Raw genomic sequence first — 57671 nt, forward strand, 5'->3', positions numbered from 1 at the left:
ACTCAAACACTTCAGGGCGGTGGCCACAAGATACGACAAGCGTGACGACAATTTCCTCGCATCCGTCCAGCTCGCGTCAATCCGCATATGGCTGCGAACTTATGAGTCGGTCACCTAGAGCCTTGGATTCTGACCTTTACCTGCCCGGCGCGTATCAACGGGATGAAAATGTCAGAATCAGACCGCTAGAATCGCCCCTCATCCCCTGCCGGACCTTCTCCCCGTGGCACGGGGAGAAGGAGGTTGGCCGCAACGCTGACGCCCCCCTCGCCCCGCTTGCGGGGAGAGGGTAAGGGTGAGGGGCTGTTTCCGTCAGAAACCGAACCGCTGGCTCATTATAAGCAATTGACGCTACGGCTTTCGAAAGGCTTGCCAAACCCAAGGCTTTCCGGCTAATTCCGCCGGCATTCCCTGAATTTCGCGCGTAATCGGCGCGCCCCTGGAGTGCGGTCACGATGTCCCTTCCCGAAAAGGCCTTTCCCGTTTCCTGGGATCAGTTCCACCGCGACGCGCGGGCGCTTGCCTGGCGGCTTGCCGGCGTCAACGGACAGTGGAAGGCGATTGTGTGCATCACGCGCGGCGGGCTGGTTCCTGCAGCCATTATTTCGCGCGAACTGGGAATCCGGCTCATCGAAACGGTCTGCGTCGCCTCCTATCACGACTACACATCGCAGGGGCAGTTGCAGGTGCTGAAGGACATAACCCCCAGCCTGCTCGAAAATGACGGTCAGGGCGTGCTCATCATCGATGACCTGACCGATACCGGCAAAACCGCGGCAATCGTACGCGCAATGATGCCCAAGGCGCATTTTGCCACCGTCTATGCAAAGCCCAAGGGACGCCCACTGGTCGACACCTTCGTCACCGAGGTTTCGCAGGACACCTGGATCTATTTCCCTTGGGATATGGGTTTCAGCTACCAGAAGCCGATAGCTGACGACCACGTCGGCTGAGGGCGATGCTCTCGCCTGGCAAATTGCCGAGCCAGAACCTATATGTCTGGGGTCAGGACCTGTTAATCTGGTCCTGACCCCAGACATAGCCAAAAGACCGGCTGATCCCCCTCAAACGTGTAGCGGCATGGCCTCTATGTGATCGGGATTCGCTGATTTTTTACTATTATTGCAGATAATTAACCGTAATATTCGTGAGACGGCAAACGATTCGGAGACCCTTGGAAAGACCAGCCTCAATGCTTCTCAGCCACGCCACGCGCAACCGCATTGCCGAACAGATACGGCGCCTCTTTGGAGGCATGCCGAGCCGTGTGCAGGTGGCTGCCCTTCCCTGGCGCGAGCACGCGGGAGCCATCGAGGTGATGCTGATCACCAGCCGCGATACCGGCCGCTGGGTCCTGCCAAAAGGATGGCCCGAGGGCGGCGAGCAGCTTTTTGAGTCGGCCGCACGCGAAGCGGAAGAAGAAGCCGGGGTGCGCGGAACCATGGCGCAGCTCGAATTCGGCCGTTATTTCTACGGCAAGCGCATGCCTTCCGGTATGGAGCGGCGTTGCCAGGTCCTGGTCTTTCCGATGAAGGTCGATGCCATCGCCGCCAAATGGCCGGAACAGGGTGAACGCAAGCGCAAGTGGTTTTCCGCCTCGCAGGCGGCCCGCCTGGTACAGGAACAGGATCTTGGCGAGTTGATCGAGCGGTTTGGCCACAGCCGACATAAAGTTGCTGCCTGAGCGCTTTATCTCCTTGGCGATGATTCCCTTCGCGCACCGCCTCGGCTTCCACACCCTCACCGGCTCGAACTCCGCAGCGCGAGTGCTGATTGCTGCCGGTCGCCGCCGCCATGGGTGACAACGTCCGCTCCAAGCACACGCTCGACAAGGATCTCGGCCGGCTGGCACAGATTGAGGAAGCATCGGGCTTCGTCGCGCGGGGGCTGATGGCGCCCGGCCTTGCGCTGCTCTTCCTCATCCTGGCCGCCCTGACTGCCGCTCTTTACGTGTTCGGCCAGCCGCATGCGCTTTTCGTCGTTCTGGCTGCGGCCATTGCCGCCTATCTGGCAATGAATATCGGCGCCAATGACGTCGCCAACAATGTCGGGCCGGCCGTTGGCGCCAAGGCGATGACCATGGTCGGCGCCCTTGCCCTCGCCGCCATCTTCGAGGCGGTCGGCGCACTCGTTGCCGGCGAGACCGTGGTTGCCACCATATCGGCCGAGATCATCGAGCCCAGCGCGATTTCCCAGCCGGCAGTGATGGCCCGCCTGATGCTTGCCGGCCTTATCTCGTCTGCCCTCTGGATCAATTTCTCCACCTTTATCGGCGCGCCGGTTTCCACCACCCATTCGATCGTCGGCGGTGTCATCGGCGCCGGTGCGGCGGCTGTCGGCATCGGCGCCGTCAACTGGGCGTCCGTTGCCATGATCGCTACTAGCTGGATCGCAACACCTTTTCTGAGTGCGGCGGTCGCAATCGCCTTCCTGGCTTTCGTGAAGACGGCGATCATCTATCAGGACGACAAGATCGCAGCAGCCCGGCGCTGGATACCCGTGCTGGTCGCCCTCATGACCGGGTGTTTTGCGACCTATCTCACGGTCAAGCTCTTCCCCGGAGCGGGATGGCTGACCGCGCCGCTGATCGGCGGCTTGTTTTTTTCTCTCGCCTGGATCGGCTCGAAACGCTCGATCGCCCGGCAATCGCAAAACATGGAGAACCGCAATCGGTCGCTGCGTCGGCTTTTTCGCATGCCCCTGATCGGATCGGCCGCCCTGCTGTCCTTTGCGCATGGCGCCAATGACGTCGCCAATGCTGTCGGCCCGCTGGCAGCCATCGTCCATGCCGCCAGAAGCGGTGAGGCCGCGGCGATCGTCGACATCCCGCTTTGGGTGATGGCGATCGGCGCTTTCGGCATTTCCTGCGGCCTCTTGCTCTACGGGCCCAAGCTGGTGCGCATCGTCGGCGGCGAAATCACCAAGCTCAATCCGATGCGCGCCTTTTGCGTCGCGCTGGCGGTCGCCATCATCGTCATTGCCGCCTCATGGTTCGGCCTGCCGGTCAGTTCGACCCACACCGCCGTCGGTGCGGTATTCGGCGTCGGCTTATTCCGTGAATGGTACATTGCCAATTCCGCCCACCGCCAGGCCTATCTGCAACGCCGGCAGCAGGCTGCCATCCGCAACTCGGCCTCGCCACTGAAGGATGAGGACGAAGAAGATGCGGAGGATGACGGTCTTCCGCAAAAACGCGTTTCGGCCAAGGAACTCGAGCGCCGGCGGCTCGTGCGCCGGGCCCATGTCGTCACCATCCTTGCCGCATGGGCCACCACCGTTCCCGCTGCCGGGCTGCTGGCGGCACTGATTTTCCTGACCCTGGAAGCGTTCGCCTGATCGGCGATAGAGCGCTGCCGCCGGCGGCGGGGCGATTTTGCCGGCTTCCTTTCTCCCCATTATCCACATAAGTGACACACAAGATGTTGGGGCCGCAAAACTTGTAGAAACGAATCCTTGACGGCGAAATCCGAGTCGTCTTTTATGGGCCGTGCGCTCTTGTTCAGAGTGTGGCCGGTAAGTTTCGAGCCCGGCTTTTTTCTCGGATTTCGCGTGTTTTATCGCATTCCGCCCGGTTACGAGGCAGGCGGATGCGTTGCGTTTGTGGGGTAGGCAGGGACAAGTTTCGGGCTGGCGTAAATTGTCTGTTAACACTATATTTAGTGTTTGCGTGCAGGCTTAACGCTAGATAGTGTGATTTTTCCCGGCACCGGGAATCGCAAGAGTATTCATGACCAACGGACCCGCGGGGTTCACCGACAGGCTGGCAGCGCCTCCATACAGGTGAGGCGCCCTGCCCGGATCGGACACCGCGCAAGGAGAGCCTGTGCGTTGCTGACGCCCAGGAAAGAGCGGACCCGCGCCTTTCGAAATGGAAGCTGAAATTTCCACCGAAAGACGCTATATATAGACAAAAGGGACAAGACCGATGCGCATCAAACGGCGTTTCACCAAGGACGGACAATCACCCTATGCGGAGATTGAATTCCGCAAGGCGCTGTCGGAGATCAAGAATCCCGACGGTTCCGTGGTGTTCCGTCTCGACAATATCGACGTGCCGGCACAGTTCTCCCAGGTCGCCGCCGACATTCTCGCGCAGAAGTATTTCCGCAAGGCCGGCGTGCCTGCGCGCCTGAAAAAGGTAGAGGAAAACGACGTCCCCTCCTTCCTGTGGCGCTCCGTGCCGGACGAGGCCGAGCTTGCCAAGCTGCCGGAAGACCAGCGCTACGGCTCCGAGACCGACGCCCGCCAGGTTTTTGACCGGCTCGCCGGCACCTGGACCTATTGGGGCTGGAAGGGCGGCTATTTCAAGTCCGAGGACGACGCCCGCGCCTTCAAGGACGAACTGTCCTACATGCTCGCCACCCAGCGCGTCGCGCCCAACTCGCCGCAATGGTTCAACACCGGCCTGCACTGGGCCTATGGCATCGACGGCCCCGGCCAAGGCCATTTCTATGTCGACCCCTTCACCGGCAAGCTCACCAAGTCGAAATCGGCCTATGAGCACCCGCAGCCGCATGCCTGCTTCATCCAGTCGGTCGCCGACGACCTCGTCAATGAGGGCGGCATCATGGATTTGTGGGTGCGCGAGGCGCGCCTGTTCAAATATGGCTCCGGCACCGGCTCCAACTTCTCCTATCTGCGCGGCGAAGGCGAGAAGCTTTCAGGCGGCGGCCGCTCGTCCGGTCTGATGAGCTTCCTCAAGATCGGCGACCGCGCCGCCGGCGCCATCAAGTCGGGCGGCACCACCCGCCGCGCCGCCAAGATGGTGGTGGTCGATATCGACCATCCCGATATCGAAGATTACATCGACTGGAAGGTGAAGGAGGAGCAGAAGGTCGCCTCCCTCGTCACCGGCTCCAAGATCGTGCGCAACCACCTCACCGCGATCATGAAGGCCTGCGTCAATTGCGAGGCCGACAATGGAGATTGCTTCGACCCGCTGAAGAACCCGGCGCTGAAGCGCGAGATCAAGGCGGCCAAGAAGAATTCCGTTCCGGAAAACTATGTCAAGCGCGTCATTCAGTTCGCGCGCCAGGGCTACACTTCGATCGACTTCAAGACCTATGACACGGATTGGGATTCGGAGGCCTATCTGACCGTCTCCGGCCAGAACTCCAACAATTCCGTCTCGCTGAAGGACGATTTCCTGCGCGCCGTCGAGGCCGATGGCGACTGGAACCTGACCGCCCGCAAGGACGGCAAGGTCATGAAGACGTTGAAGGCGCGCGACCTGTGGGAAAAGATCGGCCACGCCGCCTGGGCCTCTGCCGATCCGGGCCTGCATTTCAACACCACCATGAACGACTGGCACACCTCGCCGGCCGCCGGTCCGATCCGCGCCTCCAATCCGTGCTCGGAATATATGTTCCTCGACGACACGGCCTGCAATCTCGCCTCGATCAACCTGTTGCCCTACCGCAATGCGGACGGCACGATCGACATCGCGGCTTACGAGCACACCGTTCGGCTGTGGACCATCGTGCTGGAAATCTCCGTCATGATGGCGCAGTTCCCGTCGAAGGAAATCGCCAAGCTCTCCTATGAATACCGCACGCTCGGCCTCGGCTACGCCAATATTGGCGGCCTGTTGATGACCGCCGGCATCCCCTACGATTCCGACGAGGGCCGCGCGCTTGGCGGCGTGCTCACCGCGCTGATGACTGGCGTCGCCTATGCCACCTCGGCCGAGATGGCCTCCGAGCTCGGCGCCTTCCCGGATTATGACCGCAATGCCGACAGCATGCTGCGCGTCATGCGCAACCATCGCCGCGCCGCCTATGGTGACCGCGATGGGTACGAAAAGCTGTCGGTCAACCCGGTGCCGCTCAATGCCGACCATGTCTGGCAGAAGGAGCTCGTCACCCATGCCCGCGCTGCCTGGGACCGCGCCATCGAGCTTGGGCAGCAGCATGGCTATCGCAACGCGCAGGCAACCGTGATCGCGCCGACAGGCACGATCGGCCTGGTCATGGATTGCGACACCACCGGCATCGAACCGGACTTTGCGCTGGTGAAGTTCAAGAAGCTTGCCGGCGGCGGCTATTTCAAGATCATCAACCGCGCCGTGCCGGAAGCGCTGCGCACGCTCGGCTATGCCGAAAACGAGATCGCCGAGATCGAGGCCTATGCCGTCGGCCATGGCAATCTGAATCAAGCGCCTGGCGTAAACCCTTCAACTCTCAAGGCAAAAGGCTTCACCGACGAGAAGATCGCGGCGATCAATGGCGCGCTGAAGCAGGCCTTCGACATCAAGTTCGTCTTCAACCAGTGGACGCTTGGCACCGACTGGGTGAAGCAGACCTTCGGCTTCACCGACGAGCAGCTTTCCGACTTCTCCTTCGAGATGCTGACGGCGCTCGGCTTCTCGAAGAAGGACATCGAGGCCGCCAATATCCATGCTTGCGGCGCCATGACGCTGGAGGGCGCGCCCTTCCTGAAGGACGAGCATCTGCCCGTCTTCGACTGCGCCAATCCCTGCGGCAAGATCGGTAAGCGTTATCTGTCGGTCGAATCCCACATCCGTATGATGGCGGCGGCCCAGCCCTTCATCTCGGGCGCCATCTCCAAGACCATCAACATGCCCAACGAGGCGACGGTCGAGGACTGCAAGGAAGCCTATATGCTGTCCTGGAAGCTGGCGCTGAAGGCCAATGCGCTCTACCGCGACGGCTCCAAGCTCTCCCAGCCGCTCAACGCCTCGCTGCTTGCTGATGACGAGGAGGACGAGGACGATCTGATCGAGGAACTGATCGCCCAGCCGGCCGCCGCGCGCGCCGCCACTGTCACCGAAAAGATCGTCGAGCGCGTGGTCGAGCGCCTCTACCGCGACCGCGAGAAGCTGCCGAACCGCCGCAAGGGCTACACCCAGAAGGCGATCGTCGGCGGCCACAAGGTTTACTTGCGCACCGGCGAGTTCGACGACGGCCGCCTTGGCGAGATCTTCATCGACATGCACAAGGAAGGTGCCGCCTTCCGCGCCATGATGAACAATTTCGCCATCGCGATCTCGCTTGGCCTGCAATATGGCGTGCCGCTGGATGAATATGTCGAGGCCTTCACCTTCGTGAAGTTCGAGCCGGCCGGCATGGTCCAGGGCAATGACGCCATCAAGAGCGCGACCTCGATCATCGACTATGTGTTCCGGGAACTGGCCGTATCCTATCTCGGCCGCACCGATCTCGCCCATGTCGAGACCGACTTTTCCAACACCTCGCTCGGCAAGGGCATCACCGAAGGCAAGGCACTGCCCTTCTCCAAGGGGCTGACGCGCGGCGCCTCGCCGGTCAAGCTGGTCTCTACCATGGGCACCTCTGACCCGAAGGGCTTTGCCGGCACGCCGGGCGCCAGCCCGAAGGCGACGACACCCACCGCCTATGCCGGTTCCAATGTGCGCTCCATCGCCTCGGCCTCGGGCGCTGCCGCCCTGCAGGTCGCCGCGCCGGCCTTCTCGGAAGGCGCCACCGCCTTCAAGCGGGACTTCGAGGAGGCTGCCAGGCCGCAGGCGGAACCGGAAAGCGATGCGCTGTTCACCGATGCGGCCGCCGAAGAAGCAGCCGAGGCCAAGGCACTCGCCGCCGACCGCCGCATGAAATCGATGCTGCAGGGCTATACCGGCAATAGCTGCTCGGAATGCCAGAATTTCACTATGGTCCGCAACGGAACCTGCGAGAAGTGCGACACCTGCGGGGCGACCAGCGGGTGCAGCTGAGCAGAATTGAAAACTTGAGGAAACTTCATCGGCCCGGTCGCAAGATCGGGCCGAAATTGTATTGGCTGAGTCATCGATTACCTCTCATCCGACCTCCCCCGGATCAAGTCCGGGGTCAGCCACCTTCTCCCACAAGGGGAGAAGGCATGCGCGCATCTGTGCTTGGCTATGCTCAATGCTGCCGATTTGCAGAGCGGTCGAGGCAGGCGTTGCCTTCTCCCCTTGTGGGAGAAGGTGGATCGGCGCAGCGTCGAGACGGATGAGGGTGCTGCTGAAGCGGTGCGTGAGCCGAAATCCGTATCACCCCAAATGCACACATCCACAACCGCCCTCTCCTCAATCACCACCTTTCAGTTGTACCCGGTTCGTGGAGCTATGCACTCGACTCGCCATAGACATTGTTCCTCAACAGGAGAAATACAATGGCTAGTTGCAATCAAAACGGTGACACCTGGGAAATCTATTCAGCCGCAGACGGCTGGCGCTGGAGGCGCACGGCCTCCAACGGCAGGATCGTCGGCGCATCCTCCCAAGGCTATTCGAACAGGAGCGATTGCGTCGCCAACGCACAGCGCCATGGCATGACCTGCACGCCTGTCTAAGTCATCCTATTCAGCTATTTCTGCAATTGTAGCCCGTCGCCGCCTCACACGCACAAGTGCCCGTGCGGGCATTCCTGGCGGATCATATGCGGGGGCACCATCGGCTCGCCGCTGCGCTCCCGCGCTTGTTTGAACAGGAGGCGGATTTCCTGCGGCCGCACGCCGTCGCTCGCCATGACGAGCTTGACCATCGGATCGCTTAACAGGTCGTCCAGGGTGGTGGCGTGCTTTTCCATGCTTCCATTCCTCCTGCCTTCGTCATGCTGCTCATTTAAGCAGCCAAAGTCGGCACGCCAATGACGCTTCGGCGACGAAGTTGTGACGCGGCGAAAAAAAACCATCCCCCCTCTGCCACCTCTCTCATAATCCCTCGCACTGCCCTTGCGGGAACCGGGTCTAGAACCGGGATCAGGAAGGGCGGCGGTGACCCTCCCCCGCGCCGTGGTAAGCGCGGGCATGCAGGGGCCCGAGACAGGCTGGCGGGTCGAAGGGTCGGGCGCAAAATGCTCGACTTCAAGGCTTGCGGAGAACGCCGCGGCGTCCTTTGCCCGTCATGGCGACGGGACTCAGGGGCGCTGCGACCGGTCGACTTCGGGACAGGCACCGGCGGGGCGCGAAGGTCGCGCCACGTAATATCTATTCGGAAGGCACGGCCCAGCGCCCCGCTTCCCGGCTCTTTGACAATGGCCAGACGCGATTATGCGGGCGTGGCAATGGAAAACTGTGCCCTTGGCTGCGTCTGGCCATCCGGGTCCCCGCCAGCGACGAGCGAAGCGAGGCAGCTTAAGGGCGGGTCATGGAAGATGGTGAGCGGCAGCCTTCGCAAACCTTGGGCTCGCCTCTCACGGATGCGCAACAATTCATTCATTTTCAGGGTTTGTCGCGTTCAATACTCACATGACACAAAGTAGATTTCGCCTTTGGCCTGCCGAATTGTTCATCCTGAAGCTCAGCGCAAGTCTGATGGCGCTCGATGCATGTTTGATCCTGCTGCGCGGCTCCAATATTGACATCGCAAGCTATGGGGCGGTCATCGGCCTGGCTGTCGTTCTGTTCGCGGTTGGCTTTGCCTATCGCCGTACGGGACGAAGTGAACCCATTGCATCGACGGCGATATGCACCGGGCTGCTTGTCCTTTTCACCAGTTCCATGTCGCAGTTCAGCTATCTTCTCCTACCGAATCCGCGCCCGGTCATCGACGCCTGGCTCACAGCGATCGATGGCCTATTCGGTTACCACTGGCCCGACGCCCTCGCCCTCAGTGCCCGGCATCCGCTGTTCAACGAGGCCATGAGATTCGCCTATCTGTCGACGCTGCCACAGATGGCGATACTGGTCGTTGTGCTGGGACTGACGGGACGCATCAGGACCTTGCAGGCGCTGATCGGATCGATCGCCATATCGGGCATGCTGACGGTAATGTTCTGGGGTGTATTTCCTTCGCTGGGGCCGAGCACGCTTTATGCGGTGTCACCCGAAATACTTGCCACGGTTCGCCCCGTCGTTGATCCGGAATATGGTGCAGACATCACAAGACTACTGCACGATGGCCCTTCACACCTTTCGCCCGACGAGATCCGCGGGTTGATCGCCTTCCCCTCCTACCACACCGTTCTGGCTGCCACGGCGACTTATTATTCGCGCAAGGTTTCTTGGGCGTTCCCGTTCTTTCTTATCGTCAATCTGATCGTCCTGCCCGCCGTTCTTGTGCATGGCGGCCATCACCTTGTCGATATTCCGGCGGGCTTTGCAGTCTTTGCCGTCTCGGCATTCATTGCACACCGGATGGTTGGTGATAACAGATTGCCGCAACCCGCCCTCGGAGCGCGCTAGTTGGACTGCGAACGCTTGAGCATTCGGTAACCAAACAAAGGGAAATGATTTGTTCACCAAACTCCTTAACGCGCCTGAAATCAGCGCTTCGTAAGGTGAGGTCGGCTTCAACGAAAGCCTGATCACACGGGTAGACGCTCTAAAACAACGGGCAACGGAGAAACGAAATGACGAACCTCATGAACCGCTTTCTGAAGGATGAGTCCGGCGCAACCGCCATCGAATACGGCCTGATTGCCGCCCTCATCGCTCTGGCTATCATTACCGGCGCGGGCTTCGTCGGCACCAGCCTGGACACGAAGTTCAAGGCCATTTCCACCAAGCTTGACACCACCAACCCCTAAGCAGGGCATTTGGTACGTCGCGAATATGGAAAGGGCCGCTCGAAAGCGGCCCTTTTCATTTGCGGCGCAATCAGGGAATTGCCAGCGGCGGCAAGGCTTCGCCAGCCTCACTCATATTTCACGATCTTCTCCGGCAGCAGCCCCTTGGGTGCAAAGCGCAGCACGAGAATGATCGTCAAGCCGATGACGAAGACGCGCATCTGCAGCGCGCGGGTAGCCAGATCGTCGGGCGGCGCGATGTTGAACACATTCTGCAACCAGTCGGCGCCGTAGCGGAACAGGATCAGCGCTGCCGGCTCCGACATGGTCCAAATGACATAGACCAGCAGCGCCCCGAAGATCGAGCCGAGATTGTTGCCGGAACCGCCCAGCACCACCATGATCAGCACAAGGAAGGTGTGGTTGATCGGCAGGAAGCCGCTCGGATCGAAAATGCCGCCAAAAGTGATCAATGCGGCACCGCCGACGCCGACGATGAAATTGCCGATCACGAACATTTCGAGCAGCCGGCGGTTGACATTCTTGCCGACCGACTCGGCCGCCAGCTCATTGTCGCGGATAGCTCGCATCATGCGGCCCCAGGGCGAGGCCCAGCCACGTTGCAAAAGCACATAGATGATGACGATCAGCACCGCCGTTATCGACAGATAGGCCGCGCGAGCCACCACAAAGCCGATTTCATTGGGTGTTGGCACCGGCCAAGGCAGCGGCGAAACGGTCAGCGTTCCACGGGTCAGCCAGTCGGCATTCTTCAGGAAGGCCTTGACGATCTCGGCAATGCCGAGCGTGGCGATGGCCAGATAGTCCGACCGCAGGCCGAGCGTGATGCGCCCGATGAACCAGGCGAGCACCGCGGCAAAGACGCCGCCCACCAGCCAGCCAAGCCCGACCGGAAGACCGAAGCCGCCGATGAAGCCGGAATTCTGCTCGATGATAGCGGCTGCCGGCGTCAGCGCATTCTGCGCCATCATATAGGTGGCAAGCGCAGCGATGATGGTCAGCATGGTGCGGATGCGCCTGGGCACGCCGTAGCGATCGATGCGGCTCAAAAGCACTGTGACCGCGCCGCCGATGGCAATGATCAGCGCCATGCGCAGAAGCCATCCCGGCGCTTCCGACTGCCAGAACACCGGATTGACGGGATAGGAGATCAGCATCGAGCCGAAGGCCGCAATGGCGATAAAGCCCATGATGCCGGCATTGAACAAGCCGGCATAGCCCCACTGCACGTTGAGCCCGAGCGCCACGATCGCCAGGCAGCCGGCTTCGGCCAGCATGCGCAGCGCATAGGCATTGCCCTGCCAGATGAAGATCAGTGCGACGATGACGGCAAGGCCGACAAGCAGCGAGGCCGTGCGCAGTTCCAACACCTTCATCACAGCACCTTTCCCTTGAAGATCCCGTTCGGGCGCCAGATCAGGACAGCGACCAGGATGACGAAGGGCACCACGATCTTGTATTCGGTCGGCACGAAGGTGAGATTTGCCGGCAGTTCCAGCCAGTCAGGCATATGCGGCTTGAGCGGTCGCAGCAAGATCGCCCAGTTGAACACCGCAACCGTTTCGGTGAAGCCGACGATGAGACCTCCGACGATCGCGCCATAGGGCTGGCCGATGCCACCGACGATGATGGCGGCAACGATAGGCAAAAGCAGGTTGAAGCTCAGATCGGGCTTGAGGCTGACATCCATTGCCAGCAGCGTGCCGCCCGCAGCGGCAAGGCTGCCGGCGATGATCCAGGTGACGCGCACCACATGCGCGGTGCCGATACCGGAAATGCGGGCGAGATCGGCATTGTCGGACATTGCCCGCATCGCCTTGCCGGTGCGCGAGCGTGTCAGGAACAGATGCAGCGCCACGATGGCCACCACCGTAAAGACGATCAGCAGCACCTGCGGTTCGGTGATGACGATGTCACGCCCGGCAAAGGGTATGCGGTAGATATCCTTGGAGCCGACATACATCTGGCGCGGGGCGGTGCCGAAAAACAGGCGGATCAGCCCCTGCAGCATCAGCATGACGCCGAAGGAAGCAATCACCAGTGTGATCGGCTTGGGGTTTGTCTTGCGCACCGGCACATAAAATGTCTTGTCGATGAGGATGGTGACGAGCGCCGTAACCGCCATGGCGATGGGCAGCACGACGAACGCCGTCGGCAGGCCGACATAGGCGCCGAGACCAGGCATCGCCATGGTCAGCATGAAGGCGATGAAGGCGCCAAGCGTCATCAGGTCGCCATGAGCAAAATTGGCGAAGCGCAAAATTCCCCAGGCAAGCGTCATGCCGACAGCGCCGAGCGCATAGATTGAGCCGATGATCAGGCCGGCGATTACCACCTTATTGATGAAGAATACGAGTTCGTTGATCGGCAATGCCGACAGCAGGCCAATAGTGTCCATCAGTGTTTCGTCCCGCCGCCTAGGAAGCTTTCGGCCACCTCGGGATCGTCGAGCAGCGCCTGGCCCGTATCGGTGAAGGAGTTCTTGCCTCCGGCCAGAACAAATCCCTTATGCGCGATGGCCAATGCCTGGCGCGCATTCTGCTCGACCATCAAAATGCCCACGCCCGCCTCGTTGATGGCGATGACGCGCTCGAAGATTTCGCCCATATAGCGCGGCGAAAGTCCCGCCGTCGGCTCATCGAGCAGCAGCAGCTTCGGCTCCATCATCAGGGCGCGCCCGATCGCCACCATCTGCCGCTGGCCGCCGGAAAGCTCGCCGGCCGGCTGCTTGTGCTTGTCGCGCAGCGGCGGGAAATATTCGAAGATCTTTTCGATGAGATAGCGAAAATCGTCGCGGCGCGTATAGGCGCCCATTTCGAGGTTTTCGCGCACGCTCATGGTCGGGAAGACATTGAATTCCTGCGGAACGAAGGAAAGGCCGGCCCGCACCAGATTTTCCGGCCGGGCATTGGTAACCTCCTTGCCGTCAAAGGATATGCTGCCTTGTGAAACGTTCAGGAGCCCGAACAACGCCTTCAAGGTGGTGGATTTTCCCGCACCGTTCGGCCCGACGATCACGCCGATCTCGTGGGCCTCGACCTCGATGGTGACGCCATTGAGGATATTGGCGCCGCCATAGCCGGCGTGGATGTCGCGCATGCTCAACAGGCTCATGATGCGCGCCCCATCGCCGTGCCGCCGCCGAAATAGGCTTCGATGACTTCCGGGTTCTTGCGGATTTCAGCCATCGGCCCCTGCACCATCACGGTTCCGGCCGCCATGACGATGACGGGATCGCACAGACGCGCGATCAGGTCCATGTCGTGCTCGATGACGAAAAACGTCAGGCCCTTGTCGCGATTGAGCGATTCGACGACCGAAGCGAGATCATTGAGAAGGGTGCGGTTGACGCCCGCCGCCACCTCGTCAAGAAGCACGACGTTCGGGTCTGCCATCATGACGCGCCCAAGCTCCAGCAACTTCTTCTGGCCACCCGAGAGGTTGCCGGCGCATTCGTTGCGGACATGGGTAAGACGCAGGATCCTGAGAATTTCCTCGGCCTTGCGCCGCACGGCCAGTTCATCGCGAACCACCTTTGCCCGCCGGAAACAGGCGTCGAACAGCGATTCTTCCGACCTGCTGCCAGTCACCGCCATCAGATTCTCAAGTGCCGTGAGGCTGGAGAACTCCTGAGCGATCTGGAAGGTTCGCGACAGGCCGCACTCGAACAGTTCATGTGCCGGCATTCCGGTCACATTCTTGCCGTTCAGCCATATGGTGCCCGATGTCGGCGCAAATGCACCGGCCACCATGTTGAACATGGTGGTCTTGCCCGCACCGTTAGGGCCTATCAGGCCGGTGATCGTCCCCTGCTCGACTTTCAGGGAACAGTTGTCCACCGCAAGCACTTGTCCAAAGCGCTTGCTGACATTTTTGACTTCGATGAGCGTCGTCACGCCACCCCCGCTGGATTATTTGTTTCTTGGACATGCCGCAGGCTTGTTTCCCGATATCCCCATAGCGGGCGCCTTGCACGTCTGCGATGGCAAGAGGCCCGGACGTTGCCGGACCTCCTGCTTTTGGTATCTTTTTTACTGGGTCTTGGCGTCCTTGAAGCCCTTGCCGTCGACAACCATGTGAATGACGTTGCCCGGCACGTCGCCATTCTTGTCGAATTCATGGCTTCCGGAGGCGCCTTCGTAGTTGATGTCCTTGCCTTCGGCGAGCAGCTTCTTGGCCTTTTCCCACTCACCGGGAAGAATGACCTCGCCCGGCTCGGACGACACCTCGCGCAGGGCCGCGCTAAGGCCCTCGCGCGTATCCTTGCCGACCTTCTGGATGGAAAGCGCGATCAGGAATGCCGCGTCGTAGGACTGCGCGCCGAAGCTGGAATTCGGGTCGAGACCCGCATCCTTGGCGAGCTTGTTATAGACCTCGGTGCCCGGGCTGGTGGTGTTGCCGATACGCACGCCGACCATGCCGTCCAGCTTGCCTTCGCCGATATTGGTCACGATCGCATCGCCGACCATGCCGTCGCCGCCGGCAAACTTGTTGAAGTCGCCGCCTTCGAGCGCCTGGCGGATAATGGTCGAGCCCGAACCGTCGACATAGGCCAGCACGACCAGCAGTTCGGCACCGGAGGCCGAAAGCGAGCCAATCTCGGCGCGATAATCAGCCTTGTTGTCCTCATGCGCTTCCTTGGCCGAAACCGTGCCGCCAAGCGCCTTGAAAGAGCTTTCCAGCGCGTCGGCGAAACCCTTGCCATAGTCGTTGTTGACATAGGTGATGGCAATATTCTCATTGCCCTGATCCTTCAGGATCTTGGCCAGGACCTCGCCGCTATAGGCGTCCGACGAGGTGGTGCGGAACACCAGATCCTTGTCGTCGAGGCCCGTCAGCGCCGGCGAAGTCGCGGCAGGCGAAATCAGAAGCACACCGCCTGGAATGGCGGCGTTGTTGGCAGCCGCAATCGTCTCACCCGAGCAGAGCGGACCGACAAGTGCGGTCACCTTTTCGGAATTGACCATGCGGTCGGCAGCATTGGAAGCCGCCGTTGCGTCGGCGCAGGTCGAGTCAGCCGAAATGAAGTCGACCTTCTGGCCGTCCAGGATTCCGCCCTGTTCATTGACCTGCTTCATTGCGAGCTCGGCAGCAGCGAAGATCGGCGGCACGAGGCTTTCGATCGGTCCGGTGAAGCCACCGAGGAAGCCGACCTTGACATCGGCATTGGCGTAGGCGGTGCCGGCCAGCAATGCGGCACCAAGCGTGGCAGACGCCAGCAGCCGTCTGGTGATGGATTTCATTTTTCTCTCACTCCCTGTGTATTTACGAGACGCTACAGCGCAGCTCGGCACGACCCCTCGTGCCTGCATGCAACTATGCTCGGCTTCGTTCGCAGGCGCCAGTCAGACGAAAAAAATAGGCGTATGCTCCCGACCCTGATCAGTTCTTAGAGAACTGCATCGTTTCGAACAAGAGCCTTGAGGTAGAGGTCATTTAATATGCTCAACGCAGCTCCAGCAACGACTCAAAGCTCGACTTCGAAGGCTCTGATCTCGTGCAATAAATCCAATTTCCAGCCTAAGCCGGTGTCTCTTCCTCCGGTCATGACTTCCAGCCGGACAAGCGTGGCGAAGCCTTGGTTACTGGCGTCAGAGCGGCCTTTTCTGCTTGAGCACGAAACGCTGGATCTTTCCGGTCGCAGTCTTGGGCAGTGCCTCGATGAACCTGACCGAACGCGGATACTTGTATGGCGCGATCGTCTGCTTGACGTGGTCTTGAAGCGCCTTGGCAGTCAGGTCATTTGCCTCGACGCCTTCGGCCAGTACGATATGGGCCTCGACAATCTCCCCCCTCGCCTCATCGGGAGCGCCGATGACGGCGCATTCGGCGACGAATTCATGCGCCAGAAGAGCCGCTTCGACCTCCGGTCCGGCAATATTATAGCCGGCCGAAACGATCATATCATCTGAACGGGCAGCAAAGTGGAAATAGCCTTCCTCGTCCTGCCAGAAGGAATCGCCGGTCAGGTTCCATCCATTGCGCACATAAGTTTTTTGGCGGTTGTCGGCGAGATAACGGCAACCCGTCGGCCCGCGTACCGCGAGCCGGCCTATCTCGCCGCGCGCTACCTCGTTCATCTCCTCATCGACGATCCTTGCCTCGTAGCCGCCGACCGGCTTGCCGGTCGAGCCCGGAGCCGAGTCGCCGAACCGGTTGGAGATGAAGATATGCAGCATTTCGGTCGAGCCGATGCCGTCGAGCATCGGCTTTCCGGTCTTCTTCATCCACGCCTCGTAGACCGGCGCCGGCAAGGTTTCGCCGGCCGACACGGCGGCGCGCAGTGAACTCAGGTCAGCGCCCTCGTCCATCGCCGCCAGCATGACGCGATAGGCAGTCGGCGCGGTGAAGCTGACCGTTGCCTTGTAGGTCTCGATGATCTCGATCATCTTGGGCGGCGTTGCCTGTTCGAGCAGCGTCGCGGCCGCGCCAAAGCGCAGCGGAAAGATCGCAAGGCCGCCGAGGCCGAAGGTGAAGGCCAGGGGCGGCGAGCCGACAAACACGTCTTGCGGCGTCACCGACAAAACCTCCTTGGCATAGGCGTCGGCGATAATCAGCAGATCGCGATGGAAATGCATCGTCGCCTTGGGTTCGCCAGTGGTGCCGGAGGTGAAGCCGAGAAGGGCCACATCATCGCGGCTTGTCGGCACGGCATCGAATTTCACCGGCTTGTCGAGCGCTATACGGTCCAGTTCGGCGTCGTGGTTCGCGGTGCCGTCGAAGCCGATCACCTTTTTGAGAAAGCGGCTTTCCTTGGCGCATGCGACGAGTTCATCCTTGATGCGCGTATCGCACAGGGCGAACTCGACCTCGGCCTTGTCGACGATCTTGGTCAGTTCGCCGGCGCGCAGCATCGGCATGGTGTTGACCACGACCGCGCCTGCCTTGGTGGCGGCGAGCCAGCAGGCAACCATAGCCGGATTGTTGGCCGAGCGGATCAATACGCGGTTGCCCGGCTTGACGCCGTAATTCTCCACCAGCGCATGGGCGATACGGTTCGACCAGTCGGCCAGTTCCTTATAGGTGCGGCGGCGGCCATTGCCGATCAGGGCCGTATTGTCGCCAAACCCCTTGGCGACCAAGGCATCCGATAATTCGTAGCCGGCATTCAGCGTCTGCGGATAGTCGAAACCGTCGAGCAGCAGGTCGGGCCACTGGTCGGCCGGAGGCAGGTTGTCGCGTGTGAATGTGTCGATATGCGCCGATGGTCCAAGCATCTGTCACCCCCTCCCAAGGGTTTGCCGGGCGATGATGACTTTCTGCACATCCGAAGCGCCTTCATAAATTCGAAGCGCCCGGATTTCGCGGTAGAGGCTTTCGACGACGCTGCCCTTTCGTACGCCGTCGCCTCCATGAATCTGCACGGCCTTGTCGATCACGCTCTGGGCGCGATCGGTGGCATAAAGCTTGGCCATCGCCGCCTCGCGGCTGACGCGGGCAGCACCTTTGTCCTTCAGCCAGGCGGCGCGATAGACCAGCAATGCCGCAGCATCAATATCGAGCGCCATGTCGGCGATGTGGCCTTGCACCATCTGCAGCTCGGACATCGGCGCGCCGAACAATTCGCGGGAGGCTGCGCGCGCGAGCGTCTCGTCCAGCGCGCGGCGCGCGAAGCCGAGGGCGGCCGCCGCAACAGTCGAGCGGAACACGTCGAGCACCGACATGGCGATCTTGAAGCCCTCACCCGGCCTGCCGACCAGCGCCGATTTCGGCACGCGGCAGTTGGCGAAGGAAAGGCGCGCCAGCGGATGCGGCGCGATCACCTCCAGCCGCTCGGCGATTTCAAGGCCCGGCGTGTCGGCCGGCACGATAAAGGCCGATATGCCCTTTGCCCCCGGTCCCTCGCCGGTGCGTGCGAAAACCGTGTAGACATCAGCGATGCCGCCGTTGGAAATCCAGGTCTTCTCGCCGTCGAGTATATAAAAATCGCCGTCAGCGCGCGCGGCAAGATCGAGATTGGCGACGTCGGAGCCGGATTTGGGCTCGCTCAGCGCGAAGGCCGACAAAGCCACACCGCGTCGCGTCTTCGCCAGCCATGCGTGCCGCTGCTCCGCCGTGCCGAACAGCGACAAAGCACCGGTGCCCAGCCCCTGCATGGCGAAGGAAAAATCGGCCAGCCCATCATGTCGGGCCAGCGTCTCGCGGATGATGCACAGGCTCCTGACGTCGAGCCTGCTTGTCTCATCCTCCGGATCGACGGCCGAATGCAGCAGCCACCCACCCTCGCCCAGCTTTGCAACCAGTTCGCGGCAGGCGCTATCGACGTCGCCATGGTCGATATTGCCCAGATTGGCCGACGCCCAATCCTCCAGCGCATCCGCCAGTTCGCGGTGACGCGACTCGAAGAACGGCCAATCCAGGAAGCTGCGGTCGGCCATATCAGTTGCCTTCGAACTTTGGCTTCTGGTGCGCGACGAAGGCATCATAGGCGCGCTTGAAGTCAAGCGTCTGCATGCAGATCGCCTGCGCCTGCGCTTCGGCCTCGATCGCCTGTTCGATCGACATCGACCATTCCTGGTTGAGCATCGTCTTGGTCATCATATGACCGAAATTCGGACCGTCGGCCAGACGCCTTGCCAATGCCAAGGCTTCGGCATCGAGCGAATCCGCACCAACCAGCCGATTGAAGAAACCCCAGCGTTCTCCTTCCTCCGCGCTCATGGTGCGGCCGGTATAAAGAAGCTCGGACGCGCGCCCCTGGCCGATGATACGCGGCAGGATCGCACAGGCGCCCATGTCGCAGCCAGCAAGGCCGACGCGGGTGAACAGGAATGCCGTCTTTGCCTCCGGTGTCGCAAGCCGCATGTCAGACGCCATGGCGATGATGGCACCGGCGCCGACACAGACACCATCGACAGCCGCGATGACCGGCTTGCCGCAATTGACCATCGCCTTGATCAGGTCTCCGGTCATGCGGGTGAATTTCAGCAGGCCCTTCATATCGAGGTCAAGCAGCGGCCCGATAATGTCATGGACATCGCCGCCAGAGCAGAAATTACCGCCATTGGAGCCGAACACCACGGCCTTGATGTCGTCGGCATAGGCAAGCGCGCGGAACACATCGCGCAGTTCGGCATAGCTGTCGAAGGTCAGCGGGTTCTTGCGCTCGGGGCGATCGAGCGAGATGACGGCAATGCCATCCTCGGCACGCCATCGGAAGTGCTTTGCCTCATAGCCAGCCATGTCAGTCATTTTCTTTACTCACCTTGCCTGTCAATTTAGGGGAATGTCCGACCGCATCGAGGATTGCGATCATGCGTTCGCAGTCGCTCGGCGGCAGGTCCTCCAGAATGGCTCCCACCCATCCGGCATGGGCATCGGCCAACACCGAGAAGCGATCACGCCCCTTCTTGCTCAGGCGCACCAGCGTGGCCCGCTTGTCGCCTTCTACCGGCACGCGCAGCACCAGCCCATCCAGCGCCAGCCTTTCAACAATGCCGGTCACATTGCCGTTCGAAACGCGCAGTGCGGCCGAAAGCTCGCTCATCTTCAGGCCTTCGTCGAAGCGGTAGAGGGCTGCCAGAACATCGAAGCGCGGCAAGGTGGTGTCATATTCCTCCCGCAGCCGCTCGCGGATCGTTGCCTCCACCAGCTTCGTTGCCTTCAGCAGCTTCAGCCACAGACGCAGGCGCTGCCTGACCATCTGCGGGTGACCCGCCGTCGCCAATTCCTCGCCGCTCATATTTCACCCCCGGAGACAGATAGCGCCTGCCCCGTTATCGAACCCGAATGCGGGCCGCACAGGAACAGCACGCTTTCAGCCACTTCTTCCGGCAGCACGAACCGCTTCTGAGGATTGGCGGCAGTCAGGGCCGCAACCGCCTCGTCGCGGCTCTTGCCGGTCTTTTGCATGATGTTTTCAATTGAACGCTCAAGCATCGGCGTCAGCGTGAAGCCGGGACAGACGGCGTTGACGGTAATGCCCGTCTCGGCAAGTTCGAGCGCCAGCGAGCGCGTCAGCCCGATGACGCCGTGCTTGGCGGCGCTATAGGCCGACACATAGGGATAGCCCTTCAGCCCGGCCGTCGAGGCAATCGAGATCAGCCGCCCCTGTCCACGCTTCCTCATGCCAGTGAGCGCCTGCTGGAAGGTGAGGAAGATGCTGGTGAGGTTGACATCAAGCATCTGCCGCCACAGCTCAAGGCCGGTGCGGTGGAAGGGAGAACTTTCGGCGGCGCCGGCATTGGCTACGACGATGTCGAGTTCACCGACCTCAGTCGAAATGCGCTGGAACAGAGAGCGCACCGATGCCTCATCGGTGACGTCCGCCGTCATTGCCCTGACACCCGGCAAGGCGGCAGCAGCCGCCTCCAGCGGCTCCATGCGCCGGCCGGAAATGACCACGGTTGCCCCTGCTTCCGACAAGGCGCGCGCGATTGCCGCCCCCATGCCGGAGCCGCCACCCGTCACCAATGCGCACTGGCCCGAAAGGTCGGTCATACCACCCTGTCCTGTGCTGCCATTTCAGCCGCCCGCTCTGCCAAACGACGCAACTGGTCGCGCCCCGGCAGATAGGGATCGGGCCATTTTTCGACGGTGTCGCCAAGTGCGGCGGCGGCACGCAAGGTCCAATAAGGATCGGTCAGATGCGGCCGCGCCAGGCAGACCAGATCGGCACGGCCGGCCAGCAGGATCGAATTGACATGATCCGGCTCGTAGATATTGCCGACGGCAATCGTCGCCATGCCGGTTTCGTTGCGGATACGATCGGAAAACGGCGTCTGGAACATGCGGCCATAGACCGGCTTGGCCAATTCCGTCGTCTGACCGGCAGAGACGTCGCAAATATCGACGCCAGCCTCTTGCAGCATACGCGCGATCTCGACGGCCTCCTGCGGGGTGACGCCATCGGCGCCGACCCAATCATTGGCCGAGATGCGCACCGAGATAGGCTTGTGGCGCGGCCAGACCTCGCGCACCGCATGATAGATCTCCAGCGGATAGCGCATGCGGTTTTCCAACGATCCGCCATAATCATCCGTGCGGTTATTGGTTACCGGCGTGATGAAGGACGACAGCAGATAACCGTGCGCAGCATGGATTTCGAGCATGTCGAAGCCGCAGCGGTCGGCCATCTCGGCAGACGCGACGAACTGGTCGCGCACCATGTCCATGTCGGCGCGGGTCATCGCCTTCGGCGTCTGGTTTTCAGAAGACCACGGAATCTCGGAAACGGACAGCACCGGCCAGTTGCCCGCCGGCAACGGCTTGTCTGTGCCTTCCCAGCCGACGCGGGTGGAGCCCTTGCGGCCGGAATGGCCGATTTGCGCGCAAATCTTCGCCTGCGTCTCGTTGTGTACGAAATCGACAATGCGTTTCCAGGCGACCTCGTGTTCAGGCGCATAAAAGCCAGGGCAGCCCGGCGTGATGCGGCCTTCCGGACTGACGCATGTCATCTCTATATAAAGAAGCCCCGCCCCGCCCTTGGCGCGTTCGCAATAGTGCACCAGATGCCAATCAGTCGGCGTGCCGTCGACGGCCTTGTATTGCGCCATGGGCGAGACGACGACGCGGTTCTTCAGCTCCATTTCGCGCAGGCGGAAGGGTGCGAACATCGGGGCGCGCTGGGTGCCTTCGGGCGCGCCGGCACGTTCCTGGAACCACGCCTCGGCACTTTCCAGCCACGCCTTGTCGCGCAGACGCAGATTTTCATGGCTGATGCGTTGCGAGCGCGTCAGCAGCGAATAGTTGAACTGGACCGGATCGAGATCGAAATAGCGCTCGACATCCTCGAACCACTCCAGCGAGTTGCGCGCCGCCGATTGCAGGCGCAGCACCTCGGTGCGACGCTCGTCCTCGTAGCGTGCAAAAGCCTGTTCCAGCGTCTTTTCCGTGTGGACGAGTTCAGCAAGTGCGATTGCGCTTTCCAGCGCGAGCTTAGTGCCCGAACCGATCGAGAAATGCGCGGTCGCCGCCGCATCGCCGAGCAGCGCCATGTTTTTGTACGACCAGCGCTTGCACAGAACACGCGGGAAGTTGAGCCATGCCGACCCACGAATATGGTTGGCGTTGGTCATCAGCTCGTGGCCGTCGAGATATTTGGCGAAGATGCGCTGGCAGACCTCGATGCTCTCCTGCTGGCTCATATCGCCGAAGCCGAATTTCTCCCAGGACGGGGTACTGCATTCGACAATGAAGGTCGCCGTGTCGTTGTCGAACTGGTAGGCGTGCGCCCAGACCCAGCCGTGCTCGGTCTCCTCGAAAATGAAGGTGAAGGCGTCGTCGAATTTCTGATGCGTGCCAAGCCAGACGAATTTGCAGGTGCGCACGTCGATATCCGGCTCGAATTGCGCCGAAAATTCCGTCCGCGCCCGCGAATTCAGGCCATCTGCGGCCACAACCAGATCATATTCGTCCAAAAACGGAGCGATTTGCTCGATATTTGTCTGGAAACGCAGTTCCACACCAAGTTCCCGCGCCCTTTGCTGCAATAAAAGCAGCAATTTCTTGCGGCCGATGCCGCAAAAACCATGGCCTGTGGAAACCGTCTTGGTGCCTTTGAAGTGGACAGCGATGTCGTCCCAATAGGCAAAATGCGATCGGATAGCGGCAGCGCTCGGCGCATCATTGGCCGCCAAATTGGTCAGGGTCTCGTCGGAAAGCACCACTCCCCAGCCGAACGTGTCGTCAGGCTTGTTGCGCTCGATGACCACGACCTCGCAATCGGGGTCGCGCAGTTTCATGCTGATCGCGAAATAGAGGCCCGAAGGCCCGCCTCCGAGACAGGCGATCTTCATCAGCAAACTCCCTATGATTGCTCGAAGGATGGCACCGCATCCGGATAATTTCAAGCATGAAATTTCATGCTTGAAATTATTGGAATACGCCTTGCGTTGCCATCGATCCATGTGCTCATTGGCAAGATGCATCCACGCATCATGGCGCGTGGCGGGAGCGAGCAAGGATGACGAGAACTTCGGCAATCGACTGGGACGACGCCTATTCGAATGCGGCGCACATTCCAGACGGCCTCTCCTATGCCGGGCGCTGGACCGCACAAGCTGCGGCGTTTCGTGAAAAGCTTCTCGGCACCAAGCGCATGCGACTGGACATCCCCTATGGGGAGCATGAGCGAAACCGGTACGACCTTTTCCTGCCCGAAAGTAAGCCCAAAGGCCTCGCGGTCTTCGTCCATGGCGGCTATTTCATCGCGACCGACAAATCCACATGGTCGCATCTGGCTTCGGGGGCGCTGGCCCATGGCTATGCCGTGGCAATGCCGTCCTATGTGCTGTGCCCCGATGCCTCCATTCCGGAAATCACCCGCCAAGTCGCCGCGGCGATAACAACTGCAGCCGATGAAATCGCCGGCCCGATCCATCTTGCCGGTCATTCGGCCGGCGGGCATCTGGTCACGCGAATGAGTACGGTCACCACGCCGCTGGATATGGAAACTGCCGGGCGGATCCAAAAAACGGTATCCATTTCGGGCCTGCATGACCTGCGGCCGCTACGCAATACCAAGATGAACGAGTTACTGCGACTTGACGCCGATACGGCGCGCGCAGAGAGCGTGGCCCTGCTCGACCCGATGCCCGGCACAGACCTTTCCTGCTGGGTGGGGGAGGATGAACGCCCGGAATTCTTGCGGCAGAATGCTTTGCCGGAAAATCTCTGGAGCAGCTTCGACGTCCATGTGTCGACCGTTGAGGAGCCTACCCGCCACCATTACAATATCATGGATGGGCTTACCGATCCCAACCACGGGCTGGTACGCACATTGCTCAAGCTGTAGAAGGCGCATCAAGCGCCGCCATTACCGAGAGTGACCGGAGGTTTTATGCAAACCGTATTCGTCCAGCTGCAGTGCAAGCCGGGTCAGACCTATCAGGTGGCTGACGAACTCTATGAGCGCGAGGTCGTGTCCGAACTCTACTCCACGAGCGGCGACTACGATCTGCTGATGAAGATCTATATCGAGGACGATGTCGATATCGGCAAATTCATCAATGAGAATGTCGCCAATGTGCCCGGCATCATGCGCTCACTGACGACGCTGACCTTCAAGGCCTTTTGAGCAGGCACTTTGCGACTTGAGTCAAGGCGCTCGACCAAGCGATTGACTTTACACCGTTTTCCGATCGGCACGCCGCGCCGCAACATAGCGCATAGCCATCACGCGGCGGCGCAATATCTCGGTACGCATCGCCATCACATGCATCGTGAAGAACAACACGGTGACGCCGAGCGCCATGACGGCCAGCGGCCAAAGCAGGCTGGGGTGGATGGTCGGGCCGTCGAGCCGGAACACGGATGCAGGCTGATGCAGCGTGTTCCACCACTCGACCGAGAATTTTATGATCGGGATATTGACGAAGCCCACCAGCGTGATGATTGCCGCCGCCCGTGCTGAGCGGGCCGGATCGTCAAGCGCGCGCGTCAGCGCAATGATGCCGAGATACATCAGAAACAGGACGAAGACCGAAGTCAGCCGGGCATCCCAGACCCACCAGGTCCCCCACATCGGCTTGCCCCAGATCGAGCCGGTCACCAGCGCCAGTGCGGTAAAGGCGGCACCGATGGGGGCGGCTGCCTTCAGCGAGACGTCAGCCAGCGGATGACGCCAAACAAGCGTGCCGAGGGCAGAAACCGCCATGAGCGAATAACACATCATGGCGATCCACGCGAAAGGGACGTGGATATACATGATGCGCACGGTCGAGCCCTGCTGGTAATCAAGCGGCGCTGTGAAGCCCATATAGAGCCCCGCGCCAAGCAGGATCGCTGCCATGCCAGCCAGCCACGGCACCAGCCGGTCGGCCAACGCCAGAAAGCGCGTCGGATTGGCAATGTCGATCCAGCGGCCGGGCCGCGTGCTGATGTCGCTCATGGCGATCTAATTAAACCGCCTGCGATGTGTGCGCAATGCGGGGGGTCGCCGCAGGCGGCAACCTCCCCAGCCGTGGGACCTGCCCGTCAGGCCGCCTCGTTGTGCATCGAAACATGGCTGAGGCGCCGCACTTCCTCGTCGTTCAGCAGGCCGCCGGCACGCAGCAAGGCGGCAAAGCGTCCATTGGTCGCCGAGAGGTCGTTGAAGCCGCCCATCTCGATGATGCGCCCCTGATCCATGAAGACGACCAGATCGGCATCGCGAACGGTGGTCAGGCGATGGGCGATGATGAAGGTGGTGCGGCCCTGGCGAACACCGTCGATCGCCTCCTTGACACGCGATTCGGTTTCGACGTCGAGGGCGCTGGTCGCCTCGTCCAGGACCAGGATCGGTGCATCTTTCAGGATGGCACGGGCAATGGCGATGCGTTGGCGCTCGCCACCGGAAAGCTGGCCGCCACGTTCGCCGACCTTGGTGTCGTAGCCCTCGCTCTTCGACAGGATGAATTCCTGGGCAGCGGCTGCCTTGGCAGCCGCATGTACATCGATATAGCTCGCGTCCTCACGCCCGATACGGATATTCTCCTCGATCGAGCGGTTGAACAGGCCTGCATCCTGAAACACCGTGGCGATGGACTGACGCAGCGATTTGCGCGTGACCGTGCGCGTATCGACGCCGTCGATGAGGATTCGTCCCTGCTGGGGCGTATAGACACGCTGCAACAGATTGATCAGCGTCGTCTTTCCGGCCCCCGTGGGGCCGACAATGGCGATCGTCTGGCCGGCGCCGACCTCAAACGAGATGTTCTGCACGCCCTGGCCGGAATTCGGGAACTCGAAACTGACGTCCTCGAACCGGATATGACCGGTGACGTTTTCCAGTTCGCGCAGGTCCGGCGCTTCGTTGCGGTCGGCAACGGAGTCTTCCAGTTCGTAGAAGGCCTCGAGCTTGGCACGCGCATCAAAGATCTGATTGGCGAAGTTCGAAATCTGATCCAGGCGACTGATCAGCAGCGATGCAAATCCGGTGAAGGCCACGATATCGCCGATCCGCAACTCGCCGCGCGAGACCAGCCATGCACCGATCATCAGCACCACCATCATGGAGATGGTAGAGGCCAGACGATGCAGCGCGCTGGCGAGAGCCCACCAATCCAGCACCGGATACTGCGCCTGGATCAGGTCGCGCACATGCGCCTGCAGCTTCCGGGTCTCCTCGCCGATGCGGTTATAGCTCTGCAGCACCGCGACGTTGTTTACGGAATCGGTCACATGCGAAAACACGTCGTGGTAATGCTTTTCAACGCGAGCCTGGCCGTCCTTGGTCTTGTGCATGACCACGCGTCCGATAAGGAGGTAAAGCGCGCCCAGCGCCAGAAGCACCGCCGACATGCGCAGATCGAGCGATATTGCGGTCGGCACCAGCAGAATCAGCGCGACCGCAGTGGTGAGATGCTGGCGCATGAATTCCAGCCACAGGCTGAACAGCGTCTCCACCGCCCGCAACATGGTGTGGAGCGCGTTGGAGGTGCCGCGCTCATGATGCCACGACAGCGGCATCGTGATCACCTGCTCGAAGGATTGGCACAGGACGCTGGCGCGGAGAGCGTGCGCCAGCCGGTCGGCGCCACGGGCAACCAAGACATAGGCCACGATGTTGAAGACGCCGAGGCTTGCCCACAAAGCAAGCGTAGGCAGGACCTCGCGCTTATCCGAAATGGAATCGATGACTCGGCCGAACAGGATCGGTTCTGCGATGGTAACGATGGCAAGTACGATATTGGCAGCGCAGATGAAAAATACGCGCTGCTTTTGGGCTGCCAGATACCGAAGCGCCCGAAAGTAAACTTCCAGCAAGGACACGGAACCCACCTCGTAAGGACTATAATTTTCTCAGCACGCCAATGCAGGATTCATGCCTGCCAGACCGTACCGACAATGCTCACATACAGTCTCGGTTCCGATTTCTCGAACAACATACGAACACGCATCGTAATTTGCCGTGATCAGTTAACGGATTGAGATTTAAGGAAAAATGGCACCGTTGCGGCAAAATAATGGCAGCCGGTGACCCAGATCGGGATTCTGGAAAAAATAATAATTCTTTTCTCAGCCCGGTATAGTCACCGTTACTTCGTAGTCACCGCCAGAATTGAGCTCGATATAGGCTTTGCGCGAGCGCTTGCCATCGATTTCCACACTGGCGGATTTTGCGCCCTTCGCACGGTTCACCCTGATGCGATACGTGCTGCCGGAAAGCCTGAGCGTGGCCTTGTAGCCGCTCCAACTGCTAGGCAGGACAGGATCGATAATCAGGCGCATGCCTTCGCGGCGAATGCCAAGAATGCTCTCCACTGCGGCACGGTACAACCAGCCGGCGGAGCCTGTGTACCAGGTCCAGCCGCCACGGCCGGCCTGTCCTGCGCCTGAATAGATATCGGCGGCCACCACATAGGGCTCGACCCGATAGTGTTCCGCAGCCTGTTCATCCAGCGAGTGATTGACCGGATTGATCATCCGCAGGCAACGATAGGCATCGTCGGCCTGCCTCATTTCGGCCAGAGCGATGACGAACCACGTCGCGGCATGCGTGTATTGGCCACCATTTTCGCGCACACCGGGCGGATAACTTTTTATGTAGCCCGGGTCTTTTTCCGTGCCCGAGAAGGGCGGGCTGAACAGTTTGATGATCTGGGCATCGTCATCGACCAGCATTTTCATGGCCGATTCCATCGCCGTCCTCGAGCGGACCGGGTCCCCTTCTCCGGACAATACGCTCCAGGATTGGGCGATCGAATCGATCTTGCATTCGTCGGAATCCCGCGAGCCAAGGGGCGTACCGTCGTCAAAGGAGCCGCGGCGGTACCATTCGCCGTCCCAGGCGGCATTTTCCAGCGCCTGCTTGAGGCCGCGGGCGTGTTTTGCCCAGGCGGTTGCACGCTTGTTGTCGTTCTGGCTGCGGGCAATGGCAGAAAAATCACCCAGCGTCTTCAACAGGAACCAGCCCAGCCACACGCTTTCGCCCCTGCCCTCCTCACCGACGCGGTTCATGCCGTCGTTCCAGTCGCCGCCCAGCATCAGCGGAAGGCCGTTGGCGCCCGTGCGGGCAATGGCAAGATCGAGCGCGCGGGCGCAATGCTCGTAAAGGCTCGCTGATTTCTTGGATTTCTCGGGTTCAAAGAACGCGTCATGCTCGCCCGGTTTAAGGGCCTGGCCCTCGATGAAATGTATCTTTTCATCAAGGAGCGCTGCATCGCCGGTGACCGACACATAGCGAGCCGTGGCATAAGCCAGCCAGACGACATCGTCTGAAATCATGGTGCGGACGCCAGCGCCGCTGCGCGGCAGCCACCAATGCTGGACGTCGCCTTCGGGGAATTGCCGTTGAGCTGCATTGACGATCTGGTCGCGTGCCAGCTTCGGATCGTGCAGCAGCAATGCCAACGTGTCCTGCAACTGGTCGCGGAAGCCGAAAGCGCCGCTTGCCTGATAAAACGCAGAACGCGCATGGATGCGGCAGGCCAGGCTCTGATAGGGCAGCCAGTGGTTGACCATCGCATCAAGCGCCTTGTCAGGCGTCTCGACCTGAAGCGTGTCGAGGAAGCCGCGCCAGCTCTGCTCGTTTTCGGCAAGCCGCAGTTCGAAATCCCGCAGGCGGTGATCGGCAACAAGGCTGGCGGCCTCTTCGGACGAGCCGGCATCGCCAAGCAGCCACAGCATCGACACCTCGCCGCCCGCCGGCACTTCCACATCGCGCGCGATTGCCGCGCAGGGGTCCGTGCCTGCCTCGATCCGCCCGGATAGCTCCAGCCCTTTCACCACGCAGTATGGTTCCTGGCTGGTCCCGTCGCGCCCCATGAATTCGTGGCGATCCGTAGTGACGGACTGCGCCGTGCCATCGGTGGCGAGGAACGCGACACGCTCGCCGAATTCCAGGCTGTAGGCATTTGTCGCCAGAAGCGCACCCGTCGCCGGGTCCAGCGAAGGCACGATTGTCGGTGCGGAGCGGGCGCGGTTGTTGCCCAGCACCCATTCCGCATAGGCATAGACACGCAACCGTGCGACGGCGGGGCCCGAATTGCGGATGCGAAGCCGTGAAATCTTGACCGGGTCGATCGGATCGACGACCTGCGTCAATTCCGTCGACAGTAACCCGTGGCTTGCCGAGAAGGTAGAGACGCCCTGGCCATGGCGGGTTTCGTAGACGATTTCCGGATTACGCAACAAGGCTGCCACCGGCGCAAAGCTGCGGCCGGTCGTCTTGTCGAATATGTAGATTCCCTCGCCCGGCCGGTTCGAAACAGGATCGTTCGACCACGGCGTAAGCTGGAAATCACGACTGTTGCGGCTCCAGGTGAAGGAGGCGCCTTCAGCCGAGGTATGGAAACCGAAAGACGGGTTAGACACGACGTTGATCCATGGATGCGGCGTCGTGCGCTGGCCACCGAGACGCACGACATAGTCGCGCCCGTCGCGATCGAAGCCACCGAAGCCGTTCCAGGCAACCAGCCCGGTGCCCTTGGCGGTCTGCGGTCGCCCAGTAGACGCAAAAACGACGTCAGGCTCGTCCGTATCAGCGGTGGCCTCTGCCTCGGCGATGGCCAGCGCATCCCTGGCCTGCAGCGCCGCCGCTTCGGCACGCTCGACCTGGTCGAATATGGTGCCGTTTCGCGTATGGAGCGCAATGCGTGCCACAGCCAGCAGCGTCTTGTAGGAGATTTCGTCCATGAGGTCGCGGCGCACGGCGAATATATGCTGGCGCGGCCCGAGTTCCTTGCCGCGCAGGCGGCTGTTTTCGCAAAGCGATTCAATGGCCTGCTGCAGATCCTGAACGTAGGACGAGGCCTGCTCGTTGACGATGACCAGATCGGCCAGGAGGCCACGGGCACGCATGTATTCCTGGAACCGCAATGCCTGGGCAATGATTTCCAGATCCGCCACATCGCTGATGCGCACGGCGAAGATCGGGAAATCTCCAGAGATCGCCATGGGCCACAGCGCTGACTGTCGGCCAAGGCTGGAAGCGATCATGTCAGGCGGCATGCGCAGGAACGGGTCCGGATAAAGCAGGTAGGATGCCAGCTTCTGGACATTGGCGGCATCGGCAAGGCTCAGGCCGAAATGACGCGTCTGCACCTGCGAGCGGGTCCATGCGAGCATCGCCTGGCGCGCAAAGCTTTCGGCATGGTCGAGCCTGGTCATGGTGGTTTCGATCTCGTCGCGATCCGGCGCGACGATCGTCCAGAAGGTCAGCGATACCTTTTTATTGGCCGGAACGCGCACGCGGCGGCGCAATGCCATTACAGGATCGAGGACGAAGCCGGCATTGCCTCCGAGCCTGGCGCCCGCATCGAAGGCAGCGGCATTGGCAATTGTGCGGCCCCTACCGATAAAGGCTCGCCGATCCGTCTCGGCTTCGCTGTCACGTTTCGAGCCGGACGCATCGGTCACGAAATGGGCAAGTTCGATATCCGGCTCGTGGGCGGCCCGCTTGCGGCGCCTGGCAAAGATCGCGTTGTTGTTTGCAGCGATTTCGGTTTCCACGAACATCTTAGAGAAGGCCGGATGGGCGCTGTCGGCAGCCTCAGGCGCCAGCACAAGCTCCGCAAACGACGTCACCTCGATATGGCGGTCGGAATTGCCGTCATTGATAAGGGTGATACGCCTGCCCTCACCATTGCCTTCCGAGACAACGATGCACTCGACTTCCGTGCGCAGCGTGCCGACCATCTTGATGAAGGTGACCTTGTCATCGCAGAACAGTGTCTGCGCATGCTCGGACTCTGCGCGCTTCGGCTCGGTCGTGGCCGACCACCACTCGCCGGTGTCGGTGTCGCGCAGGAACAGATAGGTCCCCAGCCTGTCCTCGGTCGGGTCGGGCTGCCATCTGGTCACCGCCAGATCGTTCCAGCGGCTGTAGCCGGAGCCCGTTGCCGTCACCATGACCGAATAACGGCCATTCGACATCAGATTGGTCGAACGCAGCGCCTTTTCAGGCTCGATGATCAGCCGCGTGTCGGCGCTTTGCTCGATCAGATCGGTCTTGCCGCGCTCATCGGCTTCGGTGCGCACAGTGGCGACCGGAATATCACGCGGCGCCTTTTCCTGAAGCAGCAATTCGGCCGCCTCGATCACCGGATCGCTGTGGAAACGATCGCGCATGCGCCCTTCGAAAATCGCATTGGCGATCGCGACGATCGACATGCCCTGATGATGCGCCATGTAATTGTAGACGACGGCATAGCTGCGGCCTTCAGGCACGCGCTGGGGCGTAAAGTCGACGGCGTCATAATAGCCGTAACGCCCCATGGCGCCGAGCGTGCGCAGCCTCTGCAAATTCTGCACAGCCTCTTGCGGCATGAATTGAGCCGCCAGCGCGGTCGCATAGGGCGCAATCACCGTATTGTGCCCCAGGCCACGCTTCAGCCCGAGGCCAGGCACGCCGAAATTCGTATATTGGTAGGTCATCTCCCGGTCGCGGCCATTATAGGCGGCTTCCGAAATGCCCCACGGCACCTTCTTCGAGCGGCCGTATTGAATCTGCCGCCTTATCACCAATTTGCTGGTCTGGTTGAGCAGACCGCCCTGCGGCTCCTTCATGACCAGAGGCGGCATCAGATATTCGAACATCGAGCCGGACCACGACATCAGTGCGCCCTTGAAGCCGATCTCGACGATCGGCCGGCCAAGCCGGAACCAGTGCTCGGTCTGGATATCGCCCTTGGCGATGCCGAAAAGGCTGGTCAGACGGGCTTCAGACGCCAGAAGGTCGTAGCAGCTTTCGTCCAGTTGGTGCTCTTCAACACGGTAACCGATCGACAACAGCTTGCGCTCACGCCGCATCAGGAAAGAAAAATCCATCTCGAAGGCGAAACGACGCGCCCGTTCCTGCAGGTCCTCCAGTTTCGTGCGCAGCGTTTCGATCGACTTTTCATCGCTATGCGCATCGTGGACATGCGCCTCGCAGGCAGCTTCCAGCTTGGCTGCCCACTCGATCAGCATTTCGCTGCGTGCCGTGCCGACCTCGGTGTGGATGGCACCCGCCAGCTTGCGGATCTCGCCCGACAGCACGGCCAGGTTGATGGTGCGGATCGAGGCCATTTCAGGCTGCGCCTTGATGGCGTCGACTGCCCTGCGCATCCCTTCGATACGGTCGTGCAAGCGCTGGCGCAGCGGCCGCAACTGGCGCCGGTCGTCAGGCAGGTCGGCGAGGTTTTCACCAAGGATCGCAACGGCATCGAGCAATCCGTCAAAGTCGCCCTGCAGGTGGACGGAAGGTGCTTCGGCCCATTCGGCGCAGGCGGCGGCAACCGCAATCAGATGCCCGGCCAGATTGCCGCTATCGACGCTCGATACATAGAGCGGATAGAGCGGCCGCAGGGTCGCAGTGTCGTACCAATTGTAGAGATGCCCCTGATAGCGCCCCATGCGCTCGATGGTGCCGATTGTCTGGTCGATGCGGTCCGCGGCCTCCGCAAGACTGATCCAGCCGAAATCGCGCGCCGAAACCACCGAAAGCAAGTAGACGCCGATATTCGTCGGCGAAGTGCGGCGGGCGACCACGGGCGTCGGCGTCTCCTGGAAATTGTCGGGCGGCAGCATGTTGTTTTCGGCCGTCACATAGGTTTCGAAATAAGCCCATGTGCGGCGCGCCACGGTGCGCAGCCTGTTCACGTCCTCCTTAGAAATGCGCAGCCTGTCCTCTGTCTCGGCCGAACGGCTGATCAGCCAAGCAAAAGCGGGCGAACCCGCCCAGAAGATCGCGAAGAAGAAGGCGACGAAGCTGCCCGTCGAGTCTGCGGCGACCGGAATGGCAAGGCCGGCGATCGCGATCACCACCGCGCCCTTCATCAGGCGGTAATAGGAAAGAAGGTCGTTGCCGCCGCTTTTATGCGCATCCGATGCCGTGCGCCATTCGAGCAGGTTTTGCCGGCTCACAAACAATCTGTAGAGCGTGCGGACCACCGCATCGGCCATCATCCAGGCCAGATGCGCCATCAGCACGACACGCAGCGCCACCATTGCGGTGCCGAAAGCAACGTCTCGCGTCAACGCGCTGAAATGGCCACGCGCCGTCATGTCCCGGCTCTTCGGCAGCAGGGAATTGACGATATCGAAGGTCGGGGCCATGAACAGGCTGAGCGTCAGCAGCGCTTGCCACTGGGCAGCCTGGGTAAAGGGGAGCAGGGTCCAGCCGGCAATCGCGGCGAGCACCCAGAAGATCGGCGTCAGCGAGCGGCGCAGGTTGTCGGTCATCTTCCAGCGCGAGAGGGCCGGCACCCCGGATTTGGGGTCGAATATGAAGCCCAGAAGCTGCCAATCGCCCCGCGCCCAACGGTGCTGCCGGGAGGCATCGACGGAATAGCGCGTCGGATAGTCCTCGACCACCTCCACATCCGTCACCAGCGCCGAGCGGGCCAATGCGCCCTCCAGCAGGTCGTGGCTGAGAATTGTATTTTCAGCGATCCGCCCCTTCAGGGCCGCTTCCATCGCATCGATGTGGTAGAGCCCCTTGCCGGTGAAGGACCCGTCGCCGAACACATCCTGATAAAGGTCGGAGACCGCGAAGACATAAGGATCCAGCCCGCGATTTGCCGAAAAGACCCGCTGGAAGAACGAGGCTTCGTCGCCCGTGGTCAGCGAGGGGGTGACACGCGGCTGGAGAATGGCATAGCCCGTCGTCACCAACCGCTGCCTTGCGTCGAATTCGGGACGGTTGAGCGGATGGCGTAGCTTGCCAGCCAGGCGGGCCACGGCACCGCGCGTCATCCTGGTGTCGGCGTCGAGTGTCATCACATGGACGATGCCCTCGGGCAGCGGTTGGCCGGACGGCAGGAACGTCGTGTCGGCGTCGCCGCGCAGGAGCATGTTCAACTCATGCAGCTTGCCGCGCTTGCGTTCCCAGCCCATCCATTTGCGTTGCGCCTGATTATAGAGCCGGCGCCGATGGAGGAGATGGAAAAGCGGAGAGCCCTCCGCCGGATAGCGCGCATTCAGCGCGGCGATCTCGGCCCTGGCATAATCGAGGATTTCCTTGTCGCCCGCACTCTGCTCGATGTCGCTGTCGGGCCAGTCGGACAGCAGGGCGTAGTGGATTTCGCCGTGCATATTGGCGAGGTGGTGGATTTCCAACTGGCGGATATTCTCATCGACATCGTCGCGCGAGCCGATGAGCGACGGCACCACGACGAGGGTTCGCGCCTCCGCCGGTATGCCTTCCTTATATTCATAGCCAACCAGGCGAGTCGGCTTGAGAAAGAGCAGCACGATGGTGTTGAAGAACGCCATGGCGCCTTCGCTTGCCGGTACGGCAAAAAGCACCAGCATCAGCGTGATTGCGGCGGATGACAGGCCGATATTGGCAAGAGCCAGACCGGTCATGGTCAGCAAAAGCGCTGTCAGCGCAAAAACGGGAATGACGATCCCGGTCCAGCCGGTGCTGCGGAATGCGCGGCACAGCCGCAGCCCGAAATTCGGGCGATAGCCTATCGCCTGTTCGAATTCCGGCCGTTTCTGGCCGACCAGGAAGAAGCCGACATTGTCGTAGCCCGAACGGCGCTCTCCGACGACCGCGGCGGCACTCGCCGGCCGCGGCTCCTCCACCATTCCTATCGCCCGCTCGGCCACCTCATACTCGCTGAGCTTGGAGCGGCGCGCCAGATCCTCGATTGCCGTGCGATACTGATCGCGCGACTGGAAATCGAGTTCCGCAAAATCGGTTTCCTGCCGCAGCAGCGCATCCACCGGGCTGACGGACTCGAACCATAGCGTCCAGTCGACGTCATTGATCAGCCGCAGCCCGCGAATGATGTTGCCGGTCGTGACATTGCCGCTCGACAGCGTCTGGTGCTCGCGAATGATGATCTCTTCGGCGTCGGATCCGGACCGTTCGAGCTGGTTTTCCAGCCAGACCAGTGCCTTGCCGGAATTCTGCGAGCCGTCACGCAGCCGATAGAGCAGTTGCGTGGCAAATGTCGTGTCGCCGGCATGCTCCGTGTAGCCGGCAAGAATGGTGTGGCGATCCTGGCCATCACCGGCGGCCAACACCCGGTCGGCAACGTCATTGGCGATCTGGCGCATCTCATGCGCACGCTTCACCCGCACGGCAAGGCGGCGCAGATTTTCGATCAGCACGAAGCGCAGCAGCGAGGGCAGTGCCCACAATTCGCCGATCCGCATAGGCTCGACGGACTGATAGCCGTCGACAAGCGCCTTGAACGGGTCTGCCGCCACGGTGCTGTCGGAATGGGCGACATAAATCCAGGCCAGCGCCAATGCGCGCGGGACAGTCTGGCCGTCCGCCAGCTTGACTGTCGGCAATTCATGGTAAAAGCGGCGTGGCAGGTCACGCTTGATCTGGAAAATGGTCTCTTCAACCAGATAGTTGTTTTCCAGAAGCCATTGCGCAGCCGGCGTGATGGCATCGCCCCGTGCCTGGGCGGCATTGGTGGCGCGGTAGACTTCGAGAATCTTTTCGGCGTTTTCCCGGTTTCGCGCCTGGAAATCGAACGGCTCCAGCCCATGGAACTGGATGACCTCGTTGCGTGCCAGACAAGCGCCAAGTGCCCTCAGGCGATCTTCAGGCAGGAAATTCGAGCGGATTGGCTGTTCTGCGATCGCGGGAAAACTGGCAATAGCGCTTTTCAACTGGGCCGGATCAGTCTGAACATTCATCAGTATTAATTCCGCTCAACAACATTCAGCCACGCAACCAGCGCGGCAACCATGAAGCCAGAACCGTTCCGCACACGATTGGTTGCATCGCAACATGGACAGTGGAGTCACTTCGCGATGCAATATCAATTCGGTGGAAATCCGTTATTTAGTTTCCGCTGAAATGAAGTGGATCAAAATAGACGAAAAGGCTTCAAATTAGGCTTTTTCGTGTTATCGGCCATTCTCGACCATATTGTGACCGCGACCGATTATCGGCGGGGGCGGGGCAGCATGGTTCATGTGAGATGCGCGAAACTGCACCGCCGTGGAAATACGGCGGCGCAAGGTAATTCGGAGGAGCTTATTTAGCTCCCGCTTCCGGCTCGACGCCTAGATGGCGGCGGTGATGATGACCTCGACCTTGTAGTCAGGCGTGGCGAGCTTGGCTTCGCCGGTAGCGCGCGCGGGCGTATTGCCCTGCGGCACCCAGCTATCCCAGACGGCATTCATCTCGGCAAATGTGTTCATGTCGGCCAGCCAGATGATGGCCTGAAGGATCTTGGTCTTGTCCGTGCCGGCCTTGGCGAGCAGCGCATCTACCGAGGCCAGGACAGCTTTGGTCTGCTCGGTCACGCTGGCGCCCGGCGCGCCGACCTGTCCGGCGAGATAGACGGTATTGTTGTGGATGACGATATCGCTCATGCGAGCACCGACATCGATACGGCGAATGGTCATGATTGATCCCTTCCGGTTGCTGTTGGCCTTCCTTAGGTTTCGAAGCGTTAGCCGGCAAGACCGTCAAGCGAAAAGGCGCCATATCTCCCCATCTTTAGGTTGCAAACTTATAAATCTGAGGAAAGCTGCGTCATCGGCGCAGGCGCCCCGATTGACTAATGTAATAACATCACATATCCAGCAACGGACGATCGACTCCCGACATCCGTCAAGCGGACCGTTTCATGGCTGATGCCTGCCTTAGATTTCATGACCTTACGCTCGGCTATAACAGCCACCCTGCCGTGCACCATCTAAACGGCACCGTGCGGACCGGCTCTCTCACCGCCATTGTCGGCGCCAACGGCTCGGGCAAATCCACCTTGATGAAGGGCATCGTCGGCGTGCTCAAGCCGATGGCCGGCTCCTGCATCAATGCGAGTGGCGCACGCATCGCCTACCTGCCGCAACAGTCCGAGCTCGACCGCTCCTTTCCCACCCGCGTCATCGATCTGGTTACCCTGGGGCTTTGGCCGCGGCGTGGGCTTCTGGGCCGCCACACACGGGAGGACCGTGACAAGGTCGTAAGCGCCCTGAAGGCCGTCGGCCTCGAAGGGTTCGAAAACCGGGCACTCGACACGCTTTCCGGCGGCCAGTTGCAGCGCACGCTTTTTGCCCGCGTATTGGTGCAGGATGCCGACCTGATCCTGCTCGATGAACCTTTCAACGCTGTCGATGCCAGGACAGTCGGTGACCTGATCGAACTGATCAAGCACTGGCACGCGGAAGCGCGAACCGTCATGGTCGTCGCCCATGACCTCGACCTGGTGCGGACGCATTTTCCCGAAGCCCTGCTTCTGGCGCGCCAGCCGATCGCCTGGGGCGATACAAGAGAGGCGCTAAGCACGAAAAACATGATGCGGGCGCGCCGCTTCGACGAAGCCTGGCATGAGGATGCGCCCTGGTGCGAGCCGGAAGACCACCAGCACGATCATGCCGGGCATGACCATCACGGACATCATGTCGAAGAACCCGCCTCCCAGCGACCCGATTCACAGGTGGCTTGAGTCACGAGATGTATGATTTCCTGATCGCCCCCTTTGTCGAGTTCGGCTTCATGCAGCGCGCTCTGGCAGGTTCGCTGCTTTTGTCGCTCGGCGCTTGCCCGGTCGGGGTCTTCCTGATGCTGCGGCGCATGAGCCTGACGGGCGACGCGATGGCGCATGCGATCCTGCCGGGCGCTGCAGCGGGGTTCCTCTTGTTCGGACTGCAGATCGTGCCGATGACCATCGGCGGGCTGGTCGCCGGCGCCATCGTCGCAATCGGCGCGGGTGCAATTTCACGCTTCACCGTCCAGAGGGAAGACGCCTCAATGGCGGCGTTCTATCTCATTTCGCTGGCACTCGGCGTGCTGATCGTATCGTTGCGCGGTTCCAGCGTCGACCTGATGCATGTGCTTTTCGGCACTGTGCTCGCCCTCAGCAATGACGCCCTGACGCTGATTGCGTTGATTTCAGCCATCACGCTTGTCGTGCTGGCGATCTTCTGGCGCGCCGTCGTCGCCGAATGCCTCGATCCGCTGTTCCTGCGGTCGGTTAGCCGGCTCGGCCCTCCGGTGCATTTCATCTTCCTGGGCCTCGTCGTGCTCAATCTGGTTGGCGGCTTCCAGGCCCTTGGCACGCTGCTATCGGTCGGGCTGATGATCCTGCCGGCAGCGGCCGCCCGATTCTGGACCGCACGGGTCGGGCCGATGTGTGCAATTGCTGTCGTGATTGGCATCGCATCCTGCGTTGCCGGCCTGCTGATGTCCTATCACGCCGCCCTGCCCTCGGGCCCGGCCATCATCCTGTCGGCCGGCGCAATCTATCTGCTTTCCACCATTTTCGGTACGCGCGGCATCTTCAACACCCGCGTGCGCCATCACCGGCACCGGACTGCCTAACCATCCAAGGAGACGCCAATGCTCAAAGCCCTTCGTCTTGCCGCCATTTTGAATGTTATAATATTAAGCCCTCTTGCGATCTCCCATGCCGTGGCCGAGCCGCTCAAGGTAGTCGCCAGTTTTTCCATCATCGGCGATTTCGCGAAGAATGTCGGGGGCGACCGCATCGAACTGACCACGCTGGTGGGACCGGATGGCGATGCTCATGTCTATGAGCCAAAGCCTGCCGATGCCGTGGCGATGGCCTCAGCCGATGTGGTGCTGGTCAATGGCCTCAATTTCGAAGGCTTCCTGCAGCGGCTGGTCGATGCCAGTGCGACCAAGGCCGCCGTTGTCGAACTGACCAAGGGCATCGAACCTATCACCATGAAACAAGAGCATGAACATGCTGACGAAGGGCATGACCGCGAGGAAGGCCATGACCATGCAGATGCGCATGAGCATCATCACCACGGCGACATTGACCCACATGCATTCCAGTCGGTCGCCAATGCGAAAATCTATGTGAAGAACATAGAAGACGCCTTCTGCGCTGCCGACGCCGCCGGCTGCGACACCTATCGCGCCAATGCGAGCGCCTATAGCGAAAAACTGGCCGCCACCGAGGAGGAGATCAAGGCAGCGGTAGCCTCCATTCCGGCGGATAAGCGGGTGATCATCACCTCACACGACGCCTTCGGCTATTTCGAAAACGCCTATGGCCTGACATTCTTGGCGCCTGAAGGCATTTCGACGGAAGCCGAAGCATCGGCTGCCGATGTCGCCGCGCTGATCAAGCAGGTCCGGGAAGACAAGGCTTCGGCCATTTTTGTGGAAAGCATCACCAATGCAAGACTGATCGAGCAGATTGCCACCGAAACCGGGCTGAAGGTCGGCGGCACGCTCTATTCCGATGCGCTTTCGCCGGAAGGCGGCCCGGCCGCGACCTATATCGAGCTGATGCGCAGCAATATCGCCACCATCAAGGGCGCGATCCTCGGCTCCTGAGAAGATTTCGCAGAAAGCCTCCCAAGGCAGTTGACCGAGCCTCCCGCTTTCCCCTACCCAACAAGGCAGAGGAAAGCGGGGCTGAGTTCATGGCAGCCGACCATACCGCATTGAGGAGGTTTGCATGACTGAAGCCGTCACCGTCACCCGCGAAGGCGAGATCGCCATAGTAACGATCGACAACCCGCCGGTGAACGCGCTGAGCTTTCACGTCCGCCAGCCGCTTCAGCAGGCAATCGCCACACTGCGCGACGACGCAGCGGTGGCCGCCATCGTGATTACCTGTGCCGGCCGCACCTTCGTTGCCGGGGCTGACATAACCGAGTTCGGCAAGCCGATGCAGCAGCCTGAATTGCGCGACATCATCGCGACGCTTGAAACTGTGGACAAGCCGACGGTCGCGGCCATTCATGGCACCGCGCTGGGCGGCGGACTGGAACTGGCACTCGGCTGCCATTTTCGCGTCGCCGATGCGAAGGCCCGGCTTGGCCTGCCCGAAGTGAAGCTCGGACTGCTTCCGGGTGGCGGCGGCACGATACGCCTGCCTCGCCTTGTCGGCGCGGAGAAGGCGCTGAAACTCATCGTCTCCGGCGTGCCTGTCTCTGCGGGCGAAGCGCTATCATCTGGCCTCGCCGATGCCGTGTTCGATGCCGACCTCGTCGCCAATGCAGTCGGCTTTGCCCGTAAGAAAGTGGCGGAGGGCCATAAACCGATCGCCGTGCGGGACCGCACGGACCGGCTGACCGGCACCGATCTCGCTGCCTTCGACAACCAAGCGGCAGAGCTTGCCAAGAAGGCGCGCGGGCTGGAAGCGCCGCTTGCCTGTGCGCAATCGGTGCGTAACGCCATCACCCTGCCCTTCGATGAAGCGCTGGCCAAGGAGCGCGAACTGTTTGCGAAGCTGGTTGCCGGCGACCAGTCGCGCGCCCAGCGGCATCTGTTCTTCGCCGAGCGCGAAGCGGCGAAAGTGCCCGGTATCGGCAAGGAGGTTCAGCCTCGCACGGTCGCCCGCGTCGGCATCATCGGCGCCGGCACCATGGGCGGCGGCATTGCCATGGCCTTCGTCAATGGCGGTATTCCGGTGACCCTTTTGGAAATGAACCGCGAGGCGCTGGATCGCGGCCTTGCCACGATCGAGAAGAACTATTCGATCTCGGTGTCTCGCGGCTCTCTGAGCGAAGACGCCAAGGCCAAACGCATGGCGGCTTTCAAGCCCACCACCGACTATGCCGATCTCGCCGATTGCGATCTGGTGATCGAGGCTGTGTTCGAGGACATGGCGGTGAAGAAAGAGGTCTTCGGCAAGCTCGACAAGATCGTGAAGCCAGGCACCATCCTTGCCACCAATACGTCCTATCTCGACGTGAACGAGATAGCCGGCTCCACCAGCCGCCCGGAAAATTTTCTCGGGCTGCATTTCTTCTCGCCCGCCAATGTCATGAAGCTTCTGGAGATCGTGCGCGGCACGCGCACTTCGCCGGAAGCGCTGGCAACCGCTTTGGCTTTCGCCCGCAAGATCGGCAAGGTGCCGGTCGTGGTCGGCGTCTGTCACGGCTTCGTCGGCAATCGCATGTTGGGGGCGCGCGGCCAGGAAACGGAAAACCTGCTTCTGGAAGGCGCCTCGCCGCAGCAGATCGACAAGGTGTTCACCGATTTCGGCTGGCCGATGGGGCCGTTCCAGATGTGGGACCTCGCCGGGCTCGATATCGGCTGGCGCAACCGCAAGGCACAGGGCAAGACGGCGGTCATTGCCGATGCGCTCTGCGAGCAGGGCCGTTTCGGGCAGAAGACCGGGCGCGGCATCTATCTTTATGAAAGCGGCTCGCGCACGCCCGTGCCGGACCCGGAAGTCGCAGCGCTGATCGAAGAGAAAGCCAAGTCGGCCGGAATCACACGCCGTAGCATTTCCGCCGATGAGATCACCGAACGCACGCTTTACCCGATGATCAATGAAGGCACGAAAATCCTCGAGGAAGGTATTGCCGCCCGCGCCTCGGATATCGATATCGTCTGGGTGAACGGCTATGGCTTTCCGGTCGGCAAGGGCGGCCCTATGTTCTGGGCTGGGCTGGAAGGTTTCGGCAAGATTCTCGAGCGGCTGGAATACTGGCATCGACGTACCAGCAAGGACGTCTTCCGCCCTTCCGAAATGCTGAAGAAGGCAGCTCGGACCGGCAAATTGAGTGACGACTGATCCGCCGGCCTTTTCATGTCACAGTCGTTGGCCGCGTTGCGGTCGATGCCACGGCATGGCAAAGGCTCCCCGACAACGGCCGGACAATTTCGGCCGCAAGCGCGAACGAACCCATGAGGACCACCATGGAATACCGTCCGATTTCCGATGAATTTTCCGTGTCGGGGCAGATCAGCGCCGACCAGATCTCCACCATCAAGGCTGCCGGGTTCAAGAGCATCATCTGCAACCGCCCGGACAATGAGCAGCCCGGGCAACCATCGGCGGCCGAAATCCGCAAGGCGGCGGAAGCAGCCGGCCTCGGCTTTCGCTATGTTCCGGTGATCAGCGGGCAGCCGGCAACGCCGGACGACGTTGCCGCCATGGCGGCGGCATTGGAGGAACTGGAAGGTCCGGTGTTCGCCTATTGCCGCTCCGGCGCGCGCTCGACCAATCTGTTCATTGCCGTGCAGCAGGCGTAGCCACCTGCCAACGGCCCGGAAGGTCACAGCGGCAGCGACGACGTTTCCTTCAGCGTCTGCAGGACGATCGCCGTCTTCACATGCTGTACGGATTCATGCGGCAGCAGCACGCCGTTGACGAAATCGGCAAGCGAGCGCAGGTCGGGCGTCACCACCTTCAATATGTAGTCCATTTCGCCGGTCAGCGCGTGCGCCTCCTGAACTTCGGGCAGGCGCGCAAGAAGATCGGCGAAGCGCTGGGCATTGTCGCGATTGTGGGTGGCAAGGGTCACCGAAATGACGTTGACGAGCGAAAAACCCAGCCGGTCGCGATCGAGCACGGCGCGATAGCCGCGAATATAGCCCTCCTCCTCCAACCTCTGGCGTCGCCGCGAGCATTGCGACGGCGACAGGTTCACGCGCTCGGAAAGATCGCCATTGGTCAGGCGCCCGTCGTTTTGCAGAAATGACAGTATCTTGCGATCGAACTGATCCAAGCGCTCGTAATTCATGACTTTCCCTATCTCCATGCATGGGCTGTGCGCATTTTCGTCGTTCCCAGCACTCGAATGCAAGCAAAATGCACGCTGCGGGAGGTATAATTCAGTCATGTGAAAATTCCGGTTTTTTAAACCGAGAGGAGGATTTCATGGGCCCTTTCCCACATGATGCCCCGCCCGCCACGATCAGCAAGGCCAACCCTGCCGGCACCGATGGATTCGAATTCGTGGAATTCGCCCATCCCGAGCCGGAAAAGCTGTCGGACCTGTTTGCCCGCATGGGCTATGTGCCGGTTGCCAGGCACCGGACAAAGAACATCACCGTCTGGCGCCAAGGCGACATCAATTACGTGCTCAACGCCGAGCCCGGTTCCTACGGCATGAAGTTCGTGGAAAAGCATGGCCCCTGCGCGCCCTCCATGGCGTGGCGGGTGGTGGATGCCAAGCATGCTTATGACCATGCCGTGGCCAAGGGCGCTGTCCCCTATGACGGCGACGACAAGACGCTCGACGTGCCGGCCATTGTTGGCATCGGCGGCTCGCTGCTTTATTTCGTCGAAAAATACGGCGCCAAGGGCTCGGCCTATGACGCGGAATTCGAATGGCTCGGCGAACGCGACCCCAAGCCCGAAGGTGTCGGTTTCTACTATCTCGATCACCTCACCCACAATGTCTATCGCGGCAATATGGACAAGTGGTGGGCCTTCTACCGTGAATTGTTCGGCTTCAAGCAGATCCACTATTTCGACATTGACGGCCGCATCACCGGCCTGGTCAGCCGCGCCATCACCTCGCCTTGCGGCAAGATCCGCATCCCGCTGAATGAATCCAAGGACGAGACCAGCCAGATCGCCGAATATCTGAAGAAGTATCGGGGCGAAGGCATCCAGCACATCGCGGTCGGCACCGAGGCCATCTACGACGGTACCGACAAGCTCGCCGACAACGGGCTGAAATTCATGCCGGGCCCGCCCGACACCTATTACGAGAAATCGCAGACCCGCGTGCACGGCCATGACGAACCGATCGAGCGGATGAAGAAGCACGGCATATTGATCGACGGCGAAGGTGTGGTCGATGGCGGCATGACGAAAATCCTGCTGCAGATCTTCTCCAAGACCGTCATCGGGCCGATCTTCTTCGAGTTCATCCAGCGCAAGGGCGACGAAGGCTTCGGCGAGGGCAATTTCCGGGCTTTGTTCGAATCCATCGAGGAAGACCAGATCCGCCGCGGCGTGATCAAGGTCCAGGCTGCGGAGTAGGTTCCGCCCCAGATGATCCGCGTGCGGCTCGACTACAGGCCGAGCCGCTCCAGCTCATCCCGGCGCAGCGGCAGATCGTAGTCGAGCAGGAATTCGTCCAGTTGCGGCGGCTTGACCGAGGTGCCGGACAGCATCGCATGCACCTGCCCGCGATGATGAATCTGGTGCAGGAAAAGATGCGCCAGAAGATCGCCGATACGTTCCGGAATGATGCCGTCCTCGCGCCGGTCGGTGGGCACGTAACGATCGAGATCGGTTTCGATGAAACCGTCGCAGAAGCGGATCAATCGCCAATCGAAATCGGCCTGCGCCTGGGAGAGTGCGGCCGCATTGTCGAATGCACCAAAATCATCGAACGCCGCAGCGCCGAGCGGCCCTTCTTCGAGAAAATCCAGATAGAGATGGTCAACCGCCAGAATGTGGTTGAGCGTTTCCTTGATCGAAGGAAAGAAGCTGACGCGTTCCGCCTCGAACTCACCCGGCCGCAGCGCCAGCACGGCATGGTAGAGCCGGTCGTTGGACCAGCGATTGTTGCGCGCCATGCGGCGGTTATGGGTCAGCAGGTCCATTTTTCCCCGCTGGTTAGAGCATCGGACCGAAAAGTGTACTCGGTTTTCGGATTATTCCGATGCTCAATCAAGTGTTAGAGCGTCCTTTGTGCGTCCAAAAAGATGCACGGCGCTCTAAGCCTCGTGTCGTTGCACCGTCTGTTCGATGGCGCCGAAGATCGAATGGCCGGCCGTATCTTTCATCTCGATGCGCACCGTATCACCAAAGCGCATGAACGGCGTCTTCGGCGCGCCATCGGCAATCGTCTCGATCATGCGGATTTCGGCGATGCAGGAATAGCCCGCACCGCCCTCGCCGACCGGCTTGCCGGGACCGCCATCGAGTTTGTTGGAAACCGTGCCGGAGCCGATGATCGTTCCCGCCGCCAGCGGTCTTGTTTTTGCGGCATGGGCAATGAGCTGCGGGAAATCGAAGGTCATGTCGATGCCGGCATTGGCGCGGCCGAACGGCTTGCCGTTCAAGTCGACGCTGAGCGGCAGGTGAACCTTGCCGCCGTCCCAGGCCTCGCCCAGTTCGTCCGGCGTGACGGCGACCGGCGAGAAGGCCGAAGAGGGCTTGCCCTGGAAGAAGCCGAAGCCCTTGGCAAGCTCGCCCGGAATGAGCCCGCGCAGCGAAACATCATTGACGAGCATGAGGAGCCGGATCGCATCACGCGCCTGCTCCACGCTCGCGCCGAGCGGCACATCGCCGACAATCACCGCGACCTCGCCTTCCATGTCGGCGCCGTGGGCTTCGTCGACAAGCGGTATCGGGTCGCGGGGGGCAAGGAAACTGTCGGAGCCGCCCTGATAGATCAGCGGATCCGTCCAGAAGCTTTCGGGCATGGTGGCGCCACGCGCCTTGCGCACCAGTTCGACGTGATTGACATAGGCCGAGCCATCCGCCCACTGATAGGCGCGCGGCAGCGGCGAATGCGCGTCATTTTCGTGAAAGCGCTCAGAAGGAACCGCGCCTGTCTCCAGCGATTCGGCAAGCGCTTCCAGATGCGGGGCTATGCGCTGCCAGTCATCCAGGGCGGCCTGCAAGGTGGGGGCCAGGAAAGACGCATCGGTGCAGCGCGTCAGGTCGCGCGACACCACCACCAGCTTTCCGTCGCGCGAACCGTTCTTCAGTGTCGCCAGTTTCATGCAGTCCTCCCGTAATGCGACCACATCGGCCGCCTGCACTCACAACAAGCCCATTGCTCGCGCAGGTCAAGACATCGTCACGACCAATCGCCTTCCGGCGTGCCATTGAAGCGCTTTTTGAGGTCCTTCCAGCAGTCAATGTAATTGTCCTGCCGCGTTTCGGCTTCGGCGCTGTAGCGCGTCAGCATCTGCGGAAAGCGCGTCTCAAACATGAAGGCCATGGTGTTTTCAAGCTTCACCGGCTTGAGCTCCGCCCTGGACGCCTTATCGAAGCCGGAGGCATCCGGCCCATGCGCCAGCATCATATTGTGCAGGCTGGCACCACCGGGCACGAAGCCCTCCTCCTTGGCGTCATACTGGCCGTGGATCAGCCCCATGAACTCGCTCATGATGTTGCGGTGATACCAGGGTGGCCGGAAGGTATTTTCCGCCACCAGCCAGCGCGGCGGAAAGATGACGAAATCGACATTGGCCGTGCCTTCCTCGCCGCTCGGCGCCGTCAGCACGGTGAAGATCGACGGATCGGGATGGTCGAACAGGATCGCGCCGACCGGCGAATAGGTCGCAAGATCATATTTGTAGGGGGCATAGTTGCCGTGCCAGGCGACCACGTCCAGCGGCGAGTGATCAAGCTCCGTGACATGGAACTGCCCGCACCATTTCACGATCAGCCGGCACGGCGTCTCCTTCTCCTCGAACCATGCCGCCGGCGTCTTGAAGTCACGTGGGTTGGCCAGGCAATTGGCGCCGATCGGCCCGCGATCGGGCATGGTGAATTTTGCGCCGTAGTTTTCGCAGATATAGCCGCGCACTTCCGGATCGACCAATTCGACCTTGAACACCAGGCCTCGCGGCAGCACGGCGATCTCGCCGGGCCTCAGTTCGATCACGCCCATTTCGGTGACGAAGCTCAGCCGGCCGACCTGCGGCACCACCAGAAGTTCGCCATCGGCATTGAAGAAGTGGTCGTCCGTCATAGAGCGGTTGGCGACATAGACATGGGCCGCCATGCCGCTCTGGCCGAGCGCATCACCCGCCGTGGTCATGGTGCGGATGCCGGCGAGGAAATCCGTTGGCTGATCGGGCATCGGCGCGGGGTTCCAGCGATACTGGCCGAGCGCGAGTTCATGATCGCCGACATTCGGCGCGGTCTTCCACAGCGGATAGGCAGCCGATCTGAAGCGCCCGGTATGCTTGACGCTCGGTCGGATGCGATAAAGCCAGGAGCGCTCATTGGTGCCGCGCGGGGCAGTGAAGGGCGAGCCGGACAATTGCTCGGCATAGAGCCCGTAAGCCGGCCTTTGCGGCGAATTTCGCCCCTGCGGCAGCGCACCGGGCAGGCTTTCCGTTTCAAAATCATTGCCGAAGCCGGGCATATAGGCATAGGCCATGGCCATGCTCCCTGGTTGACGTAAATTTGTTTCAAACGTAACCATCGAAAATGTAACCATCAACTATGAGTGCGATAGTGGCCGACGATATTCTGGCGCTTGAGAGTTTTCTTCCCTACCGGCTCAACCGGCTGGCGGATGCGGTCAGCCGCGAATTTGCCGGCACCTATCGCGATCGCCATGGCCTGACCCGTCCGGAATGGCGGGTCTTCGCCACGCTCGGGCAGTTCGGAACCATGACGGCAACGGCCATCGGCGCACATTCGGCCATGCACAAGACCAAGGTCTCGCGTGCCGTCGTTGCGCTTGAACAACGCAAATGGCTGATGCGCACGCCGGATGCATCCGACCGGCGCATAGAACATCTGGCGCTGACCAAGGCGGGCGTTACCGCCTATCGGGAGATGGTGCCGCTCGCCAAGGCGTTCGAGAAAGAGCTTCTGCGGCGGCTGAAGCGCGCGCAGGCTACCGCTCTGATGGAGGGGCTGACCGCGCTGGAAGCCGGATTACTCGGCTCGGGTGCGGCGTCAGCGCCCGGAACGGCTCACCAGTCCATCACCACTTTGCCGGAATTGCCGCTTTTCATGGCTTCGAAGCCGTCGCGGTAATCGTCGATGCCGATGCGATGGGTGATGAGGCCCGACACGTCGAGCGGCCCCTGCACCAGCGCGATCATCTTGTACCAGGTCTCGAACATCTCGCGCCCATAGATGCCCTTCAAGGTCAGCATCTTGAAGATCACCTTGTTCCAATCGATCTCGAAGCCGGTCGGCGCGATGCCGAGGATGGCGATCTTGCCGCCATTGTTCATCGTGTCGATCATGTCGCGGAATGCAGGGGCAGCTCCCGACATTTCCAGCCCGACATCGAAGCCTTCGGTCATGCCTTCCTGGCGCATGACATCGCGAAGCTTTTCCTTCGAGGCATCGACCACATGCTGGACGCCGAGCTTGCGCGCCAGCTCCAGCCGTACGGGGTTGATGTCGGTGATGACCACCTTGCGCGCGCCGACGCATTGCGCGACCAGCGCGCCCATGATGCCGATCGGGCCGGCGCCGGTAACCAGCACATCCTCGCCGACGAGGTCGAAGGACAGTGCGGTGTGCACCGCATTGCCGAGCGGGTCAAAAATGGCGGCGATCTCGTCGGTTACATCGTCGGGGATCGGCACGACATTGTGCTGGGGGATCGCCAGATATTCGGCGAAGGCGCCGGGCCGGTTGACGCCAACGCCAAGCGTGTTGCGGCACAGATGCCCCCTGCCCGCCCGGCAGTTGCGGCAATGGCCGCAGACGATATGGCCCTCGCCGGAAACCCGCTGCCCGACCTTGTATTCGGTCACGGCCGCGCCAAAATCCGCCACCTCGCCGACGAATTCATGGCCCGTGACCATCGGCACCGGCACGGTCTTTTGCGCCCACTGGTCCCAATTGTAGATATGGACATCGGTGCCGCAGATCGCGGTTTTCCTGATCTTGATCAGCACATCATTGGGGCCGATTTCCGGCACCGGCACCTCGTCCATCCAGATTCCCGGCTCGGCCTTGGCCTTCACCAGCGCGCGCATCATGTCGGACATGATCTTGTTCCTATCACTCAGGCCACAAGCTTGTGTCCCTCGCGATCCGCTTCCAGTCAAGCATCAGCGCGAGTGATCGGCGATGGGCTGCCGGCAGAAATCGTCTTTCCTATTGTGGTGCCGCAGCTTGGTTGGCATTCCAGATATCGCGGTGGAGCTGCCACTTGCCGTCCGCCGCCTTCTTCCACACCACGATATATTTTCCGATCTCTTCCATGGTCTTGCCATCGGCGCCCGGCGCCTTGATCGAATAGGCTCCCTCTTCGACCGCCATATCGCCGCTTTCCTCGACTTCGATGGCTTTGAGCGTCAGGTCGGTTACCCCACCATCAAGCCAGTTCTGCCACAGTTTCTGGATGTTTTCGCGGCCTTCAATCCGCTCCTGGTTGGGTGGCAACATCGCGCCATTCTCGGTGTAGTGGGCTGCAACACCGGCCGCATCCTTGTTCTTGAAGCTGTCCATGACCTCCTTGTTGGCGGCTTCCACGCCGCTTTGCGCCGTCTGGGCGAAGGAATACGCCCCACCGGTGCTTGTCAGGAAAAGGGCGATCAGGACGACAGGAATTTCGCGCATTTTACATCTCCATAGCTCGTGGAAACGAAAAATCCCGCCGTTTTGATTTTACCCCTACAGCCTCCTGCAAACAATCAAAGGAGAACTCAGGAAATCACGCCCAACTCTTTTCCTACGACGCCGAACGCATCCACCGCCCTATCTATGTCATCGGGCGAATGCGCCGCCGACATCTGCGTGCGGATTCGCGCCTGGCCCCTCGGCACCACCGGGAATGAAAAGCCGATTACGTAGATGCCATGGTCGAGCAGTCTCGCCGCCATCTCCTGCGCCAGTGCGGCGTCGCCGAGCATGACCGGGATGATCGGGTGATCGGCACCGGCAAGCGTGAAGCCGAGCTTGCCCATGCCGGAGCGGAAGCGGTCGGCATTGGCGTAGAGGCGGCTCCGCAAGGCGTCGCCAGCGTCGATCAGTTCGAACACTTTCAGCGAGGCAGCAGCGATGGCCGGCATCAGCGTGTTGGAAAACAGATAGGGCCGTGAGCGCTGGCGCAGCCAGTCCACCATCTGCTTCTTGCCGCCGGTATAGCCGCCAGAAGCGCCGCCCAGCGCCTTGCCGAGCGTGCCGGTGATGATGTCGACGCGACCTTCCACGCCGCAATATTCGGGCGTGCCGCGCCCATGTTTGCCGACAAAGCCGACCGCATGACTGTCATCGACCATCACCATCGCATCGTATTTTTCGGCGAGATCGCAGATACCCTTCAGGTTAGCGATGATGCCGTCCATCGAGAACACGCCATCGGTGGCGATCAGCCGGAAGCGGCAGCCCTGCGCCTCCTTCAGCCGCGCTTCCAGATCCACCATGTCGTTATTTGCATAGCGCAGTCTTTTGGCCTTCGACAGGCGCACGCCGTCGATGATCGAGGCATGGTTGAGCGCATCTGAGATGACGGCGTCTTCCTCCGACAGCAGCGTTTCGAACAGGCCCGCATTGGCATCAAAACAGGAGGAATAGAGGATCGCGTCTTCCATGCCGAGGAAGGCGGAAATCTTCGCTTCGAGTTGCTTGTGCTCTTCCTGCGTGCCGCAGATGAAGCGCACCGACGCCATGCCATAGCCATAGCGGTCGAGAGCTTTCTTGGCCGCCTCGCGCAGTTCCTGATTGTCGGCCAATCCGAGATAGTTGTTGGCGCAGAAATTCAGCAACTTCCTGCCGCCGACCGCGATTTCGGCCGATTGCGGCGAGGTGATGATGCGCTCCGACTTGTAGAGTCCGGCCGATTTGAGGCCATCAAGTTCGGAATTGAGATGGGAAAGGAACGCTTGGGTCATGCGCGGCACTGTCGCGCCTTGCGGACTGAAAATCCACCGCAATCTGACTGTGCACTTCCCCCTCCGAGACTTCAGAGGGGGAAGATGAAACTATCGTCAGAAAAACGCCTGGATACCCGTCTGCGCCCGTCCAAGGATCAGCGCGTGCACGTCATGCGTGCCCTCATAGGTGTTGACGGTCTCCAGGTTCTGAGCGTGGCGCATGACATGGTAGCCGATCTGGATGCCATTGCCGCCATGCATGTCGCGTGCCTGGCGGGCGATATCGAGCGCCTTGCCGCAATTGTTGCGCTTGACGAGGCTTATCATTTCGGGCGCGAATTTGTGCTCGTCCATCAGCCGCCCGACCCGCAGCGAGCCCTGAAGGCCAAGCGCGATCTCGGTCTGCATGTCGGCAAGCTTCTTCTGGTAGAGCTGCGTGCCGGCGAGCGGCTTGCCGAACTGCTTGCGGTCCAGGCCATATTGGCGGGCGCGCTGCCAGCAATCCTCCGCAGCCCCCATCACGCCCCAGGAGATGCCGTAGCGGGCGCGGTTGAGACAGCCGAAGGGGCCCTTGAGGCCCGAGACATTCGGCAGCAACGCGTCTTCGCCGACTTCGACACCGTCCATGACGATCTCGCCGGTGATCGAGGCGCGCAGCGACAGCTTGCCTTCGATCTTCGGCGCCGATAGGCCCTTCATGCCCTTGTCCAGCACGAAGCCGCGGATGACATCCTTGCCGTCCTCGCCCCTGACCTTGGCCCAGACGACGAACACATCGGCGATCGGCGCATTGGAGATCCACATCTTGGAGCCCGAGATGCGCCAGCCGTCGGCCGTTTTTTCGGCGCGGGTCTTCATGCCGCCCGGATCGGAACCGGCATCCGGCTCGGTCAGGCCGAAACAGCCGATCCACTCACCCGAGGCCAGCTTCGGCAGATATTTTTTGCGCTGTTCTTCCGAACCATAGGCATGGATCGGATACATCACCAGCGAGGACTGCACGCTCATCATCGAGCGATAGCCGGAATCGACCCGCTCGACTTCCCGCGCCACCAGCCCATAGGTGACGTAGCCGGCGCCAAGCCCGCCATATTCTTCTGGAACCGTAATGCCAAGCAGGCCAGCCTCGCCCATCTCACGGAAAATTGCCGGATCGGTCTTTTCCTCCGCATAGGCCTCTTCGATCCGTGGCGCGAGCTTGTCGGCGGCAAAGGCGGCCGCCGCGTCGCGGATCATCCGCTCGTCCTCGGTCAGTTGATCCTCGAGGAGGAACGGATCGTCCCACACAAAGGAGGTGACGCTGGTCGCCTTTTTTTCCATATTCATTAAGTTCCCGAATTTACTTGAAGCTTGAAATATCACCTTAGCGTGGATTTCATCTCGGCGCAAAAGCCTTTTTCCTGCCCATTGTTGGCCAGATAGGAAAGAGCTCGCACAAGATGCTCCTTCTGGTTCTCACAAAATGCCCCTATAAGCACCAGCTAATGCAATCCTGACGACATCGACGTCGATAACCCGAAAGGGTTCATAAGTCGATACAACATGTTACGGCGCATTGATCATGCATGAATACATGGCGCCGCCGAGGAGCAAACCAATGACCATAACCGACAGCCTCACCCAGCTTGGCACGCATGTCGCAACGCCCACTTCACCCGAAACGGCGGTGCTTGAGACGGTGCCTTATTCGCGCCCCGGCGGCCCGCCTGCCATCGTGCGCTTCACCTGCCCCGAGTTCACTTCGCTCTGCCCGGTAACCGGCCAACCTGACTTTGCACATATCGTCATCGACTACGCACCGAAGGCAGCGCTGGTTGAATCCAAGTCGCTGAAGCTGTTCTTGACCTCCTTCCGCAATCACGGCGCCTTCCATGAAGACTGCACGATCATGATCGGCAAGCGCGTGGTCGAGGCGACGAAGCCGCTATGGCTGCGCATCGCCGGCTACTGGTTTCCGCGCGGCGGCATTCCCATCGACGTCTTCTGGCAGACAGGCACGCCGCCCGAAGGCGCATGGTTGCCCGACACCGGCGTTCCGCCCTATCGCGGACGCGGCTGAGTTTTGCTGCGCCAAGCGGATTGGCTTTCCCGCGGCAATCGAATCCGCGTATGATCACAGCATGGCCATCCACCAATTATCAGAAACGATGATCAACCAGATCGCCGCCGGCGAGGTCATCGAACGTCCGGCAAGCGTGGTCAAGGAACTGGTGGAAAATGCGCTCGACGCAGGCGCTGGGCGAGTGGAAATCGTCACCGCCGGCGGCGGGCTCAACCTCATCCGCGTCAGCGACGACGGCTCAGGCATTGCGGCAGACGAGCTTGAACTGGCGGTCTCGCGCCACTGCACGTCCAAGCTCTCAACCGACATCCACGACATCAGATCGCTCGGCTTCCGTGGCGAGGCACTGCCCTCGATCGGCTCGGTCTCGCGCCTGACGATCCGCTCGCGCATGGCTTCGTCGGATGCCGCGGTCGAAATCCGTGTCGAAGGCGGCACTGTCTCGGCAACGCGCCCGGCGGCGTCCAATCGCGGCACATCGGTGGAAGTGCGCGATCTTTTCTTCGCTACCCCCGCACGGCTGAAATTCATGAAGGGCGAACGCGCCGAAACGACCGCAATCAACGATGTCGTCAAGCGTATCGCCATTGCCTTTCCCGGCGTCCGCTTCAGCCTGTCAGGTTCGGACCGCACAGCTCTGGAATTTCCCGAGGTCGACGACGCGGCAGGCGGACGCCTACAGCGCATCGCCCAGGTCATGGGCGCGGAATTTCCCGAGAACTCGATCCCCATCGACGCCGTAAGGGAGGGCGTGCGGCTGGCGGGCCATGTCTCGGTCCCGTCCTATTCCCGGGCCAACGCGCTGCAGCAATATGCCTATGTCAATGGCCGCCCGGTGCGCGACAAGCTGATCGGTGCGGCGATCCGAGGAGCCTATGCGGACGTGCTGCCGCGTGACCGCAATGCGGTGACAGTGCTGTTCCTGACGCTCGATCCGGCGCATGTCGATGTCAATGTCCACCCGGCCAAGGCCGATGTGCGTTTCCGCGACCCCGGCCTCGTGCGCGGGCTGATCGTTGGCGCGATCCGCGAGGCACTGGCCAAAGCCGGCCTTCGCTCCGCCACCACCGGCGCTGCCGGCATGATGAATGCTTTCAGGACCGGACCGGCGCCTTATGGCCACCCGGGACCGGCAAATGGGCATCGCGCCTTCAATGCCGGATTTCGCGCATCGGTGCCGGGCGGCTTCGATGCCACCCACTCGCCATACCGTCCGCTGGAGAGTGGTTTTGGGGAAGCGGCGCAAGCCAATTTCGACACCGGCCCGCTCGTAAGTGCGGATGCACGGGCCGGCACTGTCGAGATCCCGGCGCAACTTCTGCAAACGCAGTTGGGCGCTGCCCGCGCACAGGTCCATGAAAACTACATCGTTGCGCAGACAGAAGATTCACTCATCATCGTCGACCAGCACGCCGCGCATGAGCGGCTGGTCTATGAAGCGCTGAAACAGGCGCTGCATGCCCGTCCGGTGCCGGCACAAATGCTGCTCATCCCCGAAATCGTCGATCTATCCGAAGATGACGCATCACGCCTTGCCGCGCATGCGGATGTGCTGCACCGTTTCGGCCTTGGCCTGGAACGGTTCGGCCCCGGTGCGGTGGCCGTCCGGGAAACGCCTTCGATGCTTGGCGAAACCGATGTCGGCCAACTCATCCGTGACCTTGCCGACGAGATCGCCGACTCAGACACCGCGGATACGTTGAAGGAGCGGCTGGACAAGATCGCCGCCACCATGGCCTGCCACGGCTCGGTGCGCTCGGGACGCCGCCTGCGGCCTGAAGAGATGAACGCGCTGCTGCGCCAGATGGAAGCAACCCCCGGCTCCGGCACCTGCAATCACGGTCGTCCGACCTATATAGAACTGAAGCTCAGCGACATCGAACGCCTGTTCGGCCGGCGCTGACGCCTGCCGCCTCGCCTTTCCGCCGCTTGACCTTGCAGCCGATTTGTGGCGGAAGATTTCAACGAACTTGCTTTGGAACAGAGATGATGAACCGCTTCGAGGGTCCCGGCGCCAGGGAAGCCAGCATCCGCTATCTTGATGGGGACTTCCAGGTCACCAGCCCTGGCGCATTCGTGCGCTGTGCCGTCACCGGGGAATCGATCCCGCTGGACGAACTGAAATATTGGAGCGTGGCGCGCCAGGAAGCCTATATCAGCGCATCCGTTTCGCTCGCTCGCGAGATCGAGATGAATCCCGAGTTGCGGGTGCGGTCTTCGAACCGGTAGCAGCCCGACCCCCGGCTTCAGCAACTAACTTCCAGCCGACGGCGACGCCAAGCCTCCAACGTCTCGTCGATGATACGCGCCGGCGCCCGGTCGAGATCGAAGATCATGTCGATCTCCAGGACATGCAACTGCTCAAGAAATCCCTTGGCTTTCTCGCCATCACGCATTCGCGCGGCATCCTTGGCTGTCGTCACCAGTTCCAGCCCCTGCGTCTCGGCTGCGATGGCAAGTTCTTCAAGATCGTCCGGCCGGTAGGGATGGTGGTCGGCAAAGGGGCGCTTGATCACGACCTCGCCGCCCGCACGATCGACGGTATCGAAGAATTTCTCGGGATGGCCTATGCCGGCAAAGGCCAGAAAGCGGCGGCCGGTCAGGGCCTCGGCCTGGCGCGGTCTGACATGCGCCTCGAAGACGGACTTGCCGGCGCGTGATGCCTTGCGCACGATCTCGTCGGCGGCCACCCCTTCCCCGACCTTCAACACGGCATCGGCAAAGCGAAGCTGCTCGATGAGCGGGGCACGCAAGGGTCCACCCGGTATGACGTGGCCATTGCCGACGCCATAGCGTGCATCGACCACGATCAGCGCATAGTCGATATGGATGCGGGCGCTCTGGAAGCCATCATCCATGATGATGAAGTCGCATCCGTGATCCTGCAGAAGACGCGCGCCGGCAGCACGATTGGGCGTCACCGCAACCGGCGCATGGGCAGCCAGAAGCAGCGGCTCGTCGCCGACATGCGCGGCGCTATCGTGCTGCATATCCACCAGGCGCGGATGCGAAAAGCTGCCGCCATGGCCACGCGACAGGAATCCCGGTTTGAGGCCCATGCTTGTTGCGTGCCTTGCCAGGGCGATGGCAGCAGGCGTCTTGCCGGTGCCGCCGACGGTGAAATTGCCGACGCACAGCACCGGCAATTCCACCTGTACTCGCTTGGCTCGCGACATTCGGTTGCTGGCAACCAGCCCGTACAGCATGGAAAAGGGCAACAACGCATAGGCGCGCCAATCGGGCGACTCCCACCAGAATGGAGGCGCTTCGCTCGTCACTGTCAGCGCCCGTTCGTTCCGTTAAGGCGGGATTTCACGATCAGCGGCTGGATGAAGGGTTCCAGGGCCTTCAACGTCTTGCCCAATGCCCCCCGCATTTCGGTTACCGTCCTCATCCCGGCAGCCATCATGCGGTGCCGCGCGGCATCATTGACCATCAGGAAATTGACCGCGCCAGCAAGCATGTCGCGATCGCGCACCAGCTTGGCACCGCCATTTTCTATCAGGCGCTGGTAGGAATCGCGGAAGTTCTGGACATTCCGCCCCGCCAGAACGGCGGTTTCCAGCATTGCCGGCTCGATCGGGTTCTGGCCACCATCGGAGGTCAGAGAGCGGCCGACAAAAGCGATCTCGGTCAGCCGCAGATAAAGGCCCATTTCGCCGATGGTGTCGCCGAGCAGGATATCGGTCTGCGCGGTCACCTTGTCGCCGACGCTGCGCCGCGCAACATTGAGCCCGAGGGCGGAAAATTCGGCAAGCAGGGCTTCGGCGCGTTCGGGATGACGCGGAACGATGATCGTCAGCAGGCCGGGATGGCGGGCGCTCAGCATCGAATGGACCTGTGCCGCCACGGTCTCTTCGCCGTCATGCGTCGAAACCGCCGCCCAGGTCGGCCGCCTGCCGATCTGGATGCGAAGCGCCTCGAGCGCCTTCGGGTCGGCCGGCGGCGGGCCGGTATCGACCTTCAAATTGCCCGAGACGGTGACCGGACGTGCACCAAGGGCGGCAAACCGTTCGCCGTCCAGTTCAGACTGCGCGATGACATGGGCGAGATTCTCGAACAGTGCCTCCGCCAGATAGGGCCGCTTGCGCCACGACTTGAACGAGCGATCCGACAGCCGGCCATTGACCAGCACCTGCGGCACGCGGCGACTGCCGAGTTCGAGGATCGTCATCGGCCAGATTTCCGACTCCGCGATGATCGCCAGATCGGGCTGCCAGTGATCGAGGAAGCGGCTCACCGCCGGCTTCAGGTCGAGCGGCACATATTGATGGATTATTCGGTCGCCAAGCCGCTCCTCGGCAACCTTGGCCGATGTGACCGTCCCGGTCGTAACGATCACATGCATGCCATAGCCTAGAATGCTCTCGACCAGAGGCACGACGGCAATCGTCTCGCCGACGCTCGCCGCATGGACCCAGATCAGCGGGCCATCGGGCCGCGGACGGCCGGCAAGCCCATAGCGCTCTCGCCGCCTTGCATGATCCTCCTTGCCGCGGCTGGAGCGCCAGGCGACATAGGCGCCGATCACCGGAAAGGCGAGCGAGCCCGCCATGCGATAGCTCGATAAAACGGCGCGCGCCCAGCGTTCGCTCATTTCGATCCACCGTCCACCAGACGATATGCCTCTTTCGTCACCTCATTGAGCGCAGCCGTCAATTCCTGGCGCTTGAGTTCCATTTCTTCTTCGCCAGCGTCGGCGGCAATATAGATCGGATCGCCGAGAATGATCGCACTGCGTCCGAAGGGCAGGTTGATGGTGGTCTTGTCCCAGCTCTTCTCCAGCACCTTGCGGCGGCTTGTCGCCACGGCCGCGGCAACCAGCGGCCGGCCCGAAAGTCGTGCCAACGTAATGATGCCCAGCCCCGCCTGCCGCGGCGTACCGTGAGGAATATCCGCAATCATGGCAACGTTCTTGCCGCTATCGAGCGCCCTTTTCAAGGCGATCAGCGCACGCGCGCCGCCTTTGTCGGCATTGCGGGAGGTTTCGCGCCCGCCCGAGCCACGTACCGCCTCCAGGCCAAACCGCTCCAGCACCAATGCATTGAGTTCGGCATCGGCGCTGCGCGACACCATTGCCGTCAACCCCTGCCCCTTCGGA

General features: G+C 61.2%; 46 protein-coding genes and 1 pseudogene (1 of these 47 running past the window's edge). 20 read left to right on the forward strand and 27 right to left on the reverse strand.

Annotated elements, in window-relative coordinates:
- From EET67_RS20905 to EET67_RS20930, 6 genes and pseudogenes are all read left to right on the forward strand, one after another.
- Window positions 1-118, forward strand: a pseudogene (locus EET67_RS20905) (IS5/IS1182 family transposase); the annotation flags it as partial.
- A gap of 337 nt (window positions 119-455) precedes the next feature.
- Window positions 456-953, forward strand: a complete 498-nt coding sequence (gpt, locus tag EET67_RS20910; RefSeq protein WP_128628159.1) for a xanthine phosphoribosyltransferase — start codon at window positions 456-458, stop codon at window positions 951-953.
- 239 nt (window positions 954-1192) lie between these two features.
- The gene (locus EET67_RS20915) at window positions 1193-1684 is read left to right on the forward strand and encodes an NUDIX hydrolase (protein WP_128628160.1); all 492 of its coding nucleotides are present in this window, start codon (window positions 1193-1195) and stop codon (window positions 1682-1684) included.
- 110 nt (window positions 1685-1794) lie between these two features.
- Entirely contained in the window at window positions 1795-3336 is a 1542-nt protein-coding gene (locus tag EET67_RS20920; RefSeq protein ID WP_128628161.1) for an inorganic phosphate transporter, read from the forward strand.
- A 589-nt stretch (window positions 3337-3925) separates the two neighbouring features.
- Window positions 3926-7708, forward strand: coding sequence for a vitamin B12-dependent ribonucleotide reductase (locus EET67_RS20925; protein ID WP_128628162.1), 3783 nt, complete (start codon window positions 3926-3928; stop codon window positions 7706-7708).
- A gap of 422 nt (window positions 7709-8130) precedes the next feature.
- On the forward strand, window positions 8131-8310 hold the full coding sequence (locus EET67_RS20930; protein ID WP_128628163.1) for a YegP family protein: 180 nt from the start codon (window positions 8131-8133) through the stop codon (window positions 8308-8310).
- A gap of 44 nt (window positions 8311-8354) precedes the next feature.
- On the opposite strand, the gene EET67_RS20935 is transcribed toward EET67_RS20930, so the two are convergent.
- Entirely contained in the window at window positions 8355-8546 is a 192-nt protein-coding gene (locus EET67_RS20935; protein WP_128628164.1) for a hypothetical protein, read from the reverse strand.
- A gap of 661 nt (window positions 8547-9207) precedes the next feature.
- On the opposite strand from EET67_RS20935, the gene EET67_RS20940 reads away from it, so the two are divergent.
- Both EET67_RS20940 and EET67_RS20945 read left to right on the forward strand, forming a co-directional pair.
- Entirely contained in the window at window positions 9208-10143 is a 936-nt protein-coding gene (locus EET67_RS20940) for a phosphatase PAP2 family protein (protein ID WP_128628165.1), read from the forward strand.
- Window positions 10144-10310: 167 nt separating this feature from the next.
- Complete coding sequence (locus tag EET67_RS20945; protein WP_128628166.1) at window positions 10311-10487, forward strand: Flp family type IVb pilin; 177 nt, start codon at window positions 10311-10313, stop codon at window positions 10485-10487.
- A 107-nt stretch (window positions 10488-10594) separates the two neighbouring features.
- Here EET67_RS20945 and EET67_RS20950 read toward each other — a convergent pair whose 3' ends face one another.
- The 11 genes from EET67_RS20950 to EET67_RS21000 all read right to left on the reverse strand — a co-directional run bounded on the left by EET67_RS20950 (window position 10595) and on the right by EET67_RS21000 (window position 23224).
- On the reverse strand, window positions 10595-11863 hold the full coding sequence (locus EET67_RS20950; RefSeq protein WP_245451106.1) for a branched-chain amino acid ABC transporter permease: 1269 nt from the start codon (window positions 11861-11863) through the stop codon (window positions 10595-10597).
- Window positions 11863-12885 (reverse strand): branched-chain amino acid ABC transporter permease, encoded by a 1023-nt coding sequence (locus EET67_RS20955; RefSeq protein WP_210211148.1) that lies wholly within the window; start codon window positions 12883-12885, stop codon window positions 11863-11865. Before EET67_RS20955 ends, EET67_RS20950 begins: the two co-directional genes overlap by 1 nt.
- Window positions 12885-13601: an ABC transporter ATP-binding protein gene (locus tag EET67_RS20960; protein ID WP_128628168.1), complete on the reverse strand. Its 717-nt coding sequence runs from the start codon at window positions 13599-13601 to the stop codon at window positions 12885-12887. Before EET67_RS20960 ends, EET67_RS20955 begins: the two co-directional genes overlap by 1 nt.
- Window positions 13598-14383, reverse strand: coding sequence for an ABC transporter ATP-binding protein (locus EET67_RS20965; protein WP_128628169.1), 786 nt, complete (start codon window positions 14381-14383; stop codon window positions 13598-13600). The genes EET67_RS20960 and EET67_RS20965 overlap by 4 nt, the downstream gene beginning before the upstream one ends.
- 135 nt (window positions 14384-14518) lie before the next feature.
- Window positions 14519-15730 carry an ABC transporter substrate-binding protein gene (locus EET67_RS20970; RefSeq protein WP_128628170.1) on the reverse strand — a complete coding sequence of 404 codons (1212 nt, stop codon included), beginning with the start codon at window positions 15728-15730 and terminating at the stop codon, window positions 14519-14521.
- 348 nt (window positions 15731-16078) lie between these two features.
- On the reverse strand, window positions 16079-17704 hold the full coding sequence (locus EET67_RS20975; RefSeq protein ID WP_128628171.1) for an AMP-binding protein: 1626 nt from the start codon (window positions 17702-17704) through the stop codon (window positions 16079-16081).
- A gap of 3 nt (window positions 17705-17707) precedes the next feature.
- Window positions 17708-18865 (reverse strand): acyl-CoA dehydrogenase family protein, encoded by a 1158-nt coding sequence (locus EET67_RS20980; protein ID WP_128628172.1) that lies wholly within the window; start codon window positions 18863-18865, stop codon window positions 17708-17710.
- Between the two features lies 1 nt (window position 18866).
- Window positions 18867-19679 carry an enoyl-CoA hydratase family protein gene (locus tag EET67_RS20985; RefSeq protein WP_128628173.1) on the reverse strand — a complete coding sequence of 271 codons (813 nt, stop codon included), beginning with the start codon at window positions 19677-19679 and terminating at the stop codon, window positions 18867-18869.
- The gene (locus EET67_RS20990) at window positions 19672-20169 is read right to left on the reverse strand and encodes a MarR family winged helix-turn-helix transcriptional regulator (RefSeq protein WP_128628174.1); all 498 of its coding nucleotides are present in this window, start codon (window positions 20167-20169) and stop codon (window positions 19672-19674) included. The genes EET67_RS20985 and EET67_RS20990 overlap by 8 nt, the downstream gene beginning before the upstream one ends.
- Complete coding sequence (locus EET67_RS20995; RefSeq protein WP_128628175.1) at window positions 20166-20927, reverse strand: SDR family NAD(P)-dependent oxidoreductase; 762 nt, start codon at window positions 20925-20927, stop codon at window positions 20166-20168. Before EET67_RS20995 ends, EET67_RS20990 begins: the two co-directional genes overlap by 4 nt.
- On the reverse strand, window positions 20924-23224 hold the full coding sequence (locus EET67_RS21000) for a bifunctional salicylyl-CoA 5-hydroxylase/oxidoreductase (protein WP_128628176.1): 2301 nt from the start codon (window positions 23222-23224) through the stop codon (window positions 20924-20926). The genes EET67_RS20995 and EET67_RS21000 overlap by 4 nt, the downstream gene beginning before the upstream one ends.
- Before the next feature lie 167 nt (window positions 23225-23391).
- Between EET67_RS21000 and EET67_RS21005 the strand changes: the two genes are divergently transcribed.
- Both EET67_RS21005 and EET67_RS21010 read left to right on the forward strand, forming a co-directional pair.
- The gene (locus tag EET67_RS21005; RefSeq protein WP_128628177.1) at window positions 23392-24222 is read left to right on the forward strand and encodes an alpha/beta hydrolase; all 831 of its coding nucleotides are present in this window, start codon (window positions 23392-23394) and stop codon (window positions 24220-24222) included.
- 45 nt (window positions 24223-24267) lie between these two features.
- A complete protein-coding gene (locus EET67_RS21010) occupies window positions 24268-24504 on the forward strand; it encodes an Lrp/AsnC ligand binding domain-containing protein (protein WP_128628178.1) in 237 nt (78 codons plus the stop codon).
- A 48-nt stretch (window positions 24505-24552) separates the two neighbouring features.
- Here EET67_RS21010 and EET67_RS21015 read toward each other — a convergent pair whose 3' ends face one another.
- The 4 genes from EET67_RS21015 to EET67_RS21030 all read right to left on the reverse strand — a co-directional run bounded on the left by EET67_RS21015 (window position 24553) and on the right by EET67_RS21030 (window position 36707).
- Window positions 24553-25317 carry a heme ABC transporter permease gene (locus tag EET67_RS21015; RefSeq protein WP_128628179.1) on the reverse strand — a complete coding sequence of 255 codons (765 nt, stop codon included), beginning with the start codon at window positions 25315-25317 and terminating at the stop codon, window positions 24553-24555.
- An 86-nt stretch (window positions 25318-25403) separates the two neighbouring features.
- On the reverse strand, window positions 25404-27179 hold the full coding sequence (locus tag EET67_RS21020; protein WP_128628180.1) for a glucan ABC transporter ATP-binding protein/ permease: 1776 nt from the start codon (window positions 27177-27179) through the stop codon (window positions 25404-25406).
- 246 nt (window positions 27180-27425) lie between these two features.
- Window positions 27426-35990 (reverse strand): glycoside hydrolase family 94 protein, encoded by an 8565-nt coding sequence (locus tag EET67_RS21025; protein ID WP_128628181.1) that lies wholly within the window; start codon window positions 35988-35990, stop codon window positions 27426-27428.
- Window positions 35991-36362: 372 nt separating this feature from the next.
- Window positions 36363-36707 (reverse strand): RidA family protein, encoded by a 345-nt coding sequence (locus EET67_RS21030; protein ID WP_128628182.1) that lies wholly within the window; start codon window positions 36705-36707, stop codon window positions 36363-36365.
- Window positions 36708-36931: 224 nt separating this feature from the next.
- Here EET67_RS21030 and aztA point away from each other — a divergent pair, with 224 nt between their 5' ends.
- The 5 genes from aztA (at window position 36932) to EET67_RS21055 (ending at window position 42270) form a co-directional block, all read left to right on the forward strand.
- Window positions 36932-37753, forward strand: a complete 822-nt coding sequence (gene aztA, locus EET67_RS21035) for a zinc ABC transporter ATP-binding protein AztA (RefSeq protein ID WP_128628183.1) — start codon at window positions 36932-36934, stop codon at window positions 37751-37753.
- A gap of 8 nt (window positions 37754-37761) precedes the next feature.
- The gene (aztB, locus tag EET67_RS21040; protein ID WP_128628184.1) at window positions 37762-38628 is read left to right on the forward strand and encodes a zinc ABC transporter permease AztB; all 867 of its coding nucleotides are present in this window, start codon (window positions 37762-37764) and stop codon (window positions 38626-38628) included.
- A gap of 18 nt (window positions 38629-38646) precedes the next feature.
- Entirely contained in the window at window positions 38647-39615 is a 969-nt protein-coding gene (aztC, locus tag EET67_RS21045; RefSeq protein WP_128628185.1) for a zinc ABC transporter substrate-binding protein AztC, read from the forward strand.
- Between the two features lie 124 nt (window positions 39616-39739).
- Window positions 39740-41809 carry a 3-hydroxyacyl-CoA dehydrogenase NAD-binding domain-containing protein gene (locus tag EET67_RS21050; RefSeq protein ID WP_128628186.1) on the forward strand — a complete coding sequence of 690 codons (2070 nt, stop codon included), beginning with the start codon at window positions 39740-39742 and terminating at the stop codon, window positions 41807-41809.
- A 125-nt stretch (window positions 41810-41934) separates the two neighbouring features.
- On the forward strand, window positions 41935-42270 hold the full coding sequence (locus EET67_RS21055) for a protein tyrosine phosphatase family protein (protein ID WP_128628187.1): 336 nt from the start codon (window positions 41935-41937) through the stop codon (window positions 42268-42270).
- 23 nt (window positions 42271-42293) lie between these two features.
- On the opposite strand, the gene EET67_RS21060 is transcribed toward EET67_RS21055, so the two are convergent.
- The gene (locus EET67_RS21060) at window positions 42294-42761 is read right to left on the reverse strand and encodes an Lrp/AsnC family transcriptional regulator (RefSeq protein WP_128628188.1); all 468 of its coding nucleotides are present in this window, start codon (window positions 42759-42761) and stop codon (window positions 42294-42296) included.
- 137 nt (window positions 42762-42898) lie between these two features.
- Between EET67_RS21060 and hppD the strand changes: the two genes are divergently transcribed.
- A complete protein-coding gene (gene hppD, locus EET67_RS21065) occupies window positions 42899-44011 on the forward strand; it encodes a 4-hydroxyphenylpyruvate dioxygenase (protein ID WP_128628189.1) in 1113 nt (370 codons plus the stop codon).
- A gap of 32 nt (window positions 44012-44043) precedes the next feature.
- Here the strand turns inward: hppD and EET67_RS21070 are convergent, their stop codons facing one another.
- The 3 genes from EET67_RS21070 to hmgA all read right to left on the reverse strand — a co-directional run bounded on the left by EET67_RS21070 (window position 44044) and on the right by hmgA (window position 47099).
- Window positions 44044-44580, reverse strand: coding sequence for a DinB family protein (locus EET67_RS21070; RefSeq protein ID WP_128628190.1), 537 nt, complete (start codon window positions 44578-44580; stop codon window positions 44044-44046).
- A gap of 114 nt (window positions 44581-44694) precedes the next feature.
- Complete coding sequence (locus tag EET67_RS21075; RefSeq protein ID WP_128628191.1) at window positions 44695-45708, reverse strand: fumarylacetoacetate hydrolase family protein; 1014 nt, start codon at window positions 45706-45708, stop codon at window positions 44695-44697.
- Window positions 45709-45785: 77 nt separating this feature from the next.
- The gene (gene hmgA / locus EET67_RS21080) at window positions 45786-47099 is read right to left on the reverse strand and encodes a homogentisate 1,2-dioxygenase (protein WP_128628192.1); all 1314 of its coding nucleotides are present in this window, start codon (window positions 47097-47099) and stop codon (window positions 45786-45788) included.
- Between the two features lie 77 nt (window positions 47100-47176).
- Here hmgA and EET67_RS21085 point away from each other — a divergent pair, with 77 nt between their 5' ends.
- Complete coding sequence (locus tag EET67_RS21085; protein WP_425359538.1) at window positions 47177-47707, forward strand: MarR family winged helix-turn-helix transcriptional regulator; 531 nt, start codon at window positions 47177-47179, stop codon at window positions 47705-47707.
- On the opposite strand, the gene tdh is transcribed toward EET67_RS21085, so the two are convergent.
- From tdh to EET67_RS21105, 4 genes are all read right to left on the reverse strand, one after another.
- Window positions 47644-48678 (reverse strand): L-threonine 3-dehydrogenase, encoded by a 1035-nt coding sequence (tdh, locus tag EET67_RS21090; RefSeq protein WP_128628194.1) that lies wholly within the window; start codon window positions 48676-48678, stop codon window positions 47644-47646. The genes EET67_RS21085 and tdh overlap by 64 nt on opposite strands.
- Before the next feature lie 109 nt (window positions 48679-48787).
- Window positions 48788-49252, reverse strand: coding sequence for a YybH family protein (locus tag EET67_RS21095; RefSeq protein WP_128628195.1), 465 nt, complete (start codon window positions 49250-49252; stop codon window positions 48788-48790).
- 86 nt (window positions 49253-49338) lie between these two features.
- A complete protein-coding gene (locus tag EET67_RS21100; protein WP_128628196.1) occupies window positions 49339-50526 on the reverse strand; it encodes a glycine C-acetyltransferase in 1188 nt (395 codons plus the stop codon).
- Window positions 50527-50622: 96 nt separating this feature from the next.
- Complete coding sequence (locus tag EET67_RS21105) at window positions 50623-51828, reverse strand: acyl-CoA dehydrogenase (RefSeq protein WP_128628231.1); 1206 nt, start codon at window positions 51826-51828, stop codon at window positions 50623-50625.
- 277 nt (window positions 51829-52105) lie between these two features.
- On the opposite strand from EET67_RS21105, the gene queF reads away from it, so the two are divergent.
- From queF to EET67_RS21120, 3 genes are all read left to right on the forward strand, one after another.
- On the forward strand, window positions 52106-52567 hold the full coding sequence (gene queF / locus EET67_RS21110) for a preQ(1) synthase (RefSeq protein WP_128628197.1): 462 nt from the start codon (window positions 52106-52108) through the stop codon (window positions 52565-52567).
- A 61-nt stretch (window positions 52568-52628) separates the two neighbouring features.
- Window positions 52629-54473, forward strand: a complete 1845-nt coding sequence (mutL, locus tag EET67_RS21115; protein WP_128628198.1) for a DNA mismatch repair endonuclease MutL — start codon at window positions 52629-52631, stop codon at window positions 54471-54473.
- Window positions 54474-54556: 83 nt separating this feature from the next.
- A complete protein-coding gene (locus tag EET67_RS21120; protein WP_128628199.1) occupies window positions 54557-54799 on the forward strand; it encodes a DUF2093 domain-containing protein in 243 nt (80 codons plus the stop codon).
- Between the two features lie 17 nt (window positions 54800-54816).
- Here the strand turns inward: EET67_RS21120 and lpxK are convergent, their stop codons facing one another.
- The 3 genes in view from lpxK to EET67_RS21135 are tightly spaced (at most 2 nt apart) and all read right to left on the reverse strand, a layout consistent with a single transcriptional unit that may run on beyond the window.
- Complete coding sequence (gene lpxK, locus EET67_RS21125; protein WP_128628200.1) at window positions 54817-55848, reverse strand: tetraacyldisaccharide 4'-kinase; 1032 nt, start codon at window positions 55846-55848, stop codon at window positions 54817-54819.
- Between the two features lie 2 nt (window positions 55849-55850).
- Window positions 55851-57167: a lipid IV(A) 3-deoxy-D-manno-octulosonic acid transferase gene (gene waaA, locus EET67_RS21130; RefSeq protein WP_128628201.1), complete on the reverse strand. Its 1317-nt coding sequence runs from the start codon at window positions 57165-57167 to the stop codon at window positions 55851-55853.
- A protein-coding gene (locus tag EET67_RS21135; protein ID WP_245451108.1) for a lysophospholipid acyltransferase family protein crosses the window boundary here: on the reverse strand, window positions 57164-57671 show its 3' portion. Its footprint extends 269 nt past the window's final position; only the last 508 of its 777 coding nucleotides appear in the window; its start codon lies off the right edge, out of view — the gene reads right to left on this strand; its stop codon occupies window positions 57164-57166. Before EET67_RS21135 ends, waaA begins: the two co-directional genes overlap by 4 nt.

It is taken from the genome of Borborobacter arsenicus, assembly GCF_003934165.1.
GTDB classification, from domain to species: Bacteria; Pseudomonadota; Alphaproteobacteria; order Rhizobiales; family Rhizobiaceae; genus Pseudaminobacter; species Pseudaminobacter arsenicus.

Coding starts and splice junctions, on each gene's coding strand:
- gpt (WP_128628159.1), top strand. CDS start 456: ATGTCCCTTCCCGAAAAGGCCTTTCCCGTTTCCTGGGATCAGTTCCAC.
- EET67_RS20915 (WP_128628160.1), top strand. CDS start 1,193: ATGCTTCTCAGCCACGCCACGCGCAACCGCATTGCCGAACAGATACGG.
- EET67_RS20920 (WP_128628161.1), top strand. CDS start 1,795: ATGGGTGACAACGTCCGCTCCAAGCACACGCTCGACAAGGATCTCGGC.
- EET67_RS20925 (WP_128628162.1), top strand. CDS start 3,926: ATGCGCATCAAACGGCGTTTCACCAAGGACGGACAATCACCCTATGCG.
- EET67_RS20930 (WP_128628163.1), top strand. CDS start 8,131: ATGGCTAGTTGCAATCAAAACGGTGACACCTGGGAAATCTATTCAGCC.
- EET67_RS20935 (WP_128628164.1), bottom strand. CDS start 8,546: ATGGAAAAGCACGCCACCACCCTGGACGACCTGTTAAGCGATCCGATG.
- EET67_RS20940 (WP_128628165.1), top strand. CDS start 9,208: ATGACACAAAGTAGATTTCGCCTTTGGCCTGCCGAATTGTTCATCCTG.
- EET67_RS20945 (WP_128628166.1), top strand. CDS start 10,311: ATGACGAACCTCATGAACCGCTTTCTGAAGGATGAGTCCGGCGCAACC.
- EET67_RS20950 (WP_245451106.1), bottom strand. CDS start 11,863: ATGAAGGTGTTGGAACTGCGCACGGCCTCGCTGCTTGTCGGCCTTGCC.
- EET67_RS20955 (WP_210211148.1), bottom strand. CDS start 12,885: ATGGACACTATTGGCCTGCTGTCGGCATTGCCGATCAACGAACTCGTA.
- EET67_RS20960 (WP_128628168.1), bottom strand. CDS start 13,601: ATGAGCCTGTTGAGCATGCGCGACATCCACGCCGGCTATGGCGGCGCC.
- EET67_RS20970 (WP_128628170.1), bottom strand. CDS start 15,730: ATGAAATCCATCACCAGACGGCTGCTGGCGTCTGCCACGCTTGGTGCC.
- EET67_RS20975 (WP_128628171.1), bottom strand. CDS start 17,704: ATGCTTGGACCATCGGCGCATATCGACACATTCACACGCGACAACCTG.
- EET67_RS20980 (WP_128628172.1), bottom strand. CDS start 18,865: ATGGCCGACCGCAGCTTCCTGGATTGGCCGTTCTTCGAGTCGCGTCAC.
- EET67_RS20985 (WP_128628173.1), bottom strand. CDS start 19,679: ATGACTGACATGGCTGGCTATGAGGCAAAGCACTTCCGATGGCGTGCC.
- EET67_RS20990 (WP_128628174.1), bottom strand. CDS start 20,169: ATGAGCGGCGAGGAATTGGCGACGGCGGGTCACCCGCAGATGGTCAGG.
- EET67_RS20995 (WP_128628175.1), bottom strand. CDS start 20,927: ATGACCGACCTTTCGGGCCAGTGCGCATTGGTGACGGGTGGCGGCTCC.
- EET67_RS21000 (WP_128628176.1), bottom strand. CDS start 23,224: ATGAAGATCGCCTGTCTCGGAGGCGGGCCTTCGGGCCTCTATTTCGCG.
- EET67_RS21005 (WP_128628177.1), top strand. CDS start 23,392: ATGACGAGAACTTCGGCAATCGACTGGGACGACGCCTATTCGAATGCG.
- EET67_RS21010 (WP_128628178.1), top strand. CDS start 24,268: ATGCAAACCGTATTCGTCCAGCTGCAGTGCAAGCCGGGTCAGACCTAT.
- EET67_RS21015 (WP_128628179.1), bottom strand. CDS start 25,317: ATGAGCGACATCAGCACGCGGCCCGGCCGCTGGATCGACATTGCCAAT.
- EET67_RS21025 (WP_128628181.1), bottom strand. CDS start 35,990: ATGAATGTTCAGACTGATCCGGCCCAGTTGAAAAGCGCTATTGCCAGT.
- EET67_RS21030 (WP_128628182.1), bottom strand. CDS start 36,707: ATGACCATTCGCCGTATCGATGTCGGTGCTCGCATGAGCGATATCGTC.
- aztA (WP_128628183.1), top strand. CDS start 36,932: ATGGCTGATGCCTGCCTTAGATTTCATGACCTTACGCTCGGCTATAAC.
- aztB (WP_128628184.1), top strand. CDS start 37,762: ATGTATGATTTCCTGATCGCCCCCTTTGTCGAGTTCGGCTTCATGCAG.
- aztC (WP_128628185.1), top strand. CDS start 38,647: ATGCTCAAAGCCCTTCGTCTTGCCGCCATTTTGAATGTTATAATATTA.
- EET67_RS21050 (WP_128628186.1), top strand. CDS start 39,740: ATGACTGAAGCCGTCACCGTCACCCGCGAAGGCGAGATCGCCATAGTA.
- EET67_RS21055 (WP_128628187.1), top strand. CDS start 41,935: ATGGAATACCGTCCGATTTCCGATGAATTTTCCGTGTCGGGGCAGATC.
- EET67_RS21060 (WP_128628188.1), bottom strand. CDS start 42,761: ATGAATTACGAGCGCTTGGATCAGTTCGATCGCAAGATACTGTCATTT.
- hppD (WP_128628189.1), top strand. CDS start 42,899: ATGGGCCCTTTCCCACATGATGCCCCGCCCGCCACGATCAGCAAGGCC.
- EET67_RS21070 (WP_128628190.1), bottom strand. CDS start 44,580: ATGGACCTGCTGACCCATAACCGCCGCATGGCGCGCAACAATCGCTGG.
- EET67_RS21075 (WP_128628191.1), bottom strand. CDS start 45,708: ATGAAACTGGCGACACTGAAGAACGGTTCGCGCGACGGAAAGCTGGTG.
- hmgA (WP_128628192.1), bottom strand. CDS start 47,099: ATGGCCTATGCCTATATGCCCGGCTTCGGCAATGATTTTGAAACGGAA.
- tdh (WP_128628194.1), bottom strand. CDS start 48,678: ATGTCCGACATGATGCGCGCGCTGGTGAAGGCCAAGGCCGAGCCGGGA.
- EET67_RS21095 (WP_128628195.1), bottom strand. CDS start 49,252: ATGCGCGAAATTCCTGTCGTCCTGATCGCCCTTTTCCTGACAAGCACC.
- EET67_RS21100 (WP_128628196.1), bottom strand. CDS start 50,526: ATGACCCAAGCGTTCCTTTCCCATCTCAATTCCGAACTTGATGGCCTC.
- EET67_RS21105 (WP_128628231.1), bottom strand. CDS start 51,828: ATGGAAAAAAAGGCGACCAGCGTCACCTCCTTTGTGTGGGACGATCCG.
- queF (WP_128628197.1), top strand. CDS start 52,106: ATGACCATAACCGACAGCCTCACCCAGCTTGGCACGCATGTCGCAACG.
- mutL (WP_128628198.1), top strand. CDS start 52,629: ATGGCCATCCACCAATTATCAGAAACGATGATCAACCAGATCGCCGCC.
- EET67_RS21120 (WP_128628199.1), top strand. CDS start 54,557: ATGATGAACCGCTTCGAGGGTCCCGGCGCCAGGGAAGCCAGCATCCGC.
- waaA (WP_128628201.1), bottom strand. CDS start 57,167: ATGAGCGAACGCTGGGCGCGCGCCGTTTTATCGAGCTATCGCATGGCG.